Source organism: Paenibacillus baimaensis, assembly GCF_025567575.1.
In genome coordinates, this window is sequence record NZ_JAOQIO010000007.1 from 57,672 (window position 1) to 115,342 (window position 57,671).

Consider the following 57,671-nt stretch of genomic DNA (forward strand, 5'->3'; position numbering starts at 1 on the left):
CGGTTATATTGGGAATGCTGTTCAGCAGCCCCACCGTGTAGGGATGCCGTGGCGATTCAAGCAGGTCGTCAACAGCAGCCAGCTCCATCAGCTGTCCTGCATACATCACGGCAACGCGATCCGCAGCGTCAGCAATAACGCCCATGTCATGGGTAATCAGCAAAATCGATGTATCGTAATCCCGTTTAATATCTTTTAACAAATCCAGAATTTGCGCCTGAATAGTTACATCCAAAGCCGTTGTAGGCTCGTCCGCGATAATCATCTTGGGGCTGCAGGCCAAGGCCATCGCAATCATCACCCTCTGCCTCATGCCTCCCGACAATTCAAACGGATACTGGCGAAAGCGCGCTTCGGGTTCAGAGATACCGACAGAAATCAGCAAATCAATGACCTTTCTTCTGCGTTCTTTTTTGCCGATTTTTTTATGCAAAATAAACAATTCCTCGATTTGGCTGCCGATCGGAATCAATGGGTTCAATGCAGTCATCGGCTCCTGAAAAATCATCGAAACCGTATTGCCGCGAATGCTGCGCATCCCAGATTCGGACATATGCTTCAGCGATATGCCCTCCAGCTCAATATCTCCCTGATCAAAGCGGGCATTGGCGGGAAGCAGCTTCATCAGGGACAGAGCCGTAAGGCTTTTGCCGCTGCCGCTCTCGCCAACCAGCCCGAGAATCTCGCCTTTTTTCAGCTGCAGCGACACATTCCGAAGCGCCGTTACCGATCCCGACGCCTGCTGAAACGATAACGTAAGCTTATCGATACGCATGATGGTAGAGAAGTCCTTACCATCTGTGGCTGTTTGCTGCCGAACGGTCATGGCGTACGCCCTCCCAATGACTCGTGAAATTGCCCGGCATGCTGCTTGGTGTGATGCCCGGCAATTTCTCCACAGGTAGCCCACCATACCTCAGGATCCTTCTTCAGCTTAGAGAGCAGCCGCTCCAATGCGATGATGCGCGAGCCTCTTCCACTGATCCAGCAGTGCACCGTCATCAGAAACAGACCGCCATAACGTTTGAGCCCTTCAAACTCCTGCTGCCACGTATCCATGACTGTATTCGGATTCAAGGGCGGATTCCCCGCACCACCTCCCGTGTAGCGATAGAAGATGGCGTCATCGAGCAGCCACTGTACAGGTACCTCGGGCAGTCCCTCAATCCAATAGGGATGGTCGTAGCCCATCATGGAGCTGTCGTAGGGAATCCCATGGCGCTGCAGCAGCTCGAAGGTTTGCGGCGTCATTTCCCAGGAAGGCGAGCGAAAGCCCATCGTTCTCGGGCCAATGACCTTTTCCAAGGCCTGCTTGCCCCGAATGATGCTTTCTTCCACCTGTCCCCAGTCCAATTCATCCACCCGTTCGTGCAGATAGCCATGCAAGCCAATCTCATGCCCTGCCTTGTCAATAGCTTCCACCGCCGTAGGATATTTCTCGGCAATGACACCTGGTATAAAAAAACTGGCACGGATATCCAAGTGGTTCAGCAGCTTCAGAATCCGGTAGATCCCCTGGCGGGGACCAAAGGCTCTTTGTTCCAGCTCTCCAAGCGTGTTCGGCTTGGTATGTCGGGAACGCCATAGATAAGGAGTTTCGCCGTCGAAATCGATGCTAAAGGCAACCGCACAGCGTTTGGCATCTGGCCATACATAGGTTGTATGCGTCATCTCAGGCCTGCTTTCCAGCTTGAAGCTTCGGTGCTTTGAATGTCCCGGCCGTGCGGCCGCCATCCACCGTCAGCGTAGATCCCGTAATAAAGGAGGCAGACTCAGAGCATAAATACAAGATGGCAGTAGGTGCGTCCTGTGGGCCCGAGGTGCGACCAAGTGGAATTTGGGTGAGCAAATTGTTTACATAGTCCTCAGACAGCTCACTCACTTCGCTGCCTGGGGCAAATCCGGGTGCAACCGCATTGACCCTTATTTGATAAGGAGCCAGCTCCAATGCAAAAGAGCGTGTCAGCATGGATAATGCGGCTTTACCTGTGGAGTAATGCCCGCCTCCGATCTGATTGCTGAGCGCGGCGCCCGAGCTGATATTGATAATAGAGCCCGGCTTCCCATCCTTGATCATTTGCTTGGCAAGCAGCTGGGTTAACAGAAACGGAGCGGTAACATTCACTCCAATGGAATGGTTCCAGGCCTGAGCACTCATTTCCATCAGATGATGTCGTTGATAAATACCGGCATTATTAATTAAAATATCAGCTGAGGACCATTCCTTCTCAACGAGTGCAGCCAATTCAACAATCGAGGTTTCCTGCGTCAAGTCAGACGTATGGAACAGCAGCTCCGTATCGCTCAACAAGGGGTCCTCCGCCATCGCTCTTAATTCGTTGCCGCGAATGTCGGACAAGCACAGCTTTGCCCCTTGGGCAGCAAAGGCTTGGGCAATCCAGGTACCGAATATGCCAGCCGCTCCGGTAATAACGACTTTTTTACCGATAAATTGATCTTCAAAATGCAATACGATCACCTCAAGGTTTATCTTTTTTTATTTTTGGGATCTAACCAATCCCGTACATAATCCCCAATCATATTAATCGAGATCACGATGAAGAAAATAGCAATGCCGGGGAACGTAGCCAACCACCAGCCCGTCGAAACATACTGTTGTCCGACTGACAGCATGGACCCCCAGCTCGGATTAGGCGGCTGGACGCCCAAACCAATGAACGACAGGGAAGCCTCAAATATAATCATCAGCCCGACCTCAAGCGTAGCTACCACGACTAGCGGCGGAATGACCTCCGGTAAAATATGCTTGAGCAGTAATCGGCCGGGGCGAGCACCCAAGGCAGCAGTTGCTTTCACAAAATCCCTGTTGACCGTAGATAGCGTCGTGCTTTGAGTGACGCGAGCATATCGCGGCCAGCGCGCGAGGCCAAGGACAATAATCAGGTTCAACAAGCTTGGACCCAGTACGGCCACAGTCAATATAGCCAGCAAAAAAAACGGGATGGACAGTAGAATATCCGCGACACGCATAATAAAGGCGCCCACCCAATTTCTGTAGAAGCCGGCCAGCATCCCGAGTAAACCTCCAATAATCCCTGATATAAAGACAGCGGTCACGGATACGAATAAGGATACGCGAGCTCCATAAATTAAGCGGCTGAATACATCCCTGCCCAGCTCATCGGTGCCGAGCAGATAGGATGACCCATCCGGGCCAATAAAGCCGGGTGCTTTCAGGCGAATCGAAAGCGCCGTCAGCGTGGGATCATGCATCGCAAACCATCCCGGCACGATGGAAATGAGCACAAACAGCAGAAGAATAAGCGCAAAAGGGAAGATCGTAATCGGACCCAAGCTCCGCAGTCCTGCCTTTGCACGCTCCATCGTTGATCGGGTTGGAGCTTGTTGATCCGGTGTTGGTGATATACTCATTGTGATGTTTCTCTCCCCAGCTTGATTCTTGGGTCTACCCATCCATACACAAGGTCTGTTATCAGGTTAATAAAAATGTATACCGCGGCCCCTAATACAACGATAGCCTGAACGAGTGGAAAATCCCTTGCTGCGATAGACTGAATCGTTAACTGGCCCAGTCCGGGCCAGGCGAATATCGTTTCCGTCACGACCGAGCCGCCCAATAAATTTGCGCATTCCAGACCAATAATCGTAATGATCGGAATAGATGCGTTCCGCAGCAAATGCCGATATAACAGCCTTGGAACCCCGACTCCCTTCGAACGTGCAGTTCTTACGTAATCCTGCCCAAGCTGCTCCAGCATGCTCGAGCGAGTCATTCGTGCAACTGTTGCAATTGACAGCGAGGCCAGGGTGATAGCAGGAAGAATGAGCGATTGCAGACTATCCGCCCCGGATGAGGGCAGCCAGCGCAGCTTCACTGCGAGCAGCATAATGAGAAGTATGCCTGTCCAGAAGGCAGGCATACTTTGTCCAACCAGAATGAATGGCATGCATACTTTTTCAACCCATGTACCTTTATAAATCGCTGTAATCATTCCCATAGGGATACCGATGATTACGGTTAGAATGAGTGCAGACATTGCCAAGTCGATCGTATAAGGAATACGATCCATCATAATGTTGATGACAGGCATTTTTTGAACGTAGGAGTATCCAAGATTTCCGGTAAATATCTGCTGCAGAAAGCTTATATACTGAAGACCAACCGGCTGATCCAATCCAAGCGCGTGCCGAAGCACAGCAATGTCTTCAGCAGTCGCATTTTGAGGGACCATTAGCAGGACAGGGTCTCCAGTTAAACGCAGGATGAAAAAGATAAGCGTGGCTACTCCAAATACGGAAACCAGAGCCTGGACGATACGCTGTCCTACATAAAGCATGTGTGATCCCTCCTCTGCTTCTTTACTTGGCCCATTTCATATCTTTTACAAAGAAGTTCTCCTGCGGATCCGGCTGCCACTGTAATTGCTTCGATGCCCCATACAAAGCATAGGCCTGATACAAACCGATTCCCGGGACATCCTGTTGAAGCACATTGAATGCTTTTTTGTAATTGTCAATCCGTACGGCTTCATCGGTTGTCGTTCTTGCTGCATCTACCGCCTGGTCAAACGTTGGGTTGGTATAGCTGCTCCAAATGGTCCCTGTGCGGAACAAAGGAAGAATCGTACCGTCTGCATCCATGCAAGCGCAAGACCAGATGCCCATCCGAATGCTGCCCCATTTGCGGGCGGGGTCCTGTACCTTTTTCAAATAAGTTGCTTGATCCGTACTGACGATATTAACCTTAACGCCGATTTTATCGAGATCGCCTTGAACCGCTTGAACGATACGCTGATCAAAAGATGGAGAAGTCGCAAAATCAAGCGTGATGCCATTGGCATGACCAGCTTCCTTCAACAAAGCCTTGGCTTTCTCCGGATTGTAGGTGTAGCCTGGAATGCTCGTATCGTAACCGAACGAAAGCGGCGTCAGCACCTGAGTTACAGGTTTGCCGTAGCCATGAAGAAGCGATGTAATCAACGACTCATAGTTAATTCCATAAGCGATAGCCTGGTTGACCTGGCTGGATTTGGTTGGTGTATCGCCTACCATATTGAAGGCCAGGTAAGCTACACGCTCAGTAGGTGTTGAGAATACTTGAAGCTCTGGCTTACTCTTGATATTGTCCACGTCATCAGGGCTTACAGCAGATGCAAAGTCAGCCTTGCCCGACTGCAAATCGGCCACCCGGCTGGCAGGATTGGATACGAAGCGATATTCGACTGCCGGGATTTCCGGCTTGCCGCCCCAATAGCTTGCATTGGATTTCAGCGTAATTTGCGTACCTTTTGCCCAGCTTTCGAATTGGTAAGCACCGCTGCCTACAGGATTCAAGTTAAACTGGTCATTGCCCTTTTCCTTCACATACTTTTGTGGAACGATGCTCAAATTAACCAGCTGCGTCAGCAGGGTCGGGCTCGGTTGATCGGTCGTAATTTTGAGATCAGCACCCTCCGCTTTTGCTGAAGTAATCATGTTGAAATTAGCATACTGCGGACTGCGGAATTCTTTATCCAAAATACGCTGAATACTGAAAGCTGCGTCTTCTGCTGTAAGCGCGTCTCCGTTATGGAACTTGATATCACCACGGATTTTAAATGTCCAGGTCGTCGGCGAGTCCTGCTTCCATGATTCGGCTACCCAGGGCACAAACTTGTTGGTTTTGGGATCGCGGTGAATCAAATTATCAAAAATATTCCGGTATACCGAATAGCTGTCAAAATTGTATTGCAAGCCTGGATCAAGATTCGAAGATTCATTGGCGAGGTCAACGACCAGCTTGCGGCTTTCCTTCTGGGCCGTATCCTGCGTTGGCTTCTGTTCGTTGTTGGCTGCTTGCTTGTTGGCTATACTGCATCCTACAAGCGTAATAATCACAAATAAGCTGAAAATAAGAGTTGCGCTTTTCATTAATGTTTTCATAGTTTCCTCCATGTAGTTTATTTAAAGTAAAGAAACGTTTAGTTGAGATGGAGGATCGTGTCCGCCCGAATCTTTTGCAAATAGTTATAGACTGTAAACCTGGATACGCCCAATGCTCCGGCCACATATTCGATAGAGCCCTTGATCAGGAATGTGCCCTTTTGTTCCAAAAGTCGGACGCATTCGATTTTTTCTTCCGTTTCCAGCAGAGATGGTGCCTTATTAAAGCCGTTCAGCACTTGACTGACCAGATTGGCAATAACCTCCTGTACTGTGGAATAAAAGCTTTCCTTATCGGATTCTTCATGCTCGAATTGAACCAGCTGCTGCAATTGATTATTTAAAGTAATCAAATGACTGACATTCAAGTTAATGCACATCGCACCGATAATCTGATCCTCATCATTTCTAAGAAACACGGTTGATGATTTAAGCACATATCCTTTGGCTGATACGGTTTTGTAATTAGCTATATCCTTGATTTCCGCAGCAGGTTTCTTCAGCTCCTGCAAAACCAAATCCGTAATGGGAGCTCCAACCTTACGCTCTGTTATGGTTCCTGCCAAATGAATCAAAGACTGCTCCAAATTAGAAAAGTCATGAATGGCAACTTCACATTCTTTCCCCAGCATTTTCACCAGCATATCCGCGGTGCGAATGGCTTGATCGAAAATGGATTGCTGTGTATGGTTCATGTCACCCTTCCTTTATCTTATCATCTTGTCATCCGTTCCCCAGGCTCCAACACAGGAACCTCTACCTGAACAGTTTCAGGATATTTAATTCCGCTGCCCGTGTTCAAGGTAATGACGGTTTCCCCCTGTTGAATCCAGCCGCTTTCCCTAAGCTTGCGTGCCGCCGAGAACGTCGCCGCTCCTTCAGGACATACGAACACGCCTTCCAAACGAGCAACATTCTCCTGCTCCTTCAACAGCTCGGCATCATCAATGGCAATTGCACAGCCGCCTGTTTCGTAGATAGCTTCCAGCACCAGAAAATCGCCCAACGCTTTGGGTACGTTGATTCCAAAGGCTACAGTTGTCGAATCCTCCCAAAACTGCGAGTCCGCTTTACCTTCCTCCCATGCCTTGACGATCGGTGCGCAGCCCTTCGCCTGAACAGCAACCAAACGTGGAAGCTTGCCTTCAATCCAGCCTAATTCGACGAGCTCCTGCAGCGCTTTATAAATTCCGATTAAGCCAACGCCACCCCCTGTAGGGTAAAGAATCACGTCGGGCAGCTTCCAATCGAGCTGCTCGATAATTTCCAGCCCCATGGTTTTCTTGCCCTCGATCCGATACGGCTCTTTCAAAGTGGACGCATCATATAAGTCATACTCCTTGACGGCTTGTCCTACGATCTTGCCCGCATCGCTGATCAGGCCGTTTACCAGATTCAGATTGGCACCCGAGATCGCACATTCATTGCGGGTAATAATCGGGGCTTCAACCGGCATCACGATCGAAGCCTGAATACTGGCTCTGGCCGCATATAGAGCCCAAGCCGCCCCAGCATTGCCGTTCGTAGGCATCGCCAGCTCTTGCACCGACAGCTCCTTGGCTTTTGACACACCGACAGCCGCTCCTCGCGCCTTAAAGCTGCCTGTAGGGATGATCCCTTCATCCTTCATCCACAGGTGATTAATACCCATAGCCAGGCCAATTCGATTCATGGGCAGTAAAGGGGTCATACCTTCGCCCAGTGTTACAATATGGTTCGGGTCCACAACAGGAAGAAGCTCGTGGTATCTCCATAGGTCGTTGGATCGTCCAGCGAGACTGGCCGGAGTCCAGTGCTTTTTAAGCTCCTGCAAATCATAATCGACTAATAAAGGAGAACCGCACGTGCACAATTGCTGGATGACATCGGCTTCGTATTTCTTGTCGCATTTTGGACAATGCAAATGGCTTATATAACTAAATTTCATACCTACAACCTTCCTTTTTTGAAAAATCATGGATTGTTACAACTTTGTACCAGTTATATTTTTTTTGTAATCGACTGGCAGTAACCTATCAGGAAAAATAAAAAGCTCTAATGAGCCTGTAAGGTACAGGGCACATTAGAGCCTTCGGTGGTCCGATCAGCTTATTATTCTATTAATCAGGTAGGATTACTTCAGTATCGCTGAAAAGTAATTTATCATGTATGGTTAGGTCATGTCAATGCTTTTACTCAATTATTTGATCACTTACAATTTTTTTGGTATCTCCAATATATAGGTATGGAACCAGCCAGCCACACAAAAAAGGAACAAAGCAACGACAGCTTACCGTCGTCATCTTTGTTCCTTTTGCCTGACCATACTTTAATAGACTTGCAATCAGTACTTAGGTTTACCCTTCGATCAATACTTCGTTCCCTTCGTACCGCTGTTGTTCAGTAAATATTCGAAGTCATTTTCCAGCCGCTTCTGTTCGGCCTTGCGGGCATCCACGATCTGCTGTCTGGCATCTTCCTTCTGCTTTGCCTCGGCCGCTTTCATCGCATCGGCCTGTGCCTGCAGCTTGCTTAGAACATCAGGATTAATCAAATCCTTCAAAGTAGCCGGCTTATCCTGAGCAGCTGGTTTGGGTGCCACTGCGGGTCTTTGTTTTTTGGCCATCTGGAGATTAGCCTCCCTTCTATCCTTAACTGACTGAATCTATAGCATAACAATATTTTGATGTCCTGCCAAGAAGCCGCCATCCACAGGGATACTGATGCCCGTTATATATGAGGCTTGAGGAGATGCCAGAAAGCATACCGCCTCCGCCACTTCGTGTGACAGACCAAACCGTTCCATCGGGGTTTTGCCTAATACACCGTCTCGGAACGCTTGTCGTTTAAAGTTCGCCGAATTGAGATCGGTTTCGATATAGCCCGGACTTACCGAGTTAACACGAATTCCATATTTGGCCCATTCCACCGCCAATACCTTACTGTATTGCAGCAGACCGCCCTTGGAGGCTGAATAAGCGCTCTGATTCGGGGTAGCGATATGGGACAGCATCGAGGTGATCGTCACGATCGAGCCGCTGCCTTGTTCGATCATCCGCTTCCCGACCTCCTGACAGGTTAAAAAGGCACCTCTCAAATTAATCCCGATAATCTCATCCCAGGCTTCCGTTGTGTACTGCTCGGCAGGCATTCGCTTGTTCGTCCCGGCACAATAAACCAGGATATCGATTCGCCCATGAATACGGTTCGCCTGCTCCACAAACTGTTGAATACTTGCCTGATCCTGAACATCGAGTGGGAGTCCGTCCGCCTCTACGCCCAACCCACGAATTTCCTCGGCTGTTCCCTTAAACTGCTCCTCCGTACGGCTTCCGATGATGACCTTGCTGCCATAGCTGGCCAGAGCCTTGGCAATCTCTTTGCCAATCCCTCTGCCACCGCCTGCAATAACGGCTACCTGCTGATCCAAACCTCGCATGATCATAGTCCCCCTTCCTGATATTACGGATTCAAGTAACTACCAACGGTTCATCACGACTACTTATCTAACAGCTGGATCGAATGCACAGCATTTTCCAGTCGCTGCCATTGCCCTTCGGTCTTGACCGCATCATTAATCCGCTCACGAACGGAATACACATACCCGTTCTTTTCAAATACAAATTCAACCAGAGTATAGGGTACATTTCTGCTTTTGTACGTAGTTGTGAACTTTCTGACAGTCATACCCAACATTTCCTCGTCAGCGGCGGAGTTTTTGTAATTTGCATCGGCTTCGGTACTTTTCTTATGATCCTGCTCAATGCGCTTTATGGTTTCCTCAAGACTCGAACGGTCATCGGCCGATATGCTCAGGCTGCCTCCATTAAAGCTGAACTGCGCGGATGGACTATCAAGCTCTCTCTGGTAAACTCCCTGCCAGGCCTCAGGAATATGGAGTGTGTACATATATTTTTTGTTGGTATACGTTATCGTTTTATTAACATCGGTCAAATCTTCTTCATCCTGAATAAATCCGAGTGAACGATTGACGCCTTCCTTGGTAAAGGAAGCAGACTTCTCGAAGCTGCTGATCAGCGTATCCATATCTTCGCCGCCTGCGGCTTTTGGAAACATGAATTTTATTTCGTACTTGTATTTATCCTTAATCATATAAATAACATGGGACTGACGCCACTTATCACCCATAGTGGATGCATAACGCTTTTCAATAGCAGCAGTGCCGCCAATGACCGTTTCATGCGATTCCCCGATTTCCTTATAGCCTTCTGTGTAGGCATCATTAAATTTCGCTGATTGCCTTGCAGCCCAATCCTTCAAGGTATCACCGGACGCGGCCGAGCTCACCTGTACAGATAAAGTTGACTCACCGTCCTTGCTTGCATAATTCAGACCGTTGCCCCAATCCCGCTTGCTCCATTCCAGAGGCGTTTCAAAGACCAGCCCATACTCCGTCGTCACCGTATTCCCGGTTTGATAGGCGGATATATCCTTCAAGGAGGCATTACTTGCGTCAAAAGAGAGCACGAACGAATCCAGCAGATCGCTGTAGCTGTTGCGTTTGATCGCGTTGTTGTAGGATTCTTCCTTCTCGACGATCAGTGTCAGGTAATAAACTTTATCTCCTTTGGAAAAGGCTCGTGCTTGGTAATATTCCCCACGTTCGTTTTTCTTTACAAGTAATAAATAAGATTGCGGCTTTTGCTCAATAAACCTTTTTTCCAAAAGCGTACCTTTGCCATCATCGGCCATTTTTTTCATGAGTCCAACCGGAGAAATATCCTCGCTTTGCTTTTCTTCAACGATAATACTGATGGCAAACTCGCCTTTGGCATCAACAAGAAGCACACTTTTGCCCTGCCCCGAATCTTCATTGGCCTTAACAAGTCCTGCCGGATATTTCATCGACCAGCCGTAATGGCTATCGCCAATCCACGTTTTGCCTTGGTCCGCATCAATATAGGAGCCATCGGCATCCTGAATAACAGTTTCGGAGCTGGAGTGCTCTTCTCCCAGAACAACCTCGATGATTTTGGAGCTTCCGCTTGACTGCAGCGTCAATCTGACCTTTTGCTCCGGTAAATAGTTCTTTAAAGCCTCGTTGAATTCTACCTGATTACGTGTTGGGTAAGAGTCGATAGCCAGCAGCACATCACCTTGGACAATCCCAGCCTTCGCTCCCGGAGAATCCGGTTCCACATAAGTTACCTCCAGACCATTGCTTGACGGTAAGCCAACAACAGCCTCCCAGCTCTCTCCAAGCTCCAATCCCAGGGAAGAACGCTTCACCTTACCGTATTTGAAAAAGTGGTCCAATACATGCTGTACGGTCGCCACCGGAATTGCAAAGCCAAGTCCATCCACGCCATACTGGACATACTTGAGCGTATTGATCCCGATAACCTGTCCTTTCATATTGACCAATGCTCCCCCGCTATTGCCGGGATTAATCGCCGCATCCGTCTGTATCAGCTGATACTTGGACAATACCGAGCGGTCCATTCCACTGACGATACCGTAGGTAACCGAGTTGCGCAGCGCAAAGGATAGCGGTGTCCCAATCGCCATGACCGATTCACCGACTTTAAGATCCGTTGGATCTGCCAGCACGGCCGGAGTCAATCCCGTCGCTTCGATCTTCACCAGAGCCAGATCACTTTCTTCATCAAAATGCGTCGTTTTCCCCGGATGCGTCTGTCCATCAGAAGTTACAACCACGATATTACGCATATTTTTCACCACATGGGCATTGGTCAGGATGTACCCATCGCTTTTCACAATAACTCCAGTGCCGTGAGCGAGATCATACCGATTTTTTTCCACTGTCTTTTTATTATCGATAGGCTTACCGATGATCGCTACGACAGATCGGGTTGTTTTTTCGATAACCGCGGGAACTGCTCCCTTGTCGGCTGCGGCATCCGCATAAACTGACGAGCTTGCAACAGATACAAAGAGTATCACAGCAAGGACTGACAGCACAAAACGTTTGCCTGTTTTTTGTAAATAATTCAATTAAATGTCTCCCCATCCTTTGTTTGATTGGCTTAATTTTCCATATAAATACTCTAACAGAATCAAGCCGAAATTCCAATACATTGACAATTAGCAATTGACAGGAAGAACTTACTTTTGTAATCATGAATGTTCTAGTCCATTAGTCTTAGTTTATGAGATTTATCAGGAACTTGACTATTATTTAATAGATTTTTTGTCGAATCATGCAATATAATGTACGAAAGATGACTAATTTTTTACAAGTACATCTCAGGGGGGCATCATGTGAAAAAGAAACTTATCATTGTTCTTATGCTATTCGCTTCATTACCGATGTTAGTATTTTCCAGTTTCAGTATTTACTCGAATAGTCAGGAGTTGCAGCACAATGCCAGCGAATTTAGCCTAGCCAATGCCCAATCGATTCAGAATGATATTAGCGTTGTCATCGGCCAAAACTTTGATTTATTAAAAGTACTTGCCCAGAATGAAATCTTTCAGAGCGGAGCACCCAAAGTTGAAACCGCTAAAGCACTGCTAAACGCCTCGGTAAAAGTTCATCCAGAAGCTGTCCTTAATTACACCGATGTTGCAGGGCAGCAAAAAGTCCGCAGTGATAATCTGGCTATGACCAACGTAGCCGACCGGGATTATTTCAAACAATCTCTGCAAACCGGTAAGCCTGTTGTATCCGAAGTATTGATAGCCAAAGCTACCGGAAGTAAAATTATCGTCCTAGCCGTGCCGGTTCTGAATGAAAGTAAACAGGTCACTGGAATCCTGACTGACAATATTGATCTTTCTTTTCTCAGCGATTATGTGACCAAACTTTCTCAGAACGGTAATATTCCTTTTATCATAGACCGCAGTGGTAAAATTTTGGCTCACGTGGATAAAAACTACATAGATAAGGACATCAGTGCAATCGATTTTGTCCAACAGGGCTTGAAAGGTAATGACGGAACATCGATTTTTGTTGAAAATGGTCAGAAAATGATGGTTTCTTACACCTATAATGAACTGACTGGCTGGCTTATAGGTAATGCTCAATCCTACGATTCCGTAATGTCTCAAAATACAAAAATCATCTCTCAAAGCATCGTTTTACTTGTCATTGTATTGTTAGTTTCTTGTGCCGCCGGCTTCTTTTTATCTAATAAAATTGCCAGACCGCTCATTCAGTTGACCGCCTTTACTAAACAAGCGTCGAGCGGTGATCTTACTGTACAAGTGACAGTCAAGGATAACAATGAAATCGGACAGCTTGCCGACAGTTTCAACTTGATGCTTCAAAATTTGAGGCATATGATTCAGCAGGTCGGCTCAAACTCCGAAAGCCTGGCAGCATCTGCTGAGCAGCTGACAGCCAGCGCGTCACAGACCAGTCAAGCCACAGAGCAAGTAGCTAAGATCACTGAGGAAGTAGCATTGGGAACGGAGAAGCAGGTCCAGACTTTAAAAGACAGCTCCCAGTCCGTTCAGGATATTTCAGATGGTATTCAAATGATTGCTGCTAATGCTACCAATGTCTCTTCTCTGGCTTTGGACGCCTCCCAGAAGACTGAACAAGGTAACGTGGCCATTCATTCGGCTATCACCCAAATGGAGTCCATGCAGCAAACCGTTAACGGGCTTGCCTTGGTGATCAAGGAGCTTGGCGACCGATCACAGGAAATCGGACAAATCGTCGGGGCGATTACAAGCATTGCCCAACAAACCAATCTGCTGGCTCTGAACGCCAACATTGAGGCAGCTCGCGCCGGCGAGCAGGGCCGCGGCTTTGCTGTTGTTGCTGGCGAAGTCAGGAAGCTTGCGGAGCAGTCCTCCCGTTCAGCGCAAACCATTGCCGAGCTTATTACCGTCATCCAGGACAAAACCGCAAACGCGGTTGAATCTATGGATATCGGAATTAACGAGGTCAACCAAGGCCTGCACGCCGTCCATACCGCAGGTGACGCTTTTACACAAATTCAGCAATCAATTCGGCAAGTATCTACACAAATTCAAGAGGTGTCCGACTCATCTCAGCAAATGTGTGCGAATGCTTTGCAGGTCGTTCAATCGTTTGAGACCATTATGGAGGTATCCGATATGACGGCATCAGGTACGCAAAATGTATCGGCAGCGGCCGAAGAGCAGCTCGCTACCATGGAGGAGATCACAGCATCAGCAACAGTTCTCTCCGGCATGGCGGACGAACTTCAGGACGTTATCGGTAAGTTTAAAGTGTAGCGCCTTGCTTCATACCCAGCCTGTATGAGATAAAAATAACCCTCCAATCGCGTTTTTACAGCGAAATTGGAGGGTTGTCTGTTTAGTATAGATGTAAGTATGGATGTGTCAAGCTGCTACCAGGCGTACGCTTCCGGAGCAGGCTTGCCCGGACCCGGGAATATCTCGTCCAGCTTGGTCAGCGTTTCCGAGTCGAGCTTGATTTCTACGGCTCTTAACGTATCCTCAAATTGCTTCAGAGTCCGTGGTCCGATGATCGGTGCGGTGAGTGCCGGATGAGATAATACCCATGCCAATGCAACATTCGCTTCACTTTCCCCCAGCTCTTTGCACAGCGCGGAGAATTGCTCCAACTGCGAGCGATGCTTCTCGATAGCCTTGGCCTGATTCGCTGTTCTTGAGCCTGCATCCGGATTCAATGCATTCCCACCCAGAAGGCCTCCTGCCAATGGACTCCATGCGATCACACCGATTCCATGATGCTCCGAAGCCGGAAGTACTTCCAGTTCAGGCTCACGGCAAAACAGACTGTACTTGTGCTGCTCAGACACCAGCCCTAGGAAGTGACGCTCCTTCGCTTTGGCCTGTGCCAAAGTAATATGCCAGCCAGCAAAATTACTGGAGCCGACATAGTCAACAGTTCCCTGCTGTACCAATGCCTGAAAAGCTTCCCATAATTCATCCCAAGTCGCACTTCGAGCAATATGGTGCATTTGGTATAATTCAATATGATCGGTTTGCAACCGCTTTAATGAAGCTGCCAGGTGACGGCGGATTTTGTACGTGGATAATCCTCTTTCCATATTAGGACCATCATTCTCATCCTCCATGGGACCATACACTTTAGTAGCCAGCACCACTCTCTCCCGACGATTCCCACCCTGAGCGAACCAACGCCCAATGATTTCCTCGGTCCAGCCACGGCGATTTTCCCCTCCATAAACGTTGGCGGTATCAAAGAAATTCACTCCGGCATCCAGTGCGGCATCCATAATACTGAAAGCTTCCTTCTCATCAGTAGACGGACCAAAGTTCATTGTGCCTAAACAAAGACGACTCACTTTAAGTCCGGTTCTTCCTAAGAATGTGTACTCCATTAATACTCAGCTCCTTTGGTATATGTAATCTACCTCTTAAATCATAACCAATAATTGAGAGAATAGAAAGAACTGACATTTTTCTCATTTAATATCCTTGGATTCCTATAGTTACCTGAAATAAAGTGAGTCTAGTCGTGCTCAGCCATTTTCGGAAGATAGCCATTCTCGTCAAATTGCAACGGCTTCGGCTGACCCAAAATTTCGATATGAGACAGCTTTTGAATTTCGGGTACAAGCGCTTCTGATACATAGACATACTTCAAATGAAGTGTATTGGGAACACGAACAATTCTCGCTTGTGACGATTCAATACCCCAGTTACAGCGTAAAGCCACATGAAGCGCCTCTCTGTCATTATCAATGACCATCGGAATCATTCCCCGCATAATGAATGAGCTTGTAATGACGTTCTCGTTCGTTATTTTCATATCGATTTTATCGAAAAAACGTTTGGTTGTCAGATCAGCAAGCCCCATTCCGAGTGCATTTCCATGGGAAGGCTCACTTAAATCACTGGCTACTATATATTTGATCCTCGGACTGTCCAGCTCTTCCTCGCCCAAAATCCGCATTCTACCTATTATATTGGTATCCATCCCGGTTCCACTGTAGTTTTTGCCGATCTCGTCAACGAACAGCACGTCTATATCATCCACGGGAAGCTTGGGCATCATGCTTTTCGATATTTTCAAAAGCGCCTGCTCCCGCTCAACAATTTGCTTTGCTTCGATAGCCTCGATAATGGCCGTTTGGTCGAAAGCATTTTCCACAATGCCCAATCCGAATAACACATTCAATTTATCGAGAGTGACTTGACCCACAGCAGGCATCAAATCACGGATGCCATGAATCCCATACGAGTGAAGCAGCAGCGCCTGCTTGTGCTTGCCAATACCAATAGCGGCCATTTTCACAATTCCGCTTTCAATCCATTGCGACGATTTGAAATCGGTATGAACTTTGATTCTGGCAATTACGATAACCGCATCACTGGCTAGAATGTTATTGTCCGCGTATACCGCTAGTCCTGCCGGCGTTTCTCCAATTTGTGTAACTTCCATGGACGAAAGAATCGGGGCCCCACAGTAGTCCTCAGTCACTCCCAGACCTTCCAGCACCTCGATCTGTCCTTCAGCGGTCGCTCCACCATGGCTGCCCATTGTCGGAATGATTCGCGGCTCGACCCCAAGCTTCTTGAGCTCATTGACCACATTTTTGATGATCAAGGCAATATTAGCGATGCCTCGACTGCCTGCTGTTATTGCTACCTTCATCCCCGGCTTGACCTTGTCGGACAAACGGATAGCTTCCATTTGCTTGCTGATTTCCGCCTCAATATCGTCGATCTTGGGCCCATTAAAATGCTGTTTGACCTTCACAAACTTTGGCAGCAACATTGGATTTATTCCTCCTTGTTAGGATATGGTTTCGATTGTCTTGCATGTGTGCAATGGCATCACTTCTACCGCTTGGGTGCTAATTCGATACCTTGACGGATCGCTTCCAAAAGACTTTTTTCATCAGCAATGCCCTTGCCTGCAATATCAAATGCGGTTCCATGATCCACACTGGTACGTATAATCGGCAAGCCTACCGTAATATTGACGCCTGCATCCAGACCCAACACCTTGATAGGACCATGCCCCTGATCGTGATACATCGCAACTACAATATCGTAATCGCCGCGAACCGCCAGGAAAAATAACGTATCAGCAGGCAACGGCCCAACCACGTTAATTCCTTGCTGCTTGGCACGCTCTACAGCAGGCACAATAACCGCATCCTCTTCACCATAGCCAAACAGCCCGTTTTCTCCGGCATGAGGATTAATCCCGCATACACAAATCCGCGGCTGCTCATAGCCTGCTTTCTTCAGGGTATCATGTGCCATCTTAATAACCGAATATACACGTTCAGCCGTTATCGACTTGACCGCATCGATCAGACCCATATGGGTTGTCACATGAATGACCTTAAGCTTGGGGGAGCTCAGCATCATTGCGTAATCACTCGTTGCAGTTAAATCCGCCAAAATTTCCGTGTGTCCCGGATAATGATGTCCACCCTTCTGCAGCGCCTCCTTGTTCAAGGGTGCCGTACAGATGGCGTCAATCTTCTCTTCCTTCGCAAGCTCAATGGATTTCTCCAAAAAACGGAACGCGGCATCGCCGGATTGTGGTGAAACTTTACCGTAAGGTAGACTCTCTGGCAATAGATCCATATCAAGACAATTGACGACTCCAGCTTGATCCAATGCCTGCTCAGGAGACTTGATCGAATGAACGCGCAAACCGGTTTGCAAAAATAATTCGGCTCTTGATAAAAATTTGGCATCACCGATTACAATCGCCTTGCAGGTTTCAAATACTTGTGGGTCCTTCAATGCTTTCATAATAATTTCCGGGCCGACACCTGCCGCATCACCCATCGTAATTCCTATTATCGGTCTATGCATCCTATATATCTCCTTATGCTTGGCTAATTATTTTCCATGACTGTTTTCTTGGGCAATGACTACTTTCTATCCCTGATAACTTTTGCTGCCTGCAGTAAAGAATTAGGATTTCCGAAAGCCCCCGCCTTTGTGACCAGAGGAATCGAGACCCTGCCTTCAGCTTTGCAGAGCGGCAAGCCTTCCTCCACCTCACCGATAATAACCAAGCTGGCAATGTTCAAATGTGTGCAGGCACGGTAGGCAATATCGCCACCCGTTAGTACTGCACCGGCAAGCCTTTCCTGGGTAATGACCGCTGCTGCCAGTCTTCCGATACCGTCTGCGATAAGATCCCCGCCAGCCAGTGCACTTAAACCAGCCTGCTGCAAATAATCAACCACTTGAAGTTTGGCCTCATTGGAAATGTCCGTAGTTACAACCAGATCCTCGCCTGAGGCAATGAGCTGCCGCGCTTCCTGTACGAGCTCAGCCATTTCCTGATCGCTAATACCGAGAAGCAGGAGCGGATCAATCACCAATGACCGGAAGCCATTAAGCTTCAGTGTCTCTACCTGCTGTCTCGTAACCTGACTGACACTTCCTGCCACAACGAGTACAGGAGCTGTAGGATCGGCAAGCTGCTCCTGGTCTTGAGTTCTCTCGACATCAAACCTCTCAACGTTCAACTCCAGCCTATGAAATCCAAGCTTGGGATAACGATTAGCCAGTGCTTCCGCCAGCCCTGCAGAGCCTACCCATAACACACGCTCGCCCGCGAATTGCTCAGCAATGATTTGCAAATCATTAGGCGTGGCACTGTCCGCTACAATGACACGTGTTCCCTGCTGCTGAAGCGTGCGTACTTCCATAGCCAGTCTGCCGCTGCGGATTGAACGAATTTCAACTTCACCCACCGAAATCGAAGATTGAGCACCGATGATATCAGAAATCTTGGAATTCATAATCGGAAACTTCGGGTCCCGTGAAATTTCACTATCTTCAAGCAATTGCTGGTTAAGCAGCTGATAACCGCCTATGGTCAGCCTCCCCTTCTGCGGATAGGCAGGGGCTACGATGGCCAGGTCAAACTGCCCTGTGCTCATCAGAGCTTCAATTTCTTTGCCAATATTTCCACGCAATGTAGAATCTATTTTTTTCATAATGACCTGAAACTGACTCAAATCCTGAGTTTCAAGCAGCTCGCTCCACTTGCGGAATGCGGCTTCCGGTGTAAGTGACCGGCTTTCCACATTCATAACACACGTTGTACCGGAATTAGCTGGCGTAAGAACTTGCCTGTCATCGATGCAAACAACTGTAGGCATTCCGTGCTTGGCGAACTGAACGCCGGAGTCGTTTGCCCCTGTTAAATCATCAGAAAGAATAATGACGTTATCCATGATCGTACCCGCCTACTTTCCTTTTCCACTTGCTGTCTGATCTCATCTTATCAAATCAGCGTTTCATAATACAACGGCGAGAAATACGAATTGTGTTTCATTTTTAAACATTTTTTTAATTTGTGACATTTGTAATAGCTATAATCGTACAGGGCACGACTCATGGGCTTAGCTTACGCCAGAGCGTGGTACGGTTCATCCCCAATCTTTTGGCAGTAGCAGATTGATTAAAGCCCTCCTGCTCAAGAACGAAACGTATAATATCAGCCTCAATTTCCTCCAGGGTCCGCGTTGCTCCGATCAACTGCTCCAGACTGCTATTCGTTGTCTTGTCCTGTTTATTCATTAAGCTGTCCAATATCGGCTGTAAGTGCTGCAGCGTAATAAAAGAACCTTCACACGTCTCGATAATCAGCTTGAGTACCTGCTGCAGCTCGGCAAAATTCCCTGGCCATTCATATGTTGTCATCCGATTCAATGCATCTGGTTTAATTCCCAGCACCTGACTGCCCAAGGTTCGGTTCATCTCTGCCAAATACCAAAATACAATATGATCCAGCTCTGCTGTTACGCTGCGGAGTGGTGGGAGATGAAGCGAATAAATCTGCAGCTGTACATGCAGCTGCTGGTCGAATTCACCCAGATTCACTTGATGCGCCAAATCTGCAGCTGTGGAAGCAATAAACCGAAACGGCGGCCGATCATCATGAATCAGAGCTGCATGGGAAGCTTGTAATGCCGCTGCAAGCTTACGCTGAACAGGAAGACTAAGCTGCTCAATTCGCTGGATATGCAGCGTTCCTGATTCTGCACGACGCAGCAAGGAGCTATCCTGGTCCAAACGGCCGAACAACTGTTGGTCCTGCTGCTCGGTTGTACAGCTACCCGCATCGAGCAGGACAAAGGGTCCTGACTGATAAGGACTGTCATTATGCAACGCTTCGGCTAATGTCTTCTTTCCTGTCCCTGGCTCTCCAGTAATCAATATCGGATACAGTTGTTTACTCCAACGTTTGGCCTTATCCATATAGGCGTCATTGATATGATCCGTCTGCACGAATTGCTGGAACCTGCTCCTGGGCGGTGAAAGCCTGTCTTCCCTTACCTTGCGGGCCCGCCGCTCCAGACCTTCAATCGCCTGGCTTTCATGCAGCTCAAAGATCGTTCCTTGCTCCGCCAAAGAATGCTCTATCACAAGAATAAGGTCCTCTGTCGGGTTAGCCCACTGGAGTTTAAACGAATCTGTTCTGCTGCGTACAGCCGTTCTATCTGTTCTGTCTGCTCCTTTGGTTCTGTCTGCAGAACGACCTACATCTGTATAAATCAGGGAAGTGGAGGTGCTGGCAATGAGCTCAGCCCATTTCATATTTACCGCTGTCGTCGCTATTACCCCTAATTGACGTCCAGCCTGTTCATTGCAAAATTTCACGTTCTGTTCGGCATCGACATAAACAACTCCATGCTGCAAAGCATCCAGTATCGATTTCATTAACACTCTATGATGGGCTTCTGCTTGCCTCTTTCTAGCCATTTGCTCGGCTTGCAGCAGCGATTCCTGCAGCGCTTCTCGCCCAGACGTTATCAGAATCGCCCGAACACCCGCGTGCTCGGCGACGACCACCGTAACCACATCGCCAATCACGAGATCGACGCCCAGCTCCTTGGCTTTATTAACCGCCGCCTCCGCCTCATGCTCATGATGGATAATGAAGGTCATGACCTGAATGTCAAGCAGCTCGGCAATCGTGTCCACTCCATCCACAATATTGGGAAATCCAATGATGCCAATCGTCCCCCGATATCCTCTAACCAAAGTAAGCGAACGTAATATATCATAGCCGTTGACCGTTATTTCGATCACCGGAATTTGCACTTGGCTGCGGATTAGTTGTGCGGTTCCGCCTCTGCTTATAATAATGTCATAACCCTGCAGCTCAGCTGTCCTTGCAATGTTCAGCCCCTGCTTCAGATCACCAACCTCTGCATGAACCTCGTAGTCGGGCGCTGTCGGTATATCTTCCAAAAGATCCTTCATCCCGCGATAAGGAGCAATTAACAAAAACTTCAACATGATAAGCCCTCCATGATTCAAATAACGACAGTCCATAAACATTACGCCTACAAACCGTCAGATCATTGATGCATATTTCATCATGTTGATTATACAACAGACGGAAAGAAAAAGCCGAGCTATCTCGCAGCGAGACAGTATCGGCTTTTCCAACTCTTTTTTCCGACTCCTATATGTTCCTACTTGTACGGTGTCCTTCACCTACCGGGCATCTATGTAAATGCCTGTATATTCTTCAATACGCGGAATGCGGACAAACAACCGGATTTGCCCATCGCCAGCAGGTTCAGTACGAACCAGTTCAATTCCAGCATCTCCTTGAAGGATTCTGAATTCAGCTACTTGCTGGACAGGCAGCACAATCTCAACCTCGATATCTGTAACTGGAATCGTCTGCAGAACCGGACGGCGTGGAGCTGCTGTCGTATTGACGATATGAAGCACATATTCTCCCTCTGTGGTACCGCTATGATTAAGACTAAAATGAACACTGAGCGGCGCATTCGAGCGGATCAAATGTTGCTCACCCAGCATATAATCCACAGCGTTTTTTAGAAGCTCGTTGAAATCATTATGTCCATGGAGCCACACATTACGATCCACACCGTAAGGGAAGAATATCGATTCCCCTTCACCAAATGGATTTAATATCAGGGTCGGATAATCCGTCTCATAGCTTCTGAGCCACGAGCGCTCCGGTGGCTGAGGGAAAATCTGCGGCACATACGTTAGCAAAGCTTGTGCTGTATCCGTATTCGTTCTAACCAGATACTGATCACTCCAGCTCGCAAGCAGTTGAGTATCCTCAAAGCCTTTAGTCAAAGCGTGAGCTTCTTTTACATACTGATAGCCATATTGGGAGTTGTCCTTGACACTGCCTGTAAACGAGCAGCCAAATACATCACTTAATGCAAAATCAGGGCGGTTCGTACCCTCCGGCGTACTGAACGAGGTCAGGTTGGTTGCAATCAGCTTACCGCCACCGCGTACATAGCTGCGGATGATTTCGACTTCCTCATCAGACAGGCATGCAGCATTTGCCAAGATAAGCACTTTGGCCGCTTGGAGTGTCTCCAGACTGAGCTTATCATCCGTCAGCAGCCGATATTGAATATGCTGATCATTTAATACTTGCTCCAGACCCATTAAATGTGTCAAATAGGCATCCTTGCTCCGATTCGGGTTACCGAATGCTGCATTCGTTGCGCGTGAGTATAAGACATTGACTTCAGCAACCGTTGTCTGCTCGGTCAGCAGGTTCTCGTTACGTTCCATATAATCGTAAATATCGGCGCTCAGCAGCGCATTTCTGCGGTCATAGGTTGCGCCCGGATGCTGTCCGTTAAATACGCAATTCCAGAATGAACCACCTGCACTGATAGCCTCCCACATCCATAACCTTGTTTCCTGCTTGGCGGAGGAAATATAGCGCAAATCATTATTCGTGCCCAGGTGACCAAACAGCATAACCGGAACCTTATCCGGCGACAAGCTTTTCAAAAATTTGATCAGCGTCGAAGGACCGTTCATAGGCTCATGGTTGGCTGTAAACAAAGGGGTGACCAGGAAATCAAAGTGGTCCTTGATCGCATACAGATCATGTCCATCCGACTTAAAGCGATCATGGTATAAACCGAATATTTCAGCTGCATAGGCTTTTTCTTCGCCATATTTCTTAACAACTGCACGGCAATCACGAAGATGCTCCATCACGCAGGCTGCTTTCCAATCGCGGTACTCATCGTAATGGCTATCCGTGAATTGACCGCCACGAGGCAATTCATGACCGCTTTCCTTACGGAATCGGTCCGAGCAGCTCTTGCAATAACAGATCCCGCCTTGACTGTAGGAATTTTCCCAAATCCCATCAATATCATATTTTTCAAACAGCACATCGATGAACCGATACGCATGCTCATTACGGTAGGTGCTCTGGTAGCAAGGCTGAAAAATTGCGGAGTGAAGCGGATTATCGCGTGTCTTCGGCTCACCGATTTCATTGACAGCGAACCAATCGGGACGCAGCTCATAGATTTTCTTGTCCACACCACGGAAATCGACACGGACCACGACTTTAATTCCTTTGGCATGAGCCGCTTCTACCAGATCCTTGAGCAGATCCTCCTTGGTCATAAATGGATTCGGATTCGCCGTAACGAGATTATGTCTGAAAAAGTCGACGATTCCGCCGCCATTAATAATGATGCAGTTCGCACGTATTTGTTCCATATAGTTAACGACGGAGCCAGCGTCATAATCCACTACATCCGGCTCGCGCAGTACCGTTTGCAATATCCGCAGCTGCTTTTGATACCATTGTTTATTTTCAGTCATGCTGTTGTTCCTCCAATATTTCATTTGAATTTGCAAAACGTTCGAACAGCTTGAACATTAGAAGTACGGTGAATAAGTTCCGCTGCGCGACCAAATATCCTTCCGATCGCTGTTGAAATCGTGAAATTGGATGAGATTAAAAGGTATATTCACGATTTCAAAGGCGAACGCTGACGCTTCTCCAGGATCATTTGGTCGCTCCGCTCTATATTCACCGAACTTCTATAGCGATATACTTTTTACACACGTACTCTTAGACGTACCGTTCATGGAGTGCTTCCAGACTGATACGGCCAGCTTTATCCTCACAAATGGCGATATTTTTCTGGACAATAGATTTGTCACGCATCCCCATCAGGGCTACATCGACATATGGATTTGATAATACAAATTGAATCAATGCAGGTGTGTAATCGAACGTATTTTCCGGATTCACAGTTTGAATCCAGCGTTGAAATGTGCCAGAGGTCGGTGTTCTCATCGTCACGATGCCCATCCCTGCCTTATCCGCTTCCAATAGGCTGCCAAAAGGACGGCTCGGCTCGTAGCCATGCTGAAAAATAAAGTTATAGCAAATCTGCATCATATCGAACATGCCGCTGCGAATGAAACGGTACACGGAATCATTGTTATCCTCACTGCTGAAGCCGATATGCTCAACCAGACCCTCTTGCTTCAGTTGCAGCATCTCCTCGGCCATCCCCCCATCCATCAGGATGTTGTCAGCCTGCTCGGCAGTATAGGAATCTCCATGGATTTGCAGCAGCTGAATTCGGTCCCTGCGAAGTCTTGTCAAGCTAAGCTCGACGGATTCGCGCAGTTTGCCACGGGTTTTATAATTGGCCTTTGTAGCAATAAACAGCGGGTACGAACCGCTTTCGGTGACGCCTTGGAGCGCTGAACCCAGAATCTCTTCGCTTTCACCATTGCCATATCCCGGCGCTGTGTCAAAATAATTGATCCCGCCCTGCAGGGCAGCTTCTATGGATTCGAACAGATGTTTACGGTCATCTCCGTCAGTCGGGTCAAAGGTGTGCAAATAATTTTTTAGTCCGGCAGCCGCACCTCCATAACCAATCCTGCTCACGGTTGCCCCTGTTTTTCCTAAAGTTGTATATTCCATTGCTTCCTACTCCTCCTACTCTCTGTTTAGGACCACTGCTAGGATGATACTTGTCGGGTCCATTGTTTAAATATATATTCAGACATGCTTCTGCCTGATGCAAACTCAGGTGAATGCAAGTATCCTTCCAATATGGCAACGCAAACCTTAACCGGAAGATCTATCCCTTTGGGAAAATACGGGATTGTACGGTTACGCTCAAACTGCTGTTCTACCCATTCCGGTATAACCAGCTTCTGTACTGATGAATCCTGATTCTCCAACGATTCCATTATAAAGCCCTTGGTGCTAATGGGAGCCGCACCTGTAAAGAACTGCTCGATAGCATTCGTGCTGACAATCCGTTTCCACTCTTCCTCATTGCAATTAAGAAACCCTCTGAACATATCCATCGCTGCGTTCGCATTTTCATTGCGCCAATAGAGTACCGGATATTCGCTTCCCCACATCAAATGGTTGGGACCACACTGCTCATACACATATTCCATCCAAGCTTTATAAGCCGTATGGGGATGAACTGAAGCCGCCATACCGGCATTACGAACAAAAATGCCATAAAATCGTTCGTGCTGCATCAGCTTCTGGATACTGCCACCCGATTTATCCGGATCTTCAGGTGAGAAATCGGGGTACATAAAATGCGGAGCAGCCAGCTTGGCCTTAGGATATTGGCTCAACCAACTCAAATACAGCTCGGCCACCCTTTGATTCAGGCAGGCTCCGATTCCATACGCCCAGCAGCCGCTTTCCCCAATCAGCTCCAGTATTTTCGGGTATTCCACAGCTTCACGTGTTTCAAGACGAATACCCATCGCTCCAACGTCCAGCTGCAGCTTCACCGCCTCAATCCGCTCGTCTTTCGTTTCTCCAAAAGGAATGCCGACCGCTCGAATACGATCCGGGTACCGGATTGCCGCTTCACTGATGATAGAGAAATCAGGGACTCGTGGTCCCAACACCGCTACCGCTTGCTCAATCTGATGATTATCCATATAACTGATAAGCTGGTCCAAAGAACCAAAGCGTGGCTGCCCAAAGTGAGCATAGGCATCTGTAATCTTCGACTGCATTGTGAAACCACACCCCCATTTAAAAAAAAGTCACAGTCAACCTTTAACTGCGCCTAAGGTCATCCCGCTAATTAAACGGTCCTTGATGACCAGATAAAATACGATCATCGGAACGATCGCAAATATAATAGCCGCCGACATCATTCCGTAGTTAATTCCATTTTCATCCTTCGTAAAGGCCAGCGTGACAGACAAGGTACGGTACGCTTTGTTCGTCAGCATAATCAAGGCTAGCAAATAATCATTCCAGATCGCCACGAAGGTCAAAATTAACACGGTAACAATCCCATTTTGGCTTAAGGGCACAGCAATTCTGGAGAACAGCGTCCAGGTGGTAGCTCCATCGATAATCGCGGATTCGTCCAGCTCGTGGGGAATCGCCCGCATAAACATGACCATCAGAAACATCGCAATCGGCAGCTCGCCCACCACATACATCAGAACAATCGAATATTTGTACCCAAGAAGATGCAAATCATTAAACAACGTATACACCATGGGCAGAATCGTAATACCAGGTACAAAGATCGCCGCCGAGAAAAACAGATAGATATATCCACTGGCCTTAAAGCGAAACCTCGAAATTGCAAACGAAGCCGGAAGCACAACTGCCAAGAGCAGTAATAAGCTGACCAATGTGATGCTGACCGAATTATAGAACGCTTTGGGAATGTTGGATGCCGTAATCACACTCATATAATTACTGAAATCGAACCTTTCCGGAATAAAACGAATACTGGTCAAGATCTGATCCGTATCACGAAACGAATTGCTTAATATCCAGATCAGAGGTACTAAAGTAAACAGGGAGTGTACAATCAGTACTGCGTACTTGATCCACGTGGCTAACCTGCTAGTTATAGAGCGGCTTGCCTGCATACTTTTCACCTTGGCAGCTGTTATTTCCATTTCCACACCACCTCCTCACATGTGAACCTAATGACTTAATCCTTGAAGGTCGTTAATTTGCGGAACACCAAGGTGACAATTAATGAAAACAGGAAGATTGTAAAAGCGATCGCGGTTCCATAACCATATTTCAATCCGACGAAAATCGTATCGTACATGTAGGTGGCCGGTACCTGTGTAGAGGTGCCTGGCCCTCCCTTGGTCATGATAAAAACATAGTCGAAGTTTTTGATCGCTCCGGTTATCGCAAGAATCATACAAATCTGCAAAATCGGCCATACCAACGGAACCGTGATCCTTGAAAAAAGTACCCATGCGTTCGCGCCATCAATGGTGGCTGATTCGTAGATTTCTTCGGATATATTTTGCATGCCCGCTAACAAAATAATGAAGAAATAACCAATCGTATGCCAAATCGGTGCGGCAATGACCGCATAAAAGGCAGTATGCTTATCCCCCAGCCATATTCGTGCCCAGCTCTCCAGTCCGATCGCACGCAACATGGTGTTCAATAATCCCGCATCCAGGTCATAAATCAACGTGAACATCAGCGCAATCGCAGCAGTAGAAATGACCACGGGCATGAAGAAAGCAGCCGAGAAAAATTTCGAGCCCCTGATCGGGCGGCGCAGCATACTGGCAAGTACAAGTCCCGAGCCGACCTTCAAAAGTATAGCCAAACCTGCCCATAGCAGCACCCGGCCAATCCCGGTCAGAAACAGCTCATCCTTCGTCAGCTTGACATAATTTTGTAAACCGACGAAGGTGGTTTTGCCAAACCCGTTCCATTCAAAAAAGCTGTAATAAAACGTTCTGGAGAATGGGATGATGAAGAAAATAAAGTACAAAATGAGCGCCGGCAGCATGTAATAAATAATCGTGTTTCGAAACCTGAGCTGTCCCATTAAGCAGTGTCCCTCCTGACTTGCGGCTTCCATTCAAGCTAACAGGCCGTACTTATTTCTTGAAAATTTTATCCATCTCCTGAACAAATTGCTCCGGTGTCCCTTCGCCTCCCAGATAAGCGCTGATTAACGGTTCGAATTTGGCTCTTTGATCCGGACTCATGTAGGAAGGAAGCCATTTGTTACCTGGCGCTGATTGTGCGTTTTTAAGTCCGTCTGTCGCCAAACGCCCATATTTGGCAGGGTCGATATTCATACTCAGCTGAGGAACGGTTTGTTGACCGACTTCCGCATAAATTTTGGCTTGTTCACGAGAAGCAAAGCGCTTCAGCAGCTCTTCCAGGTATGGACGTTTGTCTTTATCGTTCCAGGCTTTGGAGCCCATATAGAACAGCTGGGTTAAATCCTTTTCAAAATTTTGCGTTTTTTGCGCGCCGCCCGGAATCAATGGGAATTTCAAAGCAACCAGTTTTTCCTGAATTTCCGGTTTTATGCTATTAATTGCTGAAGAATTGTCGATAAACAACGCAGCTTTACCTGTGTTCAAATATTTGGATACAGCTACATCATTCGCAATCGCAATGGCGTCCTCCGGGAGATTGCCGATCAGCAGCTCTTTGACCATTTGTGCGGCCTTCAATGTTTCCGGTGTGTTAAACGGCTCTTTACCCAGAATCATATCGCGGACCTTGTCATTGCCCAAGTAATTACTGAATACATAGTCAAACGCTCGCACGCCCTGACTGTCGCCCTTAACACTGATGCCAAAAGGCATTACACCCTTGGCTTTCAGTGATTTCACAGCAGATAACCACTCATCCCACGTTGCAGGAATCGGGACACCGGCTTTATCAAACACTTCCTTGTTGGCATATATAGCCGTGTAGAACATCGTACCCGGAATACCATAGGTTTTACCGTCTAGCGAAGCGGTTTTCCAGGCACTTTCGTCGAACAGATCTTTGAAGAACGGATCGGATTTCACCCATTCGCTCAGGTCGGCAACCTTGCCCGCTCTGGCCACCTCATCGAGTCCAAAGCCCGGGTCCAGGCGCCAATAGTTGAAAAAATCGGGGACACGGTCACTGACAGCATCCAGTTTGATTTTCGTAATATGATCATTACCGGGAGATTCTTCTACCTCTATCGTGACATTCGGATAATCCTTCTTGAATTGGTCAAGAGTATCTTTGACGATTTTCGTCATTGGGCTTGTGCCCACCCAGTTCGTCGCAAAGCGCAGGGTCACTTTTTTGTTCTTATCGGGACCTGTCGCAGAGGGAGCCCCTTCCTTGGGCTTCATTTCGTTGCCAGCCCCGGCTGCAGGCTCAGAAGTTGAGCAGCCGGCAGCCATAACAAGAACCATCAGGAGTGAAGTCAGTAAAGCCAACGTTCTTTTCAAAATAAAAACCTCCCGTATAGTTATGATCATTAAATTACTTTATTTCTTCTTCACGCTTTGGTACCATTCGTTCACTTCTCCCGTAATGGTATTTCCGCCGGAGGATTCCCAGGTTTTTACGAAGTTATCGAATTCATCCAATGGAACCTCACCGTAAATAATTTTGGCGAACGTATCCTTTTCTTGCTGCTTCAAATTATCCCATCTCGATTTCATCGTTTTGGTTGGAGGCGCCGTATATTTCTCACGATAAGATATATCCTTCAATGCAAGGTTGATGGTCGCTGCCTGAAGTCTTGGTGCATCAGCAATCAAGCTGGATCTGACCTCGAATTGATTGGTTGGTCCATTGCCTTTGGCCAGATTGGCATAAGCCTCCATTTGTGTAGAAGGAATCCGTGCGCCTTCAAACGCAATGGTATATTTCTGGGGAATCACACGACCACCTGGAATCTTGGTTGTATCTGCGGTTGGCTTGCCGTCTATAATTGCGTAATCATAGCCTTCGGCAAACTGGTATTTGAATTCACTATCCTTGCCGGGGAAAGCAAAGTTCTCGAATAGGTAGTTTTGGTAAACGAAAAAGGCCTCCGGATTTTTCGCATTTTTGTTAATGAGCACCGATCCGCTAAAGTTCAGGTTGCCTTTACGGCCCTGCTTGCCATCAGGTCCTTTGGGAAGTGTGTAGGCTTTGAATTTGGCTCCTGGCACGTTCTTCATAAGATCAGCTAATGGAAATAAGGTCATCCAGTGCGGTCCGGCAATAATTCCGGCGCGACCGGATGTGAACAGTGCTGCTGCCTTGGTTTCGTCCATTAGAGCCGCTTCTTTATGGATGTAGCCTTTATCCACCCAATCTCTCAGCTTCCCGAGCGCAGGCTTGACACCTGGTTGTACCGAACCGTAAGCCAAGGTGCCATCCGGCTTTTCATTCCAAATCTCAGCCATCGTTCCATAGGCTCCAAACAGCCAGCCAGCAGTTGCTTGTGTACTTACGAGTGAATCACGGAAAGCAGCTGCCATACCATAGGTGTCTTTTTTGCCATTGCCATCCGGGTCCTGGTTCACGAACGCATCCATCACTTTTTCCATCTCATCAATAGTGGTTGGTGCTTTAATATTGAGTTTTTCCAGCCAATCCTCGCGAATGTAAAAGACCGTGTCATCATTCATGGAGTATTCAGGAATGGGAATCCCGTAGGCTCCATCCTTACGCATAAACGGATACCACATCGAAGGATCTTCGTTAACTGCTTTCTTGTATAGCGGTGACGCATACTGCTCCCACATCTTGCCGACTTCCATAAATTTACCCGAATCAATCAGGTCATTGGCAAGCGCCGTGTTGCCAGCAATGGCTACTACATCCGGCATATCTTCATTCGCGGAAAGCGCCAAGCGCAACCTCGTTTCAAACGCCTTATTAGCCGCAGGTGCTGTCCAGTTATATTTAAGATTAATGCCAAGACGCTCTTTCGCCCATTTGGTATGAACATTGTTCTCCATCGTTTCGCCATTTTTAAAAGTTGTGCTCGCACTAATTTGATTAATTGTGGTCAACGTGATCGGTGGGTCATATTTGCCATCCTTGAACGATGCCGTATATTTGATGCCTGTCGTAGGTGCAGTTGTATCAGTAGATGGAACCTTGGGCGCTGCGACTGGCTCTTTGGTGCAAGCGGTTACGGTTAACAGTGCAGACGTTAGCAGCAACGGTACAAAAGCTTTCTTGATGAACATTTGTGTCATGTGAATCCCCCATTCATTTGTTTTCAAACCGAGTATATCCGAAGATATATGATATAGATATATCAAATTATCTATATCATTGTCAGGCAACAATTTATACTTCTATTGAAAATATCTTACTTTTACCTATTCCTTAACGGACCCCATCACAATGCCTTTAACAAAATATTTTTGCAAAAAAGGATAGACGAGCAGAATCGGTACCACGCCAATAAACATTTGGGAAGCTCTGACAGTCTGCTCGCTCATCTGCTCCAGATCATCCGCACTCACGTTCATACTCGTTAAATCACGCTGTACAATAATCGTCTGCAAAAAGGTGGCCAGCGGGTAATTCTGGGCCTTGGTGATATAAATAAGACCGTCAAACCATGAATTCCATTGACCGACCATCGTAAATAACGATACCGTAGCGATAGCAGGCAAGGCAAGAGGTAAATAGATGTTAAACACGGTTCGGAAATGACCGGCTCCATCCATATAGGCAGCCTCCTCCAAAGCCTTGGGGACGCTGGAGCGAAAGAAATTAAGCAGCAAAATCATATTAAATACATTCACAGCATGGGGTAGAATCAACGCCCACAGCGTGTTAATCATTCCGAGCTTTTGAATCAAAATGTAAGTCGGCACCAGGCCGGCATGCATCAGCATCGTAAAAACAAAAACCCACATGTAAAAGGTTCTGCCTTTAAAATCGCGATTATCCTTGGATAATGCATACGCCGTCAATGTAATGAGCAGCATGGATAGCACGGTTCCCGCTACAGTACGGGTGACGCCGTTAATTAGCGCCCTCAAGAAATTTTCGTTAGCTAACGTTTTCGTATAAGCGTCAACGGTAAAACCCATCGGCCATATACCGACCAGATTAGCACTGGCCGCAGCTGGTGCACTAAAGGATACCGCCAAAATGTGGATAAGCGGCAGCAGACAAATCACTGCAAGCAGCCCCATAAATACATAGTTGAAGACTGAAAATATTTTGTAAGGCATGGATAGGTGATTCAATGGGGGTCCCTCCTGAGAGCTTCCGTAGGAAGCTTGCATCGTAAGCGTAATCTAAGTTTTCGAAAGAAACTGACTTCTAGAAAATCCGGTAATTGGCGAATACGTACGCCATTCTGTAAGCAATCATGATCAGAATGAAGCTGACTACCGACTTGAACATACCTACAGCCGTAGCAAAGCTGTAATCACCACTCAAAAGTCCGACCCTGTATACATAGGTATCGATGATGTCGCCTTTTCCATAAACGAGCGGATTGTACAGATTGAAGATCTGGTCGAATCCCGCATTCAGAATGCTGCCCAATGACAGCGTACCGACCACAATCGCAATCGGAATCAGCCCGGGAATGGTGATATAAAGCACCTGCTTGAATCGATTACAGCCATCAATGACTGCTGCCTCATACAAGCTGGGGTCAATACCAGCAAGTGCAGCCAGGAATATAATCGTAGCAAATCCAAAATCCTTCCACACATCACTGACCACAATCGTAAACCGGAACCAATCTCCATTACCCAGGAAAAAAATCGGTTGAATACCGAATACAGCACCCAGAATCCGATTGACCATACCACCGTCCGTTGAGAGCATATCGATCAGAATGCCCCCGAGAATGACCCATGACAAAAAATGGGGCAAATATACCATGGTCTGAATGGTCCGTTTGTAGCCGATAGCACGAATTTCATTCAGCAGCAGAGCGAAGACGAATGGGACTATTAATTGAAACAACACCTTCAAGCTGGCAATAATTAACGTATTCAGAATAACCTGACGAGATTGCGGAAACTCCCACATCTTGGCGAACTGATCCAAACCCACGAAGGGTGAATCCGTAAATCCAAGCCATGGCTTATATTGCTGGAAGGCCATAATTAACCCCGGCAGCGGGCCATATTGGAAAAGCAGCACGACCAGAAATGCTGGCAGCACCATCAGATGCAAAGGCCAATTTCGTGTAAAATTCCATTTAATCCTTGTTTTCTTGTCCGTTTTTTTAATTTTTTTAATTGCTGCGTCTCTCGTGATTTGCTGCGCGTTTTCCATATCCAGCGCTCTCCTCTGTCTCTGGTGTGATAACATCCATTATTGATCTCTGAACTGCTGCGGCGTCATGTGAAACCGCTCCTTGAATACCCGTATGAAGTAAGACGTATGATGGTAGCCAAGATGCTCGGCGATTTCATATACCTTTTTGCTGCTATTGCGCAAGAAGTGGACAGCTCGCTCCATTTTTAACCGATGTACGTAATCATTGAAGCCTTCTCCTGTTTCATTCTTATACAGCCACGATACATATTTGGGATGCAAATTCACTTTGTCCGAGAGAAGCTGCAGCGATACATCCTCATGCAGGTTTTGCTGCACAATTTGTTGAATATGGTGGATGGTCTCATTACGATGGGGAACATTGGACGGCTCCACCACTCCATACTCTGCTTTTAGTTTGAATAATATCCCGATTGCCCATGCCTCCAGTTCCTTTAGTGATATGAATTCAGGACTCGCATTCATCTGAGACGTTTTACTGCCCATTATCAGCTCCGGCTGTTTGCCTTGACGATGTGCCGCATAGCTGTAGGTCATACAAAGCATATAATACATCTCCAGCCTATGCTCACCTGTAATCTCTGTTGTCGCATTCCACTTGGCAAATAAATCTCGCAGCTTGCGCTCTGCTGCAGTCCAGTCGTTGGTTTCCAGCAGCTGAATCATCAGGAGTGAATCCGCGAGACTGGATACAAACCAATCGGATTCTATTTCCCGCCTGCCAGAACCTGCATCAGCACTTATCGTGGAGACAATTGCTCTCGCTCCAGATATCAAAGTATTCTCCTCCTTAGAGTTTTGCGTAGCAAAACTGGCTTCGTAAGCATCAACCTAGTTTTGCGTAGCAAAACTGACTTCGTAAGCATTTGCTTGCTTCCTATGGAAGCTGACTTCGTAAGCACTTCGTTAACTGTTTGTTCCCCTACGTTAATCATAGATGGTTTTAGGAAACACGCATATATTCTCCTCTTAGGAAACGTGTACTAATTTTAAGCATTTAAAGATCTGCTTCGCCTACGTCTATATTCCCGAAAGGGATCGTGATAAACTGAAAGCAATCCACTCAAAGGGAGTGAAAGCGCTCCATGCCTTTCAAAATGAGCTTTTTCAAAAAAATTATGGTATTGATGTTTGTCCTGTTACTACCGGTTATTTTCCTGTACAGCTATTCGTATCAAACCAGCGTACAGGTCATTCAGAACGAGATCGAGGATTCCAGCATTCGTCAGCTCAACTTTTTTCTGAGTCAGGTGGAAAATACAGCTGCGCAGCTGGCTCTGCACTCGATCACATTAAGCAATGAAAGCGGTGAATACGGAGTTCGTGAAATTAGTCAGCTGGATCAGATCAGCAGCTATGTCGCACGTATCAAAACGAGAAAGACGATTGAAGAAAAGCTTCTTCTGTTCAGCAGCTCCAGCAGCTGGCGCAACAATATCTCGGTCTATTCGCCGATTTCCAATATTGCGTTATCAACCTATCCGGTCATCGAATATAAGTTGCCTGAGCTTCAGGAACAGCTGATTACCAAATGGATATTCGAACCCAAGGATAACCGGAGTACAGAAGATCGCTTTTCCTGGTACACGACCGATCCGCCAAGTGCCCGGAACGACCTGTCTACTGCCAATTTGGTCGTGGAGACCAGCTTTTCCACCGATAACTTACGCAATATGCTTGACGATTTTATGACAAATCGTAAGGGAAACCCTTTCTTCTATAGAAATGGATTCGAACCTATTATGAACCGTAAAGGAAATCCCGAGCATATCACCGAATTAGTCCGTTATTTCCAGGATCATCAGCCAGTCATCTCAGGAAGCCACGATCAGGTTATGATATCCGGCAAGCCTTATATGGTCAGCTCGGTTCCGTCAAATGCTTTAGGGTGGACCCTGATCGATTTTGTTCCATTGGATGAAGTGTTATCGCCGATGTATAAAAGCCGCAATTTGTTCTTTTCCGTTATCATCGTACTGATCATTCTGGGCACTGCGATATCTTTTGTGCTCTATCGAAATGTGCAGATGCCGATTCGTGAGTTAATCAATAACGTCCAAAAGCTGAAACGAGGCGATTATTCAGCACGACTGTCCAATCAGCCAAAAAACGAGTTTCATTTTTTATTCAGTCGGTTTAACGAGATGGCTGCTGAAATTCAAGAGCTCATCGAAAAGGTATATGCCGAGAAGCTGCGTTCACGAGAGGCGACACTCAAGCAACTGCAATCGCAAATAAATCCGCATTTTTTTTATAACTGTCTGTTCTTCATTGTCAGTATGTCGAGATTAGGGGAGAACCAGGCTGTCGAAGCTATGGCTACCAATCTTGGCGATTATTATCGCTATACAACACGTGTGGAAAAGCAAAGCTCTACTCTGAAAGAAGAGCTCGGACTCGTGAACAACTACCTGACCATCCAGCAGCTTCGACAGCAAATCAATTATGATATTCAGATTCCACCAGAAATGCTCGACCTGCCAATCCCCCGACTCCTGCTGCAGCCCTTGGTCGAAAATGCGATCATCCATGGGCTGGAGCCGCTCGTAGGGGAGGGGCGAATTACGATCTATATGGAAATGAGCGTGAGCAGCATTAATATCGTCGTTGAGGATAACGGAGTCGGTATGACTGATATCCAGCTTAAGGAGCTGCGCCGTACCTGCTCACAGCCGCTAACAGAAGAAATGGGCTGTGGCGTATGGAATGTGCATCAAAGACTAATCTATATGTACGGTGATGAATCCGGTCTATTGCTCGATCATTCAGAGCTTGGCGGTGTGAAGGCTGTACTTTCAATGAGAAGGGATGTAGCTGTCCATGTTTGAACTGTTAATTGTTGATGATGAAAAGTTTGTTGTTGATAATCTGGCTTCAACCTATCCATGGGAGGATCTGGGTATTACAGCCATACACACGGCCCACTCGGCCCACGAGGCCTTGCAGATCATACAATTTGAAAATATTCATATTGTGATTACTGATATCCGCATGCCGGGTATTTCCGGACTGGAACTGATTGACCAGATCCATAAGCTCTCCAGTAAAACCAAGTGTATATTGCTTTCCGGGCATTCCGATTTCAGCTATGCCCAGCATGCCGTCTCTTCTCGTGCTGTCGCCTATCTCTTAAAGCCCGTTAAGGAAGAAGAATTAATCCAGACCGTACAGACTGCCATCGATCAGATTGAGACCGAATGGAAGGAAGTCACCTCTCATCAGCGTACGTTGTATACCTTAAGCGAGCATCTGCCGCAGTTGCGGAGTGCGCTGCTGAACGATCTGCTGCAGGGCAAATACATACCGCCTCTGATGTTGAACAAAAAGCTCACCATGTTCAATCTGCCGGATCAACGCGACCAGCTTTTTGCCATGATGTTCGTGCGAATGGAGCAAGGGTTCAGTAATTATGATGATTACAGCCGCTCCTTGCTGGAGTTTGGCATCGTCAATATTAGCGAAGAAATTTTTGCTGAGAAATTTCAGCTATGGCAGTGCAAGGACATCTACGATTATTTGGTGTTTGTTATTACACCCAAGGACCCTGGCTTCCTGTCGGACAGCGAAATGAATGAACAAAAAGCTCGTAAAATTCTCGAAAAGCTATCATTGCAGTTGCAGGACAGTGTGACTCAGTTTCTGAAGGGCAGTGTATCGGTACTCATCAGTGATTGGGGCAGCTATCCCGATCAAATTTATCCATTTTACCAAAACTCCATATCCATTATTCGTCGACATCCGGAAAATTTGCATGGTTTTTTTATTAGCTCCAAGCATGTAGTGCCACCTGCTGAATTTCAACCTTTGCATAATTTGTATGAACCACCGATGCTGATTCATCTGCTAGAGGCAGGCCGCTTCAGTGCAGTCGAAGACAAGTTCATGTCCATTATTGATGAGCTCCGTACGAAAAAGGGCTACACCTACGAATATATGCAGGAAACCGCACTAATGCTCGGCTCCGCTGTACTGCAAACCTTGCACAAGCAAGGCCTTTTGCTGGAACAATTCGCTGACATCGGTATTCTGAAAGCTACCGACCATGAAACGCTCGCCTCCATAGACAGTTTGGAAAAATGGGGAACCCGGATGATCGATTCCCTGCGGGATCATGCCGACAAAGAGACCAAAGGCAGCCACCATACGATTATTCAAAAGGTGCAGGAATTCGTGCATGCCCATCTTGATCAAGATGTGTCCCTGCAATCGTTAGCCGATCATGTGTATCTTCATCCTGCCTATTTATCGAAAATCTTCAAGCTCGAAACAGGCGAAGGTATGAGTGACTACATCTATAGATTAAGAATGGAAAAAGCCTCTCATTTATTAACCGAAACCAATGAGAAAATTCATGAAATTTCCCGAAAATCCGGCTATGTAAACCCCTCTCACTTTTCACGTGTATTCAAAAAATATTTCAACATGACTCCCGACGAATACCGCAGCAGGGAAACCTGATGCGGTGCATCATCTATGAATACGAAGTACACGCACACAGCGATACATTGGTGTTGTTGAAAAGGCCGGAAAATAACACACCTCCACAGGTATCTTATTTTCCAGCCTATCTGCTGTTATCCAGCTTCCTCGATAGCAGAGTCACTCAGGATGACCTTGCACGGCCATAATTCTTGTTCACTCAGCTTTCGTGGGTAGCCGCCGTTATTTCACCTGCTCAGCCAGCAGTACTTCCATATCCTCCAGCAGACGCATCGTTTGCACGGCATCTTCGTAGTTCGGCTCTGGCTTGCGGCCGTTCATCAGACAATCGATAAAGTAAACCAACTCATCCTCATAGCCATGATAGGAATGCTTCGGATACAAACCATGGCTCGTATTCCAGCTTAGCGTATCGCCACCTTCAAGCAGCGCGTAAGGCTTGAATTGATCCTTCTTTTGGCTGGGAGGACGGTTATAAACGAGGTTCTTCACATTATCGACCACGACATTTTGACGGTCGCCAATCAGCTCCAGCCGCTCCATCGGATACAGCTCATCCAACAGCGAACCGGACTGAATCGTACCGATTCCACCCGACTCCGACCGGAACGAAATCGTATAGCCAACTCTTTTGTCATCAATAAACACACGCTGCACCTGAGTCAGCTTAATCTCACCCATCATGAAGCGAGCCAAATCCAGATGATGAATCACGTGGTTCAGCTTAAAGTATGCCTCCGATTTATACGGGGTCGTGTTGAATTGCGATTGATACATATGAATACCGCCAAATTCCGGGCGTGACGCAATTTCCTTGGCCATCACATACGAAGTCATAAATCTACGGTTAAAACCAACCATCGCAGTCTTGCCCGATTGTTTCTGCAGCTCGATCAGTTCCTCAGCCTGCTGGCTGGTGGAGCTTGGCGTTTTCTCTACAAAAATATCGATTCCAGCGAGCAAAGCCGCCTTTGCCACCTCGTAATGCATCTGCTCATTAATGACGCATACGATCGCATCCAACGATTCCTTGGCAATCATCTCGTTATAATCCGTATATGTCTGCGGAATGTTGTAGTAGTTCGAGAACCGATTGAGCTTGGCTTCGTCAATATCACAAACAGCAACTACCTGAACCTGCTGTGTCCATCTGAGACATGTGTAAATAAATTCAAACATATGTTTTCCACAGCCTACAATACCCACGCGCAATTTCTTTTCCATGTCATTTCCTCCCGATTCGTTTGTTTCTTCTATATTATAGTAGGAACACATCAGTGAAGCTTCAACATAAAGCACGAATAATTCATAAAATCCGTTGCAGACTCTTAAGTCAACCTTTCACTGCCCCCAAAGACATCCCCTTGACGAGCTGGTTTTTTACGATCGAATAAAAAATAATCATCGGAATGACCGCGATCATCACGGAGGCCGCCATTAACCCGTATTTCACACTGTTCTCATCCTTTGTGAACGATAATGCAACGGACAGCGTACGGTTAGCCCGATCCGGCAGCATAATCAAAGCCGTTAAATATTCATTCCAGTACGCAACAAATGCTAAAATCGTGATCGTGACGATTCCATTGCGGCTGAGTGGCAGAATCACTCTCGTAAATAGCTGCCAAATATTGCAGCCGTCGATTACAGACGCTTCATCAAGCTCCTGCGGGATGGCCCGCATAAACATCACCATCAAAAAAATAGAAACCGGCAGCTCATAAATTACATAGGCAAACACAATCGAATATTTGAATCCAAATACGTGTAGATCGTTAAAAAGCTTGAACGTCATCGGCAAAATGGTCACCGTAGGAACCATCACGGCAGCGGAAAAAATCAGATACACCGCTGAGGCGCCTTTAAATCGAAACCTGGAAATCGCAAACGACAGCGTGAGCACACAAAACAGCAGCAGCACAATGGAAAGTGTCGTAATGCTGACAGAATTCCAAAAGGCGCGGGGAATGTTGCCACCCAGAAGCACCTGCTCATAGTTGGTCCATTTAAAGGACTCCGGAATCAATCGGATACTCGTAAATATCTGGTCGTTATCGCGAAACGAAATACTTAATATCCACAGCAGCGGAAATAATGTCATTAAAGAGTAAGCGATCAATCCGCCATACTTGACGGCTGTCGACAGCTTGCCGACCATGCGACCGCCTTGCATCCTGTTCATTCTCTGGTCCCCCTATCGGTTGTCATTACTGTTCCTTTGAAGTCGTCAGCTTGCGAAATAGCAAAGTCACGACCAGACTGAATACAAAAATCAGGATGGCTATCGCTGTTCCATATCCATATTTCATTCCAACAAATACAGTTTCATACATATAGGTTGCCGGGACCTGTGTGGATTCGCCCGGACCGCCCTTGGTCATAATGAAGACGTAATCGAAGCTTTTGAAGGCTCCCGTTATCGATAAAATCATGCATATTTGCAAAATAGGCCAAATTAACGGAATCGTAATCCGTGTAAACTGCGTCCATGCTCCTGCCCCATCCAGTGTGGCTGCCTCATATACCTCTTCAGGTATATTTTGCATACCCGCCAGCAGAATAATGAAAAAATAACCGATCGTATGCCAGAGAGGAGCAGCAATCACCGCATAGAAAGCCGTATTTTCATCGGCCAGCCAGCTTCTCGACCAATCTCCAAGACCAATCGTTTGCAGAAACAAGTTCAGCAGCCCGATATCCTTGTCATACATTAATGAAAACATCAGTCCGATCGCTGCCGTAGAGATCACCACAGGTAAAAAGAATACAGTCGTAAACCAGTTTGAGCCGCGAATCGGCTTTCTCAGTACGCTCGCCAGAACCAACGCCAGTCCGTCCTTAATCACAATTGCCAGCAATGCCCAGATTAGCACTCTCCAGAAGCCATTCAAAAAAAGCGGATCATGCATAAGATCGATATAATTTTTAAAACCAAGAAATGTCTTCTTCCCGATGCCGCTCCATTCAAAAAAACTGAAATAAAAGGTTTGTGCAAATGGAACTACAAAGAACAATCCATATATCAACAGACTGGGTAGCATAAACAAAATAACCGTCTTACGAAATGCAAGCAACCCCATATTGGATTTGCCTCCTACCTTTACAGGATTAATGAGGCCAACCTGCTCTCGGCGCGAGAGCGGATTGGCCCCGTAGTCTGAATAGCATGAACACATCAAGCTTGATTATTTGCTATAAAATATCGCGTTCAAATCCTCAGCCAGCTTCTCCGGTGTAATCTGTCCGCCGTAGAATGCCCCCATCTTCGATTCGAATTTGGTACGCTGATCCGGTTTCATCACGGCATTCAGCCATTTGTTCGCAGGCAGCTTGGCTGTCAGCTTCTGCGCATCGAATGCCAATCGGCCAATTTTCACAGGATCAACTTCGACACCCTTCATCGGAATGTTTTGTCCAGCTTTCTCTGCGTATGATTTCCCGGCTTCTCGGGACGTTAATCTGCGTAACAGCTCCTGGATGTAGGGACGCTTATCGGTATCTGCCCACGATTTGGCACTGACATAATACAGATTGGTCAGATCCTTTTCAATGGTTTTTGTTTTTTGGGCTCCATCCGGTATAAGCGGAAAATCGATGGCTACCATTTTCGCCTGAATTTCAGGCTTGATTAATGGGGTTGAGAACGAACCACTCTCAAACAAAGCCGATTTTTCGGTATTGATGTATTTGGAAATGACCGCATCCGTATTCAGCGCTACCGCATCTTCCGGTATGTTGCCGACAACCAGCTCCTTCAACAGCGTTAATGCTTTAACCACCTCAGGTACGTTCATCGACTCCTGCCCTGAGTGCATCTTCAATGCTCTCTCGTTCGTCAACATCCCATTCATCACATAATTGTACAAACGATTGGCCAGGCTATCGGCCTGTGTATTAATACCCCAAGGCACATAGCCTTTAGCCTTCAGCGCTTTAGTGGCCGCCAACAGCTCCTCAAAGGTTTGTGGAACAGCGATTCCCGCTTTATCCAGTATTTCTTTGTTGACGAACATTTGCATGAAATACATGACGATAGGTACACCATACGTTTTTCCTTCGAGTGTGGCTGTTTTCCAGAAATCATCATCAAACAGATCCTTAAAAGCGGGGTCCGACTTGACCCAATCGCTTAAGTCCGCCAGCTGTCCAGCCTTCGCAATACCATCCAATCCAAAAACCGGATCCATCCGCCAGTAGTTGAACACATCAGGAATCCTGTCGCTGACCGCATCCATTTTGATCTTGGTTTGAAGGTCGTTCCCCGCCGATTCTTCCATAGCAATCGTCACGTTCGGGAAATCTCTCTTGAATTGATCCAAAATTTGCTGCTGCATGGGGCCCATCGGTTGATTGGCTACATAGTTGGTTGCAAAGCGCAATGTTACTTTGGGACCGTCCTTTTGGGGCTCGGATGCTGCCTGGGTGTTTTTTGTCGGTGCGGATGCTTTGGACGGCTCTGCTCCCTCGTTACCGGAACAAGCGGCCAAAAGCGCGAATACCATGGTGAGCATAAGTACGACTGATACTATCTTTTTCAAGAAAACCCCTCCTGTATATGGATAATTGCTCATATTTCTTAAGCACATTTATATTGTATAATCAAAGCCAGTCGAACTACATGCAATAATCTTCACTCTACTTGTAGATTTATTAGTGCTTTTTGAGAAGGAAGGAGTACCCATAATGCTAAAGGTTCTAATTGCAGACGACGAATATCTCGTCAGGGAAATGCTGAAAAACGCCATAGACTGGCAGGATCAAGGATTTGAAATCGTCGGTGAAGCGGACAATGGGAAACAAGTGTTATCCCAGCTTGCACACACGGTACCTGATCTGGTTATTATCGATATCAATATGCCCATTGTGAACGGGATTGAGGTTGCCAAAGAAATTTATACCCATTACCCGCTCATGCACATGATTATAGTATCCGGCTATAGTGACTTCGAATATGCCAGACAGGCGATTACTTATAAAGTAACGGATTATTTACTCAAGCCGATTGACGATCATGCTCTGCTAACTGCTGTGCAGCGTGTGAAGCATGAGCTGGACAGCCGTGCACTAACAATTCAGAAGCTGCAGCATTGGGACGCATCGGAAAGTGCACTGCAAAGCGTGCGATTTGCCCATTTTATCAAATTATGGGTAGAAAGTTCCTTGTCTAACGAGCAGGTCGCCGCCAATCTGCACGATTTCCAAGTGACGCTGCCATCTGATTATATCCAATGTGCATTAGTGGAGCTAGGACCGTCCTTAACCGAGCTTTCTCCACCGGATTCCGGTTACAGCGATGCCGCTGATAATGTTGTCAGCCAGGTGCTCGAATTAGGCACCAGCTGCTTGAGAAATGCGGGCCTTCCCTGGCATGTGTTACATAGAGTGGATTCCAGAACTTTGACTCTGATCATAGGCTCCACGTATGGGTTCGAGCATTTCCTGCCGGCTGCTCTTGCTGAATGGATGGAAATAGTACATGCCAAGCACTCCTTATCCTTAACAATAGGAATAAGCGAAACCAACAGTGGATACGATAGTCTGCCACAGCTTTACATGTCCTCCCGACAGCAGCTGGCCCGCAAGTTCTATCTTGGGCATGGCAGCATGATTCGACCCACAAGTATTCGGTCGCAGGAAGCTCGACAATCGTATCTGGCTTTTCCAAGAGAAAAACTATCATTTCTTATCCGTTCAGGCCAAACTGCTAATTTGCGTGCGATCCTGAAGGATTATTATGTGGCACTGGCCAACGAACAAACCTACACCCGGGAAGCCGCATTTTTGTTTTCCAGTGAGCTGCTCAATCTCGAAGCCCACAGACTAGTGCAAAAGCAAGTAACATCCGACGTGATCCATCAAGTGGAAACACTTGCAGAGCTTGCTGAAACCACGATTCGTATTCTTACAGAGCTGTCGGTTTCCTATTACCAGGAACAGCTTACGAAGAAGGATGAGCTTGTACAGCAGTCCAAATATTTTATTATGGAAGCACTGGATGACCCGGATTTGAGTGTCGAGCTGCTATCACAAAAGCTGTTCGTCTCGGCCTCTTATTTGAGCCATCGCTTCAAGAAGCTTCAAGGTATAGGGCTAAGTGAATATATCAACACACTGCGTATGCACAAGGCTGTCGAGCTTCTCAGTGAGCAGGATTACAAGCTCCATGTATTAGCAGAAAAAGTCGGATATCGTGATCCCGTTTATTTCAGTAAATGCTTCAAAAAAATGTTTCAAATCTCTTTCTCCGAGTACAAGAGGGCCAGATGAAGCTTTCCTTCGGTTCAATACGCGCACGTATGAATACCATACTGGTACTGATTATTTTGCTTTCCTTTGTCACACTTGGCATTGGGATGTATAACAGGGTGTCAGGCCTGCTGCTCAAGGAAACCAAGCAATCCATCAACTATACGACCGAGGTCCTCGACAGAGATATCCACCAAATGCAGGAGGATATCGATCGGCTGGCCAAAGGCATGTACACCAACAATGAGCTGGGTATGCTGGTCCATACCTTTCCCGACTTCTCGCATCCGCAATACGTCAATAATCAAATCAGCAGCTATTTATATATGAAAAACATGCTTTCTACACGTCCCTATGTAGATTCCGTTTATGTATATCGAGGCAACCAAGCCGTGCTTCAGTTCGGTGCTCAAGTGAAAAAGCCGGAGGAGCGGATATCCAGCCTCGCAGCCTACCCGACGATTGATCAGCTTCCTTCGTTAACCCAATACTGGCTGCCGGTGCGTGCACCGGACGACCCTCCGGAGAAACCGCATTTTATATCCGTATTTATGAATTATTATGACAATTCGTCCTTGCTTAAATCGGGTCTGCTGCAAATCAATATGGAGCTGACCCCTGTATTTCGTATCTTGACGAACAATGTAACGGGCAACCGCAAGTTCTATGTCATCACCCGGGATGGCCAATTGTTATTTGGTACCGATTCGAACAACATGGACAGGATTATGGGACAACTCCGGACCGTTCCGAACCATAGTAGGGAAGGTCTGGAGATGGAGCTGGACAGCAAGTCTTATCTGGTTACCCAATATCCGTCCCAATATGGAGATTGGGTGATCATCAATGCTGTACCGACAGCGGAAATTAACTACAGCAGCCGCAGTGTGCTGGAGTTCATGGTGATCTTCATGATTATAGCCGGGACGCTCATCCTTTCTTTGTCCATATTTATTTCTTCACGGATGCTAAAGCCGGTAACGACATTGACACGACTCCTGCAATCGATCAATTTTGATAAAAAAATTGAATGGACCTTCCGTAATGATATGACTCCCTTAATGGGAGCTTCACATGAGATAGGGCTTTTTAGCCGTACGTTCGGTAAAATGATGGACCGACTCGAAGCGTATACCGTGGAAATCGAGCAAGCCTCGGCCAGACAGCGCAATCTGGAGCTGGAGCTGCTGCTGTCCCAGATCAAGCCACATTTTTTATATAATACACTGGAATCATTTTGCGGGCTGGCAAAGCTGAAACGTACGGATGACATCTACAAGCTGGCCAAATCTCTGGGACTTTTTTACCGGATTTCATTAAGCAAAGGGGCCGCCATCATCACCGTCCGTGAGGAGTTAGAGCATGTTAACAGCTATTTACTCATTGAAAAAATGAAATATAACGATAGATTCGATTATCATATTGAGATGGAGCCATCACTCCAATCGGTCCATATGCTCAAGCTGCTGCTGCAGCCCATTGTAGAAAATGCGATCGCCCATGGCATCCGTCACGTGGAGCATAAAGGCTTCATCCTTATTTACGTACACAAAAACGAGGAATTCATGGAATTCCTCGTTAAGGATAACGGATTCGGTATTTCTCCAAGCATGATGCAGCAATTAAACAATCAGACTTTCGTCTCTACTGGCAGCGGAGGCTTTGGCATTAGCAATATCAAGGAACGAATGCAATTATTTTATGGCGACAGCTGCAGTCTACTATACACCTCGCCTGCACAGGGCGGGACAGAGGTTACGCTGCGCATTCCTCTTCGTGAAACCGATTCTTCCTGAAGCTAGCCGAGTAGTCTGTCAAGATCATCAAGCAGCCGCATCGTACGAACTGTATCCGCAAAGTTAGGCTCCGGCTTCTTACCGTTCATGAGGCAGTCGATGAAATACACCATTTGATCCTCATAACCATAATACGAAAACCGCGGATACAGGCCCAGACTGGAATTCCATACAAGTGCGTCTCCACCGTCCACCAGGTCATAGGGCTTATAATGATCCCTGCGATATCCCTGGGGACGGTTATAAACCAAATTACGAATATTATCCACGACAATATTTTGTTTGTTGCCCAGAAGCTCCAGCCGCTCCATCGGATACATTTCATCGAGAATGGAAGCAGATTGGATCGAACCGATTGCGCCCCCTTTTGTACGGAACGAAATTGTATACCCCACCTGGGTATGTCCAATCGTTTCATCCAAGCTGATTCGCTGCGCATGCGTCAATTCAATCTCTCCCAATATAAAACGGGCCAGATCAAAATGATGGATAATGTGACTCAGCTTGAATTCGGCATCGGATTTATAGGGTGATGCGTTAAATTGCGACTGGAACATATGAATCCCGCCAAACTCCGGACGGTGCGCAATTTGCTTCGCCATCACATATGAGGAGGTAAATCTGCGGTTGAAGCCTACCATCGTGGTACGTCCCGTCTGCTCCTGTATGTGCAGGAGCTCTTCGGCCTGAGCTGTATTCAGGCAAGGTGTTTTCTCGACCAGTACATCAATGCCCGACAGCATAGCAGCCTTCGCCACCTCATAATGCATCTGTGGATTAATGACGCAAATGATGGCATCCAACGGCTCCTTTTCGAACATTTCACGAAAATCCGTATAACGCTTGGGGATATTATAATGACCTGTGAACTTGTCCAATCGTGCCTCATCGATGTCACATGCCGCTACAACCGATACCGGCTTGGCCCATCTTAACGTATTGTACATAAATTCGAACATGTGCCGGCCACAGCCGACAATTCCTATTTTGAGCTTAGTATCCATATCTGAATCGACTCCTTTTCTTACTAAAGTGTATAATTAAAAAGGGGTCGAAGCATCAATATAACCTATGGAAAATTCATAAAATCCGCTGTGGCACCTACACTTGACCTGTACTGCCTTGGTGTCATCTTCACAAGCTGCTGGAACGAACGATAAAAAGAAGCGTGATTCGGGAATCCGCTTTGCAGAAATACATCGGTAACCGGAATATCGCTACCAATCAGCAGCCGCTGTGCTTCCTTCACCCGCATTTTAATTAAATACTCCTTGAAACCGTCTCCAATAATCTCTTTGAATAAATGATAAGTGCGGGATGGGCTTAGGGAAATATGTGCGGCTACATCCTCCAAATGAATCGTCTCGGTATAATGCTCCTTAATAAATTGCAGCGCCGGGAATATCCTGTTGAATGAAGTTAACGTCACATTCCATTCCTGCTCGCTCAGCAGTGACCGATAATAGCGGGCAAGCAGGACACACGTCTGCTGCAGCGCCCCAACCACATAGCTTTTATAGCCGATTTGCTTCTGCTCCAATTCCTCCCCCATACCCAGCATCAACCGACCGATCTCCTGCGCTATCGGCAGGTGGCCTATAATCTGGTTGCGAATGACAAAAGACTTGGAGTTAAAGGGCAGAAGCAGCTCAGGTTCACTTGTTTCCAATATGGAGGGTCGGAAATATATAAAAAGAAACCGGCACATTTTGTCCGGATCACAGTTGGCGATATGAGGCTGCGTCTGATTCACTACAAATACATCACCAGGACGCACGGGGTAAGTTTCATCGTTAATATGGAACCAGCCTTCCCCCTCGATGCAATATCCAAGCTCCACAAACGGATGCCAATGCTTGGTGACCGTGTTGGCTCGGATCGTTCTTCTGGCCATATCGATGGGAAAAGCGTGGTCCAAATCCATTTTTTCCTTACGCATGCGGGTCCTCCTGTAAGCCTATAAAGGTTCAAAGCGTTATTGATTCCATCATAGTTGGGGAGGACCTTATTATCAAGTTTTTTCTAAATTATACTCTCGCCTTCTCTTCCCGCTCATATAAATCCGGCCTGCGGTCATAGAAGGGAGCGACGACGCCATGCTTGCGGTTTTTGTGGAGCTCGGAGAAATCGACCGTCGTATATACGGCCATATTTTCGTTCAACCGCCCAGACATCAAGATTCCATCATTGGGAAAAGGAACATCGCATGGTGCGAATACTCCCGCCTGACAATGGCCCTCATCGATCTGGGGACGACCCACGGGCAAGGAGCCGACGATCCCGCTTAAGGCCACGAACAATTGATTTTCAACGGCACGTGCCTGGCAGCAATGCCGGACGCGATGATATCCCGCCGCAGAATCCGTATAAGAGGGACACAAGATCAGCTCTACGCCTCTGGCTGCAGCAATTCGCGCAATCTCAGGAAATTCGATATCGTAACAGGTTAAGATGGCTGCTTTGCCCCAACGGGTATGAATGATATTAAGTGAATCGCCGCCTTTCAGCAGCCAGCGGTGCTTTTCCTCAGGGGTAAGATGGAATTTATTTTGCGTCTCCACCCGGCCATCAGGAAAGAACATAAATGCCGTGTTCACGTACCCGTCTGCTTCCTGACAAATATGACTGCCTGCCACTATCACCATATCGGTTTCTTTACTATGATGCTGAAAGAAATTCCGGTAAACGGTCGTAAAGCTGTCCAAATACCGGCACGCTTCTTCATTATCCATAGCTGGAACGAGCGACAGCAAGTGCGCCGTCACATATTCCGGTAAAACTACCAGCTCCGCCTCCTGCCTGACTGCCTCCTGCAGCTTCTCGGCCATCAGTTCCCAGTAATGCTCAGCGGAATGAATGTCGGTCAAACCGTATTGAATCGTAGCAATTTTCAGTGTTGTCATAGTGGCGTGACTCCTTCACAATAGAAAAACGAATTTAGGAACGAATTTGCAGCGAATAAATATCGGTTCGTCGATCCCCTATTGTCAAAACTTCCTTCGTTTTTCTGTAACGCTGCAGTACCTCCAGATCGATCTCGGCCATAATAACCGTTTCTGTATTTTCACTGCATTCTGCGGCCACACCGTCACGGGGGAATGAGAAGTCGGATGGTGTATAAATACCGGATTGGGCGTATTGGATATCGATATTTTCAACATGCGTCAGATTGCCTACTGTGCCAGCGGTCACAACGAACATTTGATTTTCAATCGCTCTCGCCTGGGCACAATATTTGACACGTAAAAAGGTTTGGCGGTCCTCCGTACAATACGGTACAAAAATAATTTGCGCCCCTTCTTCAGCAACAATGCGTGAAATCTCAGGGTACTCAATATCACTGCTGAGCTGGATCGAAATTTTACCGCAATCCGTATCGAATACTTCCAACCGATTGCCACCGTTGATTCCCCACCACTTGCGTTCGTTAGGGGAAATATGCAGCTTATACTGCTGGGCTATCGTCCCGTCGCGGCGAAATAAATGAGCTACATTATAAATACGATTATTTTTCTCTAAAAAATGTGAGCCCCCGATGACATTGACGTTATATTTCACAGCCAGATCGGAAAAGAGCTCCACATAATTCGGTGTGAATTCGGTCAATTTGCGGACAGCCAAGCTGGGTGAGCGCTCCTCCAGGAAGGATAATAGCTGCATGGTCACATTTTCCGGAAATACGGCAAAGTCCGATTTATAATCTGAGGCCACATCCACATAATGCTCGCATTGGGTAGCAAACTCCTCAAACGATTCAATTTTCTTCATCATATATTGAACGACACATACCCGCACGGGAAATGACATTTTGTAATGGATCTTGGAGATCTTCGGTTTATACTCAATGTTGTTCCATTCCAGCAGTGTCGCATAGGTCATCGATTCCTGATCATCGGGTAAATAGTTCGTTATGATCCGTTTCAGCGTGAAGCCGTTCATCATCTGGAAGGTCAGCACGGGATCATAAATGTTTTGCTGTAATACCTCTTCGGCATATGCTCTCGGCGACATTTTATCGCTATATTTATGATAGAGCGGAATACGTCCACCTACAATAATGCTTTTCAGATTCAGCTCCTCGGCCAACCGCTTCCGCGCTTCATACAAACGTCTGCCAATCTTCATACGGCGGTAATCCGGATGGACCATGACCTCCATGCCGTACAAATTTCCGCCCAATGGATTGTGCGTACGTATGTATCCTTTATCCGTAATTTCCGCATAGGTATGCTGCTCCAAGTATTCATCGAAGTTGACGATCAGACTGGAGCACGAACCGATAATAATCCCATCATATTCGACACAGATTTGCCCCTCCGGGAATATACGGATATGGCTTTCCAACTGCTCGATTTTCCAAGGCAGCATATTCGGAAAACAGACATTTTGCAGCTCGATAATATTTTCAAAGTCGGCACGCACAATATTACGGATAATGATTTTTTTTTCAAATTGCGAAATATCACCTTTGGTCATATAGACTCTCCACTCTTTCAATATGGTCTTTATTCATTATATATAGGAAGTACTATCTGAATATTTAGTGTGTGTAAACATAATGTAAACAATCAGCTTCTTGGAAAATGGTGATTTATATTTACAATTTATTTATATTTTCATAACGTTCTCTTTACAATGGCCTCTTATACTATGCATATTGTCATTATTCTGATGAAGAGGTGTATCCATGAAACGCAGCAGTAAACTATTGACCAGTATGACCGCAGGCGCCTTATTGATCACAAGCCTGACAGCCGCTACGGCTTTTGCGGAAACTAAGGATGTACCAGTAAGAAAAACATTTGAAAACATGCAGGGCAAGCTGACCTGGAACGAAAAGGATCGCAGTGTACAAATCGTGGTCGGCAGCGTACAGGCTGTGCTCAAGCTCGATTCCGATGAAGCAACACTCCAGGGCAAGCTGTTCAAATTAAATAAAAAGCCTTATCTGGCGGATTCCTTGATGCAAATCTCACCTGAAACCTTCCAGTCTATTCAACAGGTTGCAATTGTAGAACAAAACAAAACCGGCTACGAGGTGGCTAGCACCTTCAAAATGCCGGGTGGCAAAGCCGAGATCGCGTCATCCACACCGGATGGTAAACGTTTGGTCGTTACCGAGGATGATCTGGGCAGTATCAGCATTTTGAATATTGAAGATGTGACTAAGGTTAGTGTCTTGAAGCAAGTCAGCTTCAAAAGCCTTTCTGATAAAGCGACCGTTACCAGTGTGGCCGTAACTCCTGATGGCAAATATGCACTGGCTGCTATCCGCACAGGTGATGATGTAACGAATGCCAACAAAGGTATAGTTGCCGCAGTCGATTTAAATACGTATAGTATCGTCAAGTCCTATGAGGTTGGTATCGGACCTGACAGTATAGTAATATCCAAAGACGGCAAATATGCGGTCATTGCGATTGAAGATGAAGAAATTGATGTAGCGAAGGACGAAATCGATTATAAAAATGCCAAACGTCCAGGCTCGATCGCAATCATCAGCTTTGCAGGTGGAGACGTTGCAAAAGGCGAGCTTACCGATATTAAAATAGATTTATCCAATGTCAAGGGAGCTATCTACCCTCACGATCCTCAGCCTGAATATGTTGCAATCAGTCCTGACAGCTCTACAGCCGCAATCACTTTGCAGGAAAACAATGCAATTGCCATCGTGGATCTGAACAAAAAAGCGATTACCAAAATTTTCTCACTTGGTGTTACCAAGCATAAGGCCGATTTAAAAACAGATGACAAAGTGTCGATCACTGAAGAGCTGACCGCTCGTCCAGAGCCGGATGGTATCGCCTTTATAGCTGACGGCAAATACCTGTTCACCGCCAATGAAGGCGATCTGGGCAAAGACGAATTCAAGGATGGCGTTCGTTCGGGCGGACGCAATGTGATGGGCTGGGATTTAGATGGAAATGTGATCTATGACAGCATGGAACTCATCGATCAATCTGCCGCTCTAGTAGGTCTTTACCCAGAAAGCCGCAGCGGTAATCGTGGCAGCGAGGTTGAGAACCTGACTATCGCCGAAGTGAACGGTAAGCAAATCATGGCGGTAGCTGCTGAACGTGCAAGCGTGATTCTGTTCTTCGAGGTAACCGATCCCAAGAAACCAAATTACCTGGGCTTGCTTCCTTCAGGTACTTCACCTGAGGGTATTCACAAGGTTGGCGGACGCAACCTGTTCGTCAGCGCTGATGAAGTAGCTGGAACGATTACTTTCTACCAAGGTAAATAATTTCGTAAGGATATTTGACCGCGCAGCGAGACTTATTCATCGCACTTCCCAATAACAACGAATACACCTCCAAACCACAATTCAAGTGGGATTTGAGAGGTGTATTTATTTATTCCACGCTACTCAATCACGAGCCAGCTTTACAACAGTTTGGTCGTTTCGTTCTTGATGGAAGCTTTGTCAGCAGGCTCTTCATCCTCTACGATGCTGCGCGTAGAATTCCTGAATTCGCGGAGTGTGTCCCCGAAGGCTCTGCCGAGCTGCGGCAGCTTGGAGGGTCCAAACACGATCAGAGCGATAGCCAGAATTAACACTAAGCCTGAAACACCAATATTGTTGAACATATGGATTCTCCTTTCTTACCTTGATGATCAGGAGCCAGTCAAATCAAATGAAGACGGCTCCTATGTATGCATCCTTTGCTGCAATACAGACTTCCTTAGCTGTTCGTCGGGGTATGCTGCATGGCCCGCCACTGCCTGCCTGAAATGAATACACTGATTTCAAACAGCAGGAACAAAGGAACGGTTACCGATAGATGAGAAATCATATCCGGTGGCGAAATGCACGAGCCTACAATGGCCAGGATGATATAGGCATACTTTCGTGTCATTTTTAATCGCTCTGGTGTCAGCAGCCCCAATTTGGTTAGAAACATCAGAACTACTGGCATTTCAAAGGCTACCGCCATCGGAAACACAATTTCGTATAAAAACGAAAAGTAGCGGTCGATTCCATACGTTTCCACAGCGCCTATCGTCAGGTTCATGGTCTTCATGAAATGCAGCATCATCGGGAACACAACCATGTAACCAAAGGCAGCCCCAGCTAAAAACAGCACAAACGCCGCAGGAATATAGGGTAAGGTACTTCTGGCCTCAGCCTCTGTAAGCCCTGGTCTCACGAACCCCCACAACTGATGGAGAATGACAGGCACCGCGAACAGCAGAGCAAACAGCAAAGCACACTTCATATAGATGAGCAGCCCATCCGTAAATGAAAATACGTTCCATTCAATCCCGCTCGCTGTTGGCTGCGATTTGATGTAACGTAAAATACTCGGCGACAAGTAAAGTCCTACACAGAGTGCGGCAATAAACCATGAACCCACGATAATTAACCGCTTCCTGATCTCCGCCAAATGCAGTACCCAGTCCTCCAGTTCCATCCGATCCCCACCCCATTAGAAGCTAGATTGCAGAATCCGTGTATTCACACCAGAGATCCGCCTTTTTTTATATACTGAGAGACCCCTTCTGCCGCCCGATATGCGAGTGCGCCAACGGTTCCTGTAGGATTATAGCCGCTGTTATGCGGAAATGCGCATGCCCCGACAACGAATATATTTTCGTGATCCCACATTTGCAAGTAAGAGTTAACAGCAGAAGTGGATGGGTCAGCTCCCATAATCGCTCCTCCAGTATTGTGAGTCGATTGATAAGGAACAATGTTGTATGGCCCCAGTTGATCAGCCGATCCCATCGTCGTCGGTTTCATTTCTTTCATAATTTCAGCGGATTTACCTGCGACGAATTTGATCATTTCACGATCCTGATCCTCAAAGTCAAAGGTAACTCGAATCAAAGGCAGTCCGTACGCATCTTTATACGTCGGGTCCAGATCGAGATAATGATGCTTCCAAGGCATACTGCTGCCCTGCGGAGATACCGCCAGCACACTATTGGCATATTTGATCGATTGCTTCTTGAATTCTTTTCCCCACGATGGGGTTCCCTTGGGCACGGAATTGGTTGCTATCGGTCGAAGCCCTGTCTGGGAAATCCGAATTCCTGCTCCATGAATAAAATTGAGATTCGTATGATCAAAGTTGTCTCCATTGAAATCAGGAACTTCGATTCCGAGTGATCCGGCCCCTGCATACAAATTGAATTCTCGATCATCAAAGAATCCCGTAGCTGCTCCCCCGTTTGTTTGATAAGCGTAGTTCTTGCCGATCACCCCTGTTCCCGAAACGGGATCATAGGGCTTACCCAGTTTGGAAGTCAGCAGCAGGCGAACATTGTTGAACACATAGCTTGCCATGATCACCACATCTGCTGGCTGTTCAAATTGCTCTCCTGTGACGGTATTCACATAGACAACCCCGCTTGCCTTCTTGCCGTCATTCAAAATTTGAATCACATTCGAGTAGGAACGAAGATCCAGATTGCCCGTTTTCTGAGCAACAGGTAGGACTGTCACCACCGGATCCGCTTTGGCTCCATATTCACAGCCGTATCGTTCACAGTAGCCGCAGTATTGACAGGCAGCCCGAGTGATACCGTCAGGATTCGTGTACTGCTCGGAAAGATTCGCGGATGGCATCATGTACGGGTGGTAACCGAGCTTCTTTGATGCCTCTTCGAATAATTTGAGCACTGGAGTCCGAATCATCGGCTTGGTTGGAAAAGGATTGGTTCTTTTCCCTACAAGCGGATTTTGTTCGGGGTCACCGGATATGCCCGCCATCTTCTCAAATTTATCAAAGTATGGTTCCATTTGATCATAGGTAACACCCCAATCCTGGATCGTCATCCCTGCCGGAATTTTGTTTTTTCCATATTTTTCGACGGTTTTACTGTAGATTTCAAAATCATAGGGTAGGAACCGATACGTTTGTCCATTCCAGTGAACCCCTGCGCCGCCAAGCCCCTCACTAAGCAGGAAGGAGCCATATTCCCTCATCGGTACGGCTGCAATCTTTTCGGTGTTGCGAAACGTAATCGTTTCCTTGGATAAATCCTGCATCAGCTCATACCGCTGTGAATAACGCAGCTCATCATGCACCATATAATAATCTTTGGTGCTCCGAGGCTTCCCGCGCTCCAATCCGACAACCTTTATGCCCTCCTTGGTCAACTCGGCAGCAATGATTCCGCCCAGAAATCCCATGCCCACGATCACTACCGGAACCTTTGGCAATACTGTAGCCATTTATTTTCCTCGCTTTCTTGTATGGTTGTCTGCTCTGCTATTGATTTAATGGGTAACAAAATGATTACGTAGACTTCTCGGCTCCATCAAGACAAATTGTTCCTTGTCCATAATTTGGGTGTAGCTCATTTGATTGCCTGGATATTTGCGCATTTTCCAACCAAGCATATTTTTGTTGCCGCCGTATAGCGGATCCGAATAAGCTCCTTCTATCGTTAAAGTGCGCAGCATGTTGAAAAAGGTTTTGCCCGTGACCCCATTCACAACCATGATTTCGCCCTTTTCCATCATCGTGAGAATGGCGATCTTCTCCTCCTCGGCCAGATCAACAAAACCTTTTGTGTATTTTTTCTGGCTGGCATCCTCCAAGGATTGCAGCCCCATCGTAAACAGCTCATTACGTCGAATGCTTTGATAATCGCCCTGAGTCACTTCCCCCTTAACAAAAGGGCCCGTCCGATATTCGCGGGCGTTCACGCCCCAGCGGCTGGACATCTGATGATCTATGTAGAAGGCAACACCCAGTTCTGTAGCTCCCGGACCTAGCTCATCCTTTGGAAAAATACATTCTGCTGCTGCTTCCGTCAGCTGAAGCTGAGTCTGATCAAAAAACATCGGAGCCTGATTGTAATCAATCGTTGAGGCTTCAGTGCCAGGTGCGGGTGCTGGGGCAGGAGTTTCTGAAGGTTTGGTAAATCCGCCGGTGAGCGCTTTGGTCAGCACTCCACCCACAACCACCCCACCGATAGCGGCACCGGAATATTTCAAAAAACGACGTCGTGAATCGTTTGATGGACGTTCTGTATCCTTTTCTTCCATGATACCAATCTCCTTTTGATTTGGATTATTGAGCTTCATTTTGTAATAAATGGACGTTGCGTATATTTTGATCTCCGGACGGACATTTTATGCAAACAAACTGTTTTTCACAAAATAGCTGAAGTAAGAACCAACAATAAGGAGGAATACCCATGAACAAATCACTTGTCTGTGTTACCCTGCTGCTTTCCATTTCGCTATCTGCCTGTGGATCCAAGAGCTCTGCACCACCAAGTACTCCAACTCCACCAGCAGCCAATCAAGGAGCTGGATCAACTACTGGCGGCGGCACCTCCACCACGGTTGATGCTAGTGCCATTTATAAGCAAAACTGTGTAAGCTGTCACGGTAATGCTCTGGAGGGGGCCGTTGGACCCAGCTTGCAAAAGGTCGGCGCCAAATACTCCAAGGACCAGCTTGCCACGATATTGAATAACGGAAAAGGGGCCATGCCCAGCTTTAAAGGCAAGCTTACGGATACTGAAATCGGTGCGATTGCGACCTGGCTGGCCGATAAAAAATAGGCATTCATTTGAATAACGCACACAAAAAGCCGTTCCCTGTTCTCTCCAGGAAACGGCTCTTGCTTTTGGACTACTTATGCTACTGTTGAGCAAATTTATACAGCCTGCTGTTTCAAGGCAACCTGTACCCGCTCGCCTACCTCGAAGGGCTCTGTAAATCCTGTGTGCACATCCCAGGTATGCCCGTTCACGTTAACCGCATAATGAATTTCTTTGCCTTGATATTGCACATTGACGATTTGTCCGGGCAATCCATGTCGATCTGATCGCTCCCTGCCATCTCTATGCAACAAAAACTGATCAGGTCTGACCGGATACAAGCCGCTGGCTTTGATCTCACCTGAAACTTCATTTCCTACCCATGCTGGTGCAGCCAGATTCTCGCTTCTCGGATGAAAAACGGCCCCGTCCCAGCTGCCTTCAACGAGATTGGCTTTGCTTACGAACCGGGCCACAAAGCTGCTTTGCGGCCGCAGGTATACGTCCTGAGGAGTTCCGATCTGCTCAATCCGCCCCTCATTCATGACTACAATCCGATCTGCCATCGCCAAGGCTTCCCCCTGATCATGCGTCACATAAACAATCGAGGCTTGACTCCGGCGATGAAGGCTTTGAATTTCCCGGCGCATCTCCAGACGCAGCATCGCGTCCAGGCTCGATAACGGCTCATCCATCAGCAGCAAGCTCGGTTTGGCTGCAACAGCGCGGGCAAAGGCAACCCGCTGCTTTTGTCCGCCGGACAGCTCATGCGGCATCCGATCTGCCAGCTGTGTCAGACCGACCATTTCCAATACCTCGGATATGCGTGATAGCTCATTCGCACGTGGTAAAGCAGCTTTGTTACTTTGATGACGCAATGGAAAACGGACATGCTCCTTGACACTCAGGTGCGGCCACAGCGCAAAGGATTGAAAAACCATGCCGATATTCCGATGCTCAGGCGGAACATTATGCCCGTTACCATCCACTGTTCTCCCTGCAATCCGTATCTCCCCGGCGGTTGTATGATCGAAGCCTGCCATAAGCCGCAGCAATGTCGTTTTGCCACAGCCTGACGGCCCCAGAATAGCGACAAATTCTCCCGATTGAATCTGCAGATCAATCCCCTTTAATACCTCCTGCGATCCGAAATGCTTCGTTACACGAATGATTTCCGTATTCACAATGCGCCTCCCTTTCTTTGGGCTGTCCACTTTACAGCCTGCAGCAGAATCATCAATATCATAATCAGGGCCACAATGACGCACGACAATGCGGTGGAATAATTCGTGCTGCCTGCCTGTTCAAAATTAAAAATAACGACACCAATCGTTTCCGATCCTGACGACCATAGCAAAGAGGATACCGTCAGCTCCGTCAAAGCGGACAAGAACACCAGCATTGACCCGGCTAATATCCCCGGAAGCGTCAGAGGAAGGAGAATTTTACGCCACACGCTGCTCCACCCTGCTCCTGATATCCGGGCGGCTTCCTCCGCTGAAGCATCGATCTGCTGAAATGCCGTCATACTGCTGCGCACCTGCAGCGTCATGAAACGGATCATATAAGCTATGAACAGAATTGCCATACTGCCGTAGATTCCTGGATTCCAGCCTGGAATCGGCTCCATCCAGGTAAGGATCATCGCTAAACCGAACACAATGCCCGGAAGCGCATATGGCAAACTGATCACCAGGTCCATACCTTTCACCAGCAGAGTAGGACGTTTTAACCGATAGTAAGCAAAGGCTGTTCCCAATATCATACACACGATTAAGGTGACCAACGATAATGTAAAGCTGTTGCCTATAGCATGGTGCGCCTTGGAGTTCTCCCACAAGACGAAGCGGTAATGATCCATTGTCGTATTATCCCAGCCAAACGGAAGTCCATAAGCTTTCTTTAAGGAATACATCAGCATCGAGACCAACGGCAAAAAGGTAATCACAGCCAGAAACAACCATACGAGCCCCGTCCACAGCCACTTTCTTTTGCCTAATTGAAACCGCGGCAGCATGTCCTCATATGCAGTTTCCGATGTCTTGTAGGAGCGCTGA

At 47.0% G+C, this 57,671-nt stretch carries 47 protein-coding genes (2 of these 47 cut by a window edge); 7 read left to right on the top strand and 40 right to left on the bottom strand.

Annotation, left to right across the window (positions count from 1 at the left end):
• From OB236_RS02050 to OB236_RS02100, 11 genes are all read right to left on the bottom strand, one after another.
• A protein-coding gene (locus tag OB236_RS02050) for an ABC transporter ATP-binding protein (RefSeq protein WP_262682448.1) crosses the window boundary here: on the bottom strand, positions 1-826 show its 5' portion. Its footprint begins 194 nt before the window's first position; 826 of the gene's 1,020 nt are visible here — the first part of the coding sequence; it begins with the start codon at positions 824-826; its stop codon lies off the left edge, out of view.
• Positions 823-1,671 (bottom strand): polysaccharide deacetylase family protein, encoded by an 849-nt coding sequence (locus tag OB236_RS02055; RefSeq protein WP_262682449.1) that lies wholly within the window; start codon positions 1,669-1,671, stop codon positions 823-825. Before OB236_RS02055 ends, OB236_RS02050 begins: the two co-directional genes overlap by 4 nt.
• Before the next feature lies 1 nt (position 1,672).
• Positions 1,673-2,470, bottom strand: coding sequence for an SDR family NAD(P)-dependent oxidoreductase (locus OB236_RS02060; protein WP_262682450.1), 798 nt, complete (start codon positions 2,468-2,470; stop codon positions 1,673-1,675).
• 17 nt (positions 2,471-2,487) lie between these two features.
• On the bottom strand, positions 2,488-3,393 hold the full coding sequence (locus tag OB236_RS02065) for an ABC transporter permease (protein WP_262682451.1): 906 nt from the start codon (positions 3,391-3,393) through the stop codon (positions 2,488-2,490).
• The gene (locus OB236_RS02070) at positions 3,390-4,319 is read right to left on the bottom strand and encodes an ABC transporter permease (RefSeq protein ID WP_262682452.1); all 930 of its coding nucleotides are present in this window, start codon (positions 4,317-4,319) and stop codon (positions 3,390-3,392) included. Before OB236_RS02070 ends, OB236_RS02065 begins: the two co-directional genes overlap by 4 nt.
• A gap of 22 nt (positions 4,320-4,341) precedes the next feature.
• Positions 4,342-5,904 (bottom strand): ABC transporter substrate-binding protein, encoded by a 1,563-nt coding sequence (locus tag OB236_RS02075; RefSeq protein WP_262682453.1) that lies wholly within the window; start codon positions 5,902-5,904, stop codon positions 4,342-4,344.
• Positions 5,905-5,942: 38 nt separating this feature from the next.
• The gene (locus OB236_RS02080; protein ID WP_262682454.1) at positions 5,943-6,599 is read right to left on the bottom strand and encodes a helix-turn-helix transcriptional regulator; all 657 of its coding nucleotides are present in this window, start codon (positions 6,597-6,599) and stop codon (positions 5,943-5,945) included.
• Between the two features lie 20 nt (positions 6,600-6,619).
• The gene (locus tag OB236_RS02085) at positions 6,620-7,831 is read right to left on the bottom strand and encodes a threonine synthase (RefSeq protein ID WP_262682455.1); all 1,212 of its coding nucleotides are present in this window, start codon (positions 7,829-7,831) and stop codon (positions 6,620-6,622) included.
• A gap of 420 nt (positions 7,832-8,251) precedes the next feature.
• Entirely contained in the window at positions 8,252-8,509 is a 258-nt protein-coding gene (locus OB236_RS02090) for a DUF3886 domain-containing protein (protein ID WP_262682456.1), read from the bottom strand.
• Between the two features lie 39 nt (positions 8,510-8,548).
• On the bottom strand, positions 8,549-9,322 hold the full coding sequence (locus OB236_RS02095; RefSeq protein WP_262682457.1) for an SDR family NAD(P)-dependent oxidoreductase: 774 nt from the start codon (positions 9,320-9,322) through the stop codon (positions 8,549-8,551).
• Between the two features lie 59 nt (positions 9,323-9,381).
• On the bottom strand, positions 9,382-11,859 hold the full coding sequence (locus tag OB236_RS02100) for a S1C family serine protease (RefSeq protein ID WP_262682459.1): 2,478 nt from the start codon (positions 11,857-11,859) through the stop codon (positions 9,382-9,384).
• Positions 11,860-12,126: 267 nt separating this feature from the next.
• On the opposite strand from OB236_RS02100, the gene OB236_RS02105 reads away from it, so the two are divergent.
• The gene (locus OB236_RS02105; RefSeq protein WP_262682461.1) at positions 12,127-14,073 is read left to right on the top strand and encodes a methyl-accepting chemotaxis protein; all 1,947 of its coding nucleotides are present in this window, start codon (positions 12,127-12,129) and stop codon (positions 14,071-14,073) included.
• A 116-nt stretch (positions 14,074-14,189) separates the two neighbouring features.
• Here the strand turns inward: OB236_RS02105 and OB236_RS02110 are convergent, their stop codons facing one another.
• The 15 genes from OB236_RS02110 to OB236_RS02180 all read right to left on the bottom strand — a co-directional run bounded on the left by OB236_RS02110 (position 14,190) and on the right by OB236_RS02180 (position 33,406).
• On the bottom strand, positions 14,190-15,170 hold the full coding sequence (locus OB236_RS02110; RefSeq protein ID WP_076228096.1) for an aldo/keto reductase: 981 nt from the start codon (positions 15,168-15,170) through the stop codon (positions 14,190-14,192).
• A gap of 131 nt (positions 15,171-15,301) precedes the next feature.
• Entirely contained in the window at positions 15,302-16,570 is a 1,269-nt protein-coding gene (locus OB236_RS02115) for a nickel pincer cofactor-dependent isomerase, group 22 (protein ID WP_262682462.1), read from the bottom strand.
• Between the two features lie 65 nt (positions 16,571-16,635).
• Positions 16,636-17,628, bottom strand: a complete 993-nt coding sequence (gene pdxA / locus OB236_RS02120; protein WP_262682463.1) for a 4-hydroxythreonine-4-phosphate dehydrogenase PdxA — start codon at positions 17,626-17,628, stop codon at positions 16,636-16,638.
• A 59-nt stretch (positions 17,629-17,687) separates the two neighbouring features.
• A complete protein-coding gene (locus OB236_RS02125; protein ID WP_262682464.1) occupies positions 17,688-19,007 on the bottom strand; it encodes a four-carbon acid sugar kinase family protein in 1,320 nt (439 codons plus the stop codon).
• 160 nt (positions 19,008-19,167) lie between these two features.
• Positions 19,168-21,078, bottom strand: a complete 1,911-nt coding sequence (locus tag OB236_RS02130) for a sigma-54-dependent transcriptional regulator (RefSeq protein ID WP_262682465.1) — start codon at positions 21,076-21,078, stop codon at positions 19,168-19,170.
• A gap of 201 nt (positions 21,079-21,279) precedes the next feature.
• Positions 21,280-23,412 carry an alpha-amylase family protein gene (locus tag OB236_RS02135; RefSeq protein WP_262682466.1) on the bottom strand — a complete coding sequence of 711 codons (2,133 nt, stop codon included), beginning with the start codon at positions 23,410-23,412 and terminating at the stop codon, positions 21,280-21,282.
• Positions 23,413-23,665: 253 nt separating this feature from the next.
• Positions 23,666-24,535, bottom strand: coding sequence for an aldo/keto reductase (locus tag OB236_RS02140; protein WP_262682467.1), 870 nt, complete (start codon positions 24,533-24,535; stop codon positions 23,666-23,668).
• A 38-nt stretch (positions 24,536-24,573) separates the two neighbouring features.
• Positions 24,574-25,605, bottom strand: a complete 1,032-nt coding sequence (locus OB236_RS02145) for an amidohydrolase (protein WP_262682468.1) — start codon at positions 25,603-25,605, stop codon at positions 24,574-24,576.
• Between the two features lie 36 nt (positions 25,606-25,641).
• Complete coding sequence (locus tag OB236_RS02150; protein ID WP_262682469.1) at positions 25,642-26,514, bottom strand: carbohydrate ABC transporter permease; 873 nt, start codon at positions 26,512-26,514, stop codon at positions 25,642-25,644.
• A 35-nt stretch (positions 26,515-26,549) separates the two neighbouring features.
• The gene (locus OB236_RS02155) at positions 26,550-27,419 is read right to left on the bottom strand and encodes a carbohydrate ABC transporter permease (RefSeq protein WP_076228117.1); all 870 of its coding nucleotides are present in this window, start codon (positions 27,417-27,419) and stop codon (positions 26,550-26,552) included.
• A 52-nt stretch (positions 27,420-27,471) separates the two neighbouring features.
• Positions 27,472-28,821 (bottom strand): ABC transporter substrate-binding protein, encoded by a 1,350-nt coding sequence (locus OB236_RS02160; RefSeq protein WP_262682471.1) that lies wholly within the window; start codon positions 28,819-28,821, stop codon positions 27,472-27,474.
• A 39-nt stretch (positions 28,822-28,860) separates the two neighbouring features.
• Positions 28,861-30,570 carry an extracellular solute-binding protein gene (locus tag OB236_RS02165; protein WP_262682472.1) on the bottom strand — a complete coding sequence of 570 codons (1,710 nt, stop codon included), beginning with the start codon at positions 30,568-30,570 and terminating at the stop codon, positions 28,861-28,863.
• Positions 30,571-30,696: 126 nt separating this feature from the next.
• Positions 30,697-31,563 (bottom strand): carbohydrate ABC transporter permease, encoded by an 867-nt coding sequence (locus OB236_RS02170; protein WP_144026348.1) that lies wholly within the window; start codon positions 31,561-31,563, stop codon positions 30,697-30,699.
• Positions 31,564-31,654: 91 nt separating this feature from the next.
• Complete coding sequence (locus OB236_RS02175; RefSeq protein ID WP_262682473.1) at positions 31,655-32,626, bottom strand: ABC transporter permease; 972 nt, start codon at positions 32,624-32,626, stop codon at positions 31,655-31,657.
• Positions 32,627-32,665: 39 nt separating this feature from the next.
• Positions 32,666-33,406: a helix-turn-helix transcriptional regulator gene (locus tag OB236_RS02180; protein ID WP_262682474.1), complete on the bottom strand. Its 741-nt coding sequence runs from the start codon at positions 33,404-33,406 to the stop codon at positions 32,666-32,668.
• A 308-nt stretch (positions 33,407-33,714) separates the two neighbouring features.
• Here OB236_RS02180 and OB236_RS02185 point away from each other — a divergent pair, with 308 nt between their 5' ends.
• Positions 33,715-35,457 carry a sensor histidine kinase gene (locus tag OB236_RS02185; protein ID WP_262682475.1) on the top strand — a complete coding sequence of 581 codons (1,743 nt, stop codon included), beginning with the start codon at positions 33,715-33,717 and terminating at the stop codon, positions 35,455-35,457.
• A complete protein-coding gene (locus OB236_RS02190) occupies positions 35,450-37,087 on the top strand; it encodes a response regulator transcription factor (protein WP_262682477.1) in 1,638 nt (545 codons plus the stop codon). The genes OB236_RS02185 and OB236_RS02190 overlap by 8 nt, the downstream gene beginning before the upstream one ends.
• Positions 37,088-37,291: 204 nt before the next feature.
• Here OB236_RS02190 and OB236_RS02195 read toward each other — a convergent pair whose 3' ends face one another.
• From OB236_RS02195 to OB236_RS02210, 4 genes are all read right to left on the bottom strand, one after another.
• Positions 37,292-38,293, bottom strand: a complete 1,002-nt coding sequence (locus OB236_RS02195) for a Gfo/Idh/MocA family protein (RefSeq protein WP_262682478.1) — start codon at positions 38,291-38,293, stop codon at positions 37,292-37,294.
• A gap of 109 nt (positions 38,294-38,402) precedes the next feature.
• Positions 38,403-39,251, bottom strand: coding sequence for a carbohydrate ABC transporter permease (locus tag OB236_RS02200; RefSeq protein WP_262682479.1), 849 nt, complete (start codon positions 39,249-39,251; stop codon positions 38,403-38,405).
• 25 nt (positions 39,252-39,276) lie between these two features.
• Positions 39,277-40,149, bottom strand: coding sequence for a carbohydrate ABC transporter permease (locus OB236_RS02205; protein ID WP_076228139.1), 873 nt, complete (start codon positions 40,147-40,149; stop codon positions 39,277-39,279).
• A 105-nt stretch (positions 40,150-40,254) separates the two neighbouring features.
• Entirely contained in the window at positions 40,255-41,607 is a 1,353-nt protein-coding gene (locus tag OB236_RS02210) for an ABC transporter substrate-binding protein (protein ID WP_262682481.1), read from the bottom strand.
• 145 nt (positions 41,608-41,752) lie between these two features.
• Here OB236_RS02210 and OB236_RS02215 point away from each other — a divergent pair, with 145 nt between their 5' ends.
• Together OB236_RS02215 and OB236_RS02220 are read left to right on the top strand one after the other, a co-directional pair.
• A complete protein-coding gene (locus tag OB236_RS02215; protein WP_262682482.1) occupies positions 41,753-43,336 on the top strand; it encodes a response regulator in 1,584 nt (527 codons plus the stop codon).
• Positions 43,333-45,111 carry a cache domain-containing sensor histidine kinase gene (locus OB236_RS02220; RefSeq protein WP_262682485.1) on the top strand — a complete coding sequence of 593 codons (1,779 nt, stop codon included), beginning with the start codon at positions 43,333-43,335 and terminating at the stop codon, positions 45,109-45,111. Before OB236_RS02215 ends, OB236_RS02220 begins: the two co-directional genes overlap by 4 nt.
• Before the next feature lie 2 nt (positions 45,112-45,113).
• Here the strand turns inward: OB236_RS02220 and OB236_RS02225 are convergent, their stop codons facing one another.
• The 4 genes from OB236_RS02225 to OB236_RS02240 form a co-directional block, all read right to left on the bottom strand.
• Positions 45,114-46,115 carry a Gfo/Idh/MocA family protein gene (locus tag OB236_RS02225; RefSeq protein ID WP_262682487.1) on the bottom strand — a complete coding sequence of 334 codons (1,002 nt, stop codon included), beginning with the start codon at positions 46,113-46,115 and terminating at the stop codon, positions 45,114-45,116.
• A 65-nt stretch (positions 46,116-46,180) separates the two neighbouring features.
• Complete coding sequence (locus OB236_RS02230; protein WP_262682489.1) at positions 46,181-47,050, bottom strand: AraC family transcriptional regulator; 870 nt, start codon at positions 47,048-47,050, stop codon at positions 46,181-46,183.
• 88 nt (positions 47,051-47,138) lie between these two features.
• The gene (locus tag OB236_RS02235; protein ID WP_262682491.1) at positions 47,139-48,014 is read right to left on the bottom strand and encodes a carbon-nitrogen hydrolase family protein; all 876 of its coding nucleotides are present in this window, start codon (positions 48,012-48,014) and stop codon (positions 47,139-47,141) included.
• Between the two features lie 34 nt (positions 48,015-48,048).
• The gene (locus tag OB236_RS02240; RefSeq protein WP_076228154.1) at positions 48,049-49,587 is read right to left on the bottom strand and encodes a bifunctional GNAT family N-acetyltransferase/carbon-nitrogen hydrolase family protein; all 1,539 of its coding nucleotides are present in this window, start codon (positions 49,585-49,587) and stop codon (positions 48,049-48,051) included.
• Positions 49,588-49,798: 211 nt separating this feature from the next.
• Between OB236_RS02240 and OB236_RS02245 the strand changes: the two genes are divergently transcribed.
• Positions 49,799-51,358: a choice-of-anchor I domain-containing protein gene (locus OB236_RS02245; protein ID WP_262682494.1), complete on the top strand. Its 1,560-nt coding sequence runs from the start codon at positions 49,799-49,801 to the stop codon at positions 51,356-51,358.
• Positions 51,359-51,498: 140 nt separating this feature from the next.
• Here the strand turns inward: OB236_RS02245 and OB236_RS02250 are convergent, their stop codons facing one another.
• The 4 genes from OB236_RS02250 to OB236_RS02265 form a co-directional block, all read right to left on the bottom strand.
• Complete coding sequence (locus OB236_RS02250) at positions 51,499-51,702, bottom strand: twin-arginine translocase TatA/TatE family subunit (protein ID WP_076228158.1); 204 nt, start codon at positions 51,700-51,702, stop codon at positions 51,499-51,501.
• A gap of 95 nt (positions 51,703-51,797) precedes the next feature.
• The gene (gene tatC / locus OB236_RS02255) at positions 51,798-52,526 is read right to left on the bottom strand and encodes a twin-arginine translocase subunit TatC (RefSeq protein WP_262682497.1); all 729 of its coding nucleotides are present in this window, start codon (positions 52,524-52,526) and stop codon (positions 51,798-51,800) included.
• Positions 52,527-52,570: 44 nt separating this feature from the next.
• Complete coding sequence (locus OB236_RS02260; protein WP_262682498.1) at positions 52,571-54,292, bottom strand: GMC family oxidoreductase; 1,722 nt, start codon at positions 54,290-54,292, stop codon at positions 52,571-52,573.
• A 45-nt stretch (positions 54,293-54,337) separates the two neighbouring features.
• Positions 54,338-55,111 carry a gluconate 2-dehydrogenase subunit 3 family protein gene (locus tag OB236_RS02265; protein WP_262682500.1) on the bottom strand — a complete coding sequence of 258 codons (774 nt, stop codon included), beginning with the start codon at positions 55,109-55,111 and terminating at the stop codon, positions 54,338-54,340.
• A gap of 152 nt (positions 55,112-55,263) precedes the next feature.
• On the opposite strand from OB236_RS02265, the gene OB236_RS02270 reads away from it, so the two are divergent.
• The gene (locus tag OB236_RS02270) at positions 55,264-55,635 is read left to right on the top strand and encodes a c-type cytochrome (RefSeq protein WP_076228169.1); all 372 of its coding nucleotides are present in this window, start codon (positions 55,264-55,266) and stop codon (positions 55,633-55,635) included.
• A gap of 95 nt (positions 55,636-55,730) precedes the next feature.
• Here the strand turns inward: OB236_RS02270 and OB236_RS02275 are convergent, their stop codons facing one another.
• Together OB236_RS02275 and OB236_RS02280 are read right to left on the bottom strand one after the other, a co-directional pair.
• Complete coding sequence (locus tag OB236_RS02275) at positions 55,731-56,798, bottom strand: ABC transporter ATP-binding protein (protein ID WP_262682502.1); 1,068 nt, start codon at positions 56,796-56,798, stop codon at positions 55,731-55,733.
• A protein-coding gene (locus tag OB236_RS02280; RefSeq protein ID WP_262682504.1) for an ABC transporter permease crosses the window boundary here: on the bottom strand, positions 56,795-57,671 show its 3' portion. The gene runs 878 nt beyond the window's last position; the window shows 877 of its 1,755 coding nt (coding positions 879-1,755); its start codon lies off the right edge, out of view; its stop codon occupies positions 56,795-56,797. The genes OB236_RS02275 and OB236_RS02280 overlap by 4 nt, the downstream gene beginning before the upstream one ends.

Excerpts from the sequence above, each read along its gene's own strand:
- OB236_RS02055 (WP_262682449.1), bottom strand. The coding sequence starts at position 1,671 with ATGACGCATACAACCTATGTATGGCCAGATGCCAAACGCTGTGCGGTT.
- OB236_RS02065 (WP_262682451.1), bottom strand. The coding sequence starts at position 3,393 with ATGAGTATATCACCAACACCGGATCAACAAGCTCCAACCCGATCAACG.
- OB236_RS02070 (WP_262682452.1), bottom strand. The coding sequence starts at position 4,319 with ATGCTTTATGTAGGACAGCGTATCGTCCAGGCTCTGGTTTCCGTATTT.
- OB236_RS02075 (WP_262682453.1), bottom strand. The coding sequence starts at position 5,904 with ATGAAAACATTAATGAAAAGCGCAACTCTTATTTTCAGCTTATTTGTG.
- OB236_RS02080 (WP_262682454.1), bottom strand. The coding sequence starts at position 6,599 with ATGAACCATACACAGCAATCCATTTTCGATCAAGCCATTCGCACCGCG.
- OB236_RS02085 (WP_262682455.1), bottom strand. The coding sequence starts at position 7,831 with ATGAAATTTAGTTATATAAGCCATTTGCATTGTCCAAAATGCGACAAG.
- OB236_RS02090 (WP_262682456.1), bottom strand. The coding sequence starts at position 8,509 with ATGGCCAAAAAACAAAGACCCGCAGTGGCACCCAAACCAGCTGCTCAG.
- OB236_RS02095 (WP_262682457.1), bottom strand. The coding sequence starts at position 9,322 with ATGCGAGGTTTGGATCAGCAGGTAGCCGTTATTGCAGGCGGTGGCAGA.
- OB236_RS02110 (WP_076228096.1), bottom strand. The coding sequence starts at position 15,170 with ATGGAGTACACATTCTTAGGAAGAACCGGACTTAAAGTGAGTCGTCTT.
- OB236_RS02115 (WP_262682462.1), bottom strand. The coding sequence starts at position 16,570 with ATGTTGCTGCCAAAGTTTGTGAAGGTCAAACAGCATTTTAATGGGCCC.
- pdxA (WP_262682463.1), bottom strand. The coding sequence starts at position 17,628 with ATGCATAGACCGATAATAGGAATTACGATGGGTGATGCGGCAGGTGTC.
- OB236_RS02125 (WP_262682464.1), bottom strand. The coding sequence starts at position 19,007 with ATGGATAACGTCATTATTCTTTCTGATGATTTAACAGGGGCAAACGAC.
- OB236_RS02130 (WP_262682465.1), bottom strand. The coding sequence starts at position 21,078 with ATGTTGAAGTTTTTGTTAATTGCTCCTTATCGCGGGATGAAGGATCTT.
- OB236_RS02135 (WP_262682466.1), bottom strand. The coding sequence starts at position 23,412 with ATGACTGAAAATAAACAATGGTATCAAAAGCAGCTGCGGATATTGCAA.
- OB236_RS02140 (WP_262682467.1), bottom strand. The coding sequence starts at position 24,535 with ATGGAATATACAACTTTAGGAAAAACAGGGGCAACCGTGAGCAGGATT.
- OB236_RS02145 (WP_262682468.1), bottom strand. The coding sequence starts at position 25,605 with ATGCAGTCGAAGATTACAGATGCCTATGCTCACTTTGGGCAGCCACGC.
- OB236_RS02150 (WP_262682469.1), bottom strand. The coding sequence starts at position 26,514 with ATGGAAATAACAGCTGCCAAGGTGAAAAGTATGCAGGCAAGCCGCTCT.
- OB236_RS02155 (WP_076228117.1), bottom strand. The coding sequence starts at position 27,419 with ATGGGACAGCTCAGGTTTCGAAACACGATTATTTATTACATGCTGCCG.
- OB236_RS02165 (WP_262682472.1), bottom strand. The coding sequence starts at position 30,570 with ATGACACAAATGTTCATCAAGAAAGCTTTTGTACCGTTGCTGCTAACG.
- OB236_RS02170 (WP_144026348.1), bottom strand. The coding sequence starts at position 31,563 with ATGCCTTACAAAATATTTTCAGTCTTCAACTATGTATTTATGGGGCTG.
- OB236_RS02175 (WP_262682473.1), bottom strand. The coding sequence starts at position 32,626 with ATGGAAAACGCGCAGCAAATCACGAGAGACGCAGCAATTAAAAAAATT.
- OB236_RS02185 (WP_262682475.1), top strand. The coding sequence starts at position 33,715 with ATGCCTTTCAAAATGAGCTTTTTCAAAAAAATTATGGTATTGATGTTT.
- OB236_RS02190 (WP_262682477.1), top strand. The coding sequence starts at position 35,450 with ATGTTTGAACTGTTAATTGTTGATGATGAAAAGTTTGTTGTTGATAAT.
- OB236_RS02195 (WP_262682478.1), bottom strand. The coding sequence starts at position 38,293 with ATGGAAAAGAAATTGCGCGTGGGTATTGTAGGCTGTGGAAAACATATG.
- OB236_RS02200 (WP_262682479.1), bottom strand. The coding sequence starts at position 39,251 with ATGAACAGGATGCAAGGCGGTCGCATGGTCGGCAAGCTGTCGACAGCC.
- OB236_RS02205 (WP_076228139.1), bottom strand. The coding sequence starts at position 40,149 with ATGGGGTTGCTTGCATTTCGTAAGACGGTTATTTTGTTTATGCTACCC.
- OB236_RS02215 (WP_262682482.1), top strand. The coding sequence starts at position 41,753 with ATGCTAAAGGTTCTAATTGCAGACGACGAATATCTCGTCAGGGAAATG.
- OB236_RS02220 (WP_262682485.1), top strand. The coding sequence starts at position 43,333 with ATGAAGCTTTCCTTCGGTTCAATACGCGCACGTATGAATACCATACTG.
- OB236_RS02225 (WP_262682487.1), bottom strand. The coding sequence starts at position 46,115 with ATGGATACTAAGCTCAAAATAGGAATTGTCGGCTGTGGCCGGCACATG.
- OB236_RS02230 (WP_262682489.1), bottom strand. The coding sequence starts at position 47,050 with ATGCGTAAGGAAAAAATGGATTTGGACCACGCTTTTCCCATCGATATG.
- OB236_RS02235 (WP_262682491.1), bottom strand. The coding sequence starts at position 48,014 with ATGACAACACTGAAAATTGCTACGATTCAATACGGTTTGACCGACATT.
- OB236_RS02240 (WP_076228154.1), bottom strand. The coding sequence starts at position 49,587 with ATGACCAAAGGTGATATTTCGCAATTTGAAAAAAAAATCATTATCCGT.
- OB236_RS02245 (WP_262682494.1), top strand. The coding sequence starts at position 49,799 with ATGAAACGCAGCAGTAAACTATTGACCAGTATGACCGCAGGCGCCTTA.
- OB236_RS02250 (WP_076228158.1), bottom strand. The coding sequence starts at position 51,702 with ATGTTCAACAATATTGGTGTTTCAGGCTTAGTGTTAATTCTGGCTATC.
- tatC (WP_262682497.1), bottom strand. The coding sequence starts at position 52,526 with ATGGAACTGGAGGACTGGGTACTGCATTTGGCGGAGATCAGGAAGCGG.
- OB236_RS02260 (WP_262682498.1), bottom strand. The coding sequence starts at position 54,292 with ATGGCTACAGTATTGCCAAAGGTTCCGGTAGTGATCGTGGGCATGGGA.
- OB236_RS02265 (WP_262682500.1), bottom strand. The coding sequence starts at position 55,111 with ATGGAAGAAAAGGATACAGAACGTCCATCAAACGATTCACGACGTCGT.
- OB236_RS02270 (WP_076228169.1), top strand. The coding sequence starts at position 55,264 with ATGAACAAATCACTTGTCTGTGTTACCCTGCTGCTTTCCATTTCGCTA.